The organism is Mesorhizobium sangaii, assembly GCF_014207355.1.
Taxonomy (GTDB): Bacteria; Pseudomonadota; Alphaproteobacteria; order Rhizobiales; family Rhizobiaceae; genus Mesorhizobium; species Mesorhizobium sangaii.
In genome coordinates this window covers 500,324-548,054 of sequence record NZ_JACHEF010000004.1, presented here as the reverse complement: position 1 = coordinate 548,054, position 47,731 = coordinate 500,324, and the positions used below count along the sequence as shown (strand labels likewise).

At 60.0% G+C, this 47,731-nt stretch carries 30 protein-coding genes and 12 pseudogenes; 21 read left to right on the top strand and 21 right to left on the bottom strand.

Going from position 1 to position 47,731, the window contains the following annotated elements; all coding sequences use genetic code 11:
* A partial coding sequence (locus HNQ71_RS22755) for a DUF5801 repeats-in-toxin domain-containing protein (RefSeq protein WP_210333994.1) occupies positions 1-1,626 on the bottom strand: 1,626 nt, incomplete at its 3' end.
* Positions 1,627-1,923: 297 nt separating this feature from the next.
* Positions 1,924-2,562: a response regulator transcription factor gene (locus tag HNQ71_RS22750; protein WP_184874840.1), complete on the bottom strand. Its 639-nt coding sequence runs from the start codon at positions 2,560-2,562 to the stop codon at positions 1,924-1,926.
* Positions 2,563-2,913: 351 nt separating this feature from the next.
* On the opposite strand from HNQ71_RS22750, the gene HNQ71_RS22745 reads away from it, so the two are divergent.
* Positions 2,914-5,079, top strand: coding sequence for an adenylate/guanylate cyclase domain-containing protein (locus HNQ71_RS22745; protein WP_184874839.1), 2,166 nt, complete (start codon positions 2,914-2,916; stop codon positions 5,077-5,079).
* Positions 5,080-5,876: 797 nt separating this feature from the next.
* Here the strand turns inward: HNQ71_RS22745 and HNQ71_RS22740 are convergent.
* On the bottom strand, positions 5,877-9,080 hold the full coding sequence (locus HNQ71_RS22740; RefSeq protein WP_184874838.1) for an efflux RND transporter permease subunit: 3,204 nt from the start codon (positions 9,078-9,080) through the stop codon (positions 5,877-5,879).
* Positions 9,077-10,183 (bottom strand): efflux RND transporter periplasmic adaptor subunit, encoded by a 1,107-nt coding sequence (locus tag HNQ71_RS22735; protein WP_184874883.1) that lies wholly within the window; start codon positions 10,181-10,183, stop codon positions 9,077-9,079. Before HNQ71_RS22735 ends, HNQ71_RS22740 begins: the two co-directional genes overlap by 4 nt.
* A gap of 435 nt (positions 10,184-10,618) precedes the next feature.
* Here HNQ71_RS22735 and HNQ71_RS22730 point away from each other — a divergent pair, with 435 nt between their 5' ends.
* Positions 10,619-11,581 carry a DMT family transporter gene (locus HNQ71_RS22730; protein ID WP_184874837.1) on the top strand — a complete coding sequence of 321 codons (963 nt, stop codon included), beginning with the start codon at positions 10,619-10,621 and terminating at the stop codon, positions 11,579-11,581.
* Between the two features lie 345 nt (positions 11,582-11,926).
* On the opposite strand, the gene HNQ71_RS22725 is transcribed toward HNQ71_RS22730, so the two are convergent.
* The 3 genes from HNQ71_RS22725 to HNQ71_RS22715 all read right to left on the bottom strand — a co-directional run bounded on the left by HNQ71_RS22725 (position 11,927) and on the right by HNQ71_RS22715 (position 18,758).
* Positions 11,927-13,762, bottom strand: a complete 1,836-nt coding sequence (locus HNQ71_RS22725) for a patatin-like phospholipase family protein (protein ID WP_184874836.1) — start codon at positions 13,760-13,762, stop codon at positions 11,927-11,929.
* 485 nt (positions 13,763-14,247) lie between these two features.
* The gene (locus HNQ71_RS22720; RefSeq protein WP_184874835.1) at positions 14,248-15,999 is read right to left on the bottom strand and encodes an adenylate/guanylate cyclase domain-containing protein; all 1,752 of its coding nucleotides are present in this window, start codon (positions 15,997-15,999) and stop codon (positions 14,248-14,250) included.
* A gap of 1,127 nt (positions 16,000-17,126) precedes the next feature.
* Positions 17,127-18,758 carry a hypothetical protein gene (locus tag HNQ71_RS22715; protein WP_184874834.1) on the bottom strand — a complete coding sequence of 544 codons (1,632 nt, stop codon included), beginning with the start codon at positions 18,756-18,758 and terminating at the stop codon, positions 17,127-17,129.
* Between the two features lie 13 nt (positions 18,759-18,771).
* On the opposite strand from HNQ71_RS22715, the gene HNQ71_RS22710 reads away from it, so the two are divergent.
* The 6 genes and pseudogenes from HNQ71_RS22710 to HNQ71_RS22690 all read left to right on the top strand — a co-directional run.
* A complete protein-coding gene (locus HNQ71_RS22710) occupies positions 18,772-19,131 on the top strand; it encodes a carbohydrate porin (protein WP_184874833.1) in 360 nt (119 codons plus the stop codon).
* Positions 19,132-19,485: 354 nt separating this feature from the next.
* A pseudogene (locus tag HNQ71_RS22705) lies at positions 19,486-21,061 on the top strand (DNA-binding protein); the annotation flags it as partial.
* A gap of 93 nt (positions 21,062-21,154) precedes the next feature.
* Positions 21,155-21,630, top strand: a pseudogene (locus tag HNQ71_RS22700) (hypothetical protein).
* A gap of 337 nt (positions 21,631-21,967) precedes the next feature.
* A complete protein-coding gene (locus HNQ71_RS34990) occupies positions 21,968-22,159 on the top strand; it encodes a hypothetical protein (RefSeq protein ID WP_246461816.1) in 192 nt (63 codons plus the stop codon).
* Positions 22,156-22,421, top strand: a pseudogene (locus HNQ71_RS22695) (DUF6117 family protein). The gene HNQ71_RS34990 and the pseudogene HNQ71_RS22695 overlap by 4 nt, the downstream one beginning before the upstream one ends.
* A 173-nt stretch (positions 22,422-22,594) precedes the next feature.
* A pseudogene (locus HNQ71_RS22690) lies at positions 22,595-23,230 on the top strand (methylase); the annotation flags it as partial.
* Between the two features lie 147 nt (positions 23,231-23,377).
* Here the strand turns inward: HNQ71_RS22690 and HNQ71_RS22685 are convergent.
* Both HNQ71_RS22685 and HNQ71_RS34985 read right to left on the bottom strand, forming a co-directional pair.
* Positions 23,378-23,917 (bottom strand): annotated as a pseudogene (locus tag HNQ71_RS22685) (DUF2062 domain-containing protein); the annotation flags it as partial.
* A 227-nt stretch (positions 23,918-24,144) separates the two neighbouring features.
* Positions 24,145-24,249: pseudogene (locus tag HNQ71_RS34985) on the bottom strand (recombinase family protein); the annotation flags it as partial.
* Between the two features lie 254 nt (positions 24,250-24,503).
* Between HNQ71_RS34985 and HNQ71_RS22680 the strand changes: the two are divergent.
* The gene (locus tag HNQ71_RS22680; RefSeq protein ID WP_184874830.1) at positions 24,504-28,157 is read left to right on the top strand and encodes a chemotaxis protein CheB; all 3,654 of its coding nucleotides are present in this window, start codon (positions 24,504-24,506) and stop codon (positions 28,155-28,157) included.
* On the top strand, positions 28,141-28,482 hold the full coding sequence (locus tag HNQ71_RS22675; protein ID WP_246461814.1) for a response regulator: 342 nt from the start codon (positions 28,141-28,143) through the stop codon (positions 28,480-28,482). The genes HNQ71_RS22680 and HNQ71_RS22675 overlap by 17 nt, the downstream gene beginning before the upstream one ends.
* On the opposite strand, the gene HNQ71_RS22670 is transcribed toward HNQ71_RS22675, so the two are convergent.
* On the bottom strand, positions 28,472-29,653 hold the full coding sequence (locus tag HNQ71_RS22670) for a chemotaxis protein CheB (RefSeq protein ID WP_184874828.1): 1,182 nt from the start codon (positions 29,651-29,653) through the stop codon (positions 28,472-28,474). The genes HNQ71_RS22675 and HNQ71_RS22670 overlap by 11 nt on opposite strands.
* Before the next feature lie 193 nt (positions 29,654-29,846).
* On the opposite strand from HNQ71_RS22670, the pseudogene HNQ71_RS34980 reads away from it, so the two are divergent.
* Positions 29,847-29,987 (top strand): annotated as a pseudogene (locus tag HNQ71_RS34980) (IS5/IS1182 family transposase); the annotation flags it as partial.
* A gap of 293 nt (positions 29,988-30,280) precedes the next feature.
* On the opposite strand, the pseudogene HNQ71_RS22660 reads toward HNQ71_RS34980, so the two are convergent.
* The 3 genes and pseudogenes from HNQ71_RS22660 to HNQ71_RS22650 all read right to left on the bottom strand — a co-directional run bounded on the left by HNQ71_RS22660 (position 30,281) and on the right by HNQ71_RS22650 (position 32,634).
* Positions 30,281-31,386 (bottom strand): annotated as a pseudogene (locus HNQ71_RS22660) (AI-2E family transporter).
* Positions 31,387-31,795: 409 nt separating this feature from the next.
* Positions 31,796-32,221 (bottom strand): annotated as a pseudogene (locus HNQ71_RS22655) (transposase family protein); the annotation flags it as partial.
* 197 nt (positions 32,222-32,418) lie between these two features.
* On the bottom strand, positions 32,419-32,634 hold the full coding sequence (locus HNQ71_RS22650) for a hypothetical protein (protein WP_184874887.1): 216 nt from the start codon (positions 32,632-32,634) through the stop codon (positions 32,419-32,421).
* A gap of 179 nt (positions 32,635-32,813) precedes the next feature.
* Here HNQ71_RS22650 and HNQ71_RS22645 point away from each other — a divergent pair, with 179 nt between their 5' ends.
* Positions 32,814-33,116: a hypothetical protein gene (locus HNQ71_RS22645; RefSeq protein WP_184874826.1), complete on the top strand. Its 303-nt coding sequence runs from the start codon at positions 32,814-32,816 to the stop codon at positions 33,114-33,116.
* Between the two features lie 69 nt (positions 33,117-33,185).
* Here HNQ71_RS22645 and HNQ71_RS22640 read toward each other — a convergent pair whose 3' ends face one another.
* Positions 33,186-33,689, bottom strand: a complete 504-nt coding sequence (locus tag HNQ71_RS22640; RefSeq protein WP_184874825.1) for a hypothetical protein — start codon at positions 33,687-33,689, stop codon at positions 33,186-33,188.
* 77 nt (positions 33,690-33,766) lie between these two features.
* Positions 33,767-34,171 (bottom strand): host attachment family protein, encoded by a 405-nt coding sequence (locus HNQ71_RS22635; RefSeq protein ID WP_184874824.1) that lies wholly within the window; start codon positions 34,169-34,171, stop codon positions 33,767-33,769.
* A 176-nt stretch (positions 34,172-34,347) separates the two neighbouring features.
* Between HNQ71_RS22635 and HNQ71_RS35865 the strand changes: the two genes are divergently transcribed.
* A complete protein-coding gene (locus HNQ71_RS35865) occupies positions 34,348-34,578 on the top strand; it encodes a DUF982 domain-containing protein (RefSeq protein WP_184874823.1) in 231 nt (76 codons plus the stop codon).
* 325 nt (positions 34,579-34,903) lie between these two features.
* Here HNQ71_RS35865 and HNQ71_RS22625 read toward each other — a convergent pair.
* From HNQ71_RS22625 to HNQ71_RS22615, 3 genes and pseudogenes are all read right to left on the bottom strand, one after another.
* Positions 34,904-34,999: pseudogene (locus HNQ71_RS22625) on the bottom strand (IS481 family transposase); the annotation flags it as partial.
* A 12-nt stretch (positions 35,000-35,011) separates the two neighbouring features.
* Positions 35,012-35,981: pseudogene (locus tag HNQ71_RS22620) on the bottom strand (YihY/virulence factor BrkB family protein).
* Between the two features lie 97 nt (positions 35,982-36,078).
* Complete coding sequence (locus tag HNQ71_RS22615; protein WP_425492257.1) at positions 36,079-36,330, bottom strand: CsbD family protein; 252 nt, start codon at positions 36,328-36,330, stop codon at positions 36,079-36,081.
* A gap of 528 nt (positions 36,331-36,858) precedes the next feature.
* On the opposite strand from HNQ71_RS22615, the gene HNQ71_RS22610 reads away from it, so the two are divergent.
* The gene (locus HNQ71_RS22610) at positions 36,859-37,128 is read left to right on the top strand and encodes a DUF768 domain-containing protein (RefSeq protein ID WP_425492254.1); all 270 of its coding nucleotides are present in this window, start codon (positions 36,859-36,861) and stop codon (positions 37,126-37,128) included.
* A 986-nt stretch (positions 37,129-38,114) separates the two neighbouring features.
* Here the strand turns inward: HNQ71_RS22610 and HNQ71_RS22605 are convergent.
* Positions 38,115-39,923, bottom strand: a complete 1,809-nt coding sequence (locus HNQ71_RS22605) for a PAS domain S-box protein (protein ID WP_184874822.1) — start codon at positions 39,921-39,923, stop codon at positions 38,115-38,117.
* 1,571 nt (positions 39,924-41,494) lie between these two features.
* Here HNQ71_RS22605 and HNQ71_RS36070 point away from each other — a divergent pair.
* From HNQ71_RS36070 to HNQ71_RS22580, 6 genes and pseudogenes are all read left to right on the top strand, one after another.
* Positions 41,495-41,881: an ATP-dependent DNA ligase gene (locus HNQ71_RS36070; RefSeq protein ID WP_484502681.1), complete on the top strand. Its 387-nt coding sequence runs from the start codon at positions 41,495-41,497 to the stop codon at positions 41,879-41,881.
* Positions 41,882-42,379: 498 nt separating this feature from the next.
* Positions 42,380-42,460: pseudogene (locus HNQ71_RS35860) on the top strand (DUF982 domain-containing protein); the annotation flags it as partial.
* Between the two features lie 33 nt (positions 42,461-42,493).
* Entirely contained in the window at positions 42,494-42,772 is a 279-nt protein-coding gene (locus HNQ71_RS22595; protein ID WP_246461812.1) for a hypothetical protein, read from the top strand.
* On the top strand, positions 42,769-42,915 hold the full coding sequence (locus HNQ71_RS22590; protein ID WP_184874820.1) for a DUF768 domain-containing protein: 147 nt from the start codon (positions 42,769-42,771) through the stop codon (positions 42,913-42,915). Before HNQ71_RS22595 ends, HNQ71_RS22590 begins: the two co-directional genes overlap by 4 nt.
* A 1,476-nt stretch (positions 42,916-44,391) precedes the next feature.
* Positions 44,392-44,799 (top strand): SMP-30/gluconolactonase/LRE family protein, encoded by a 408-nt coding sequence (locus HNQ71_RS22585; protein ID WP_184874819.1) that lies wholly within the window; start codon positions 44,392-44,394, stop codon positions 44,797-44,799.
* A gap of 155 nt (positions 44,800-44,954) precedes the next feature.
* On the top strand, positions 44,955-45,203 hold the full coding sequence (locus HNQ71_RS22580; protein WP_184874818.1) for a hypothetical protein: 249 nt from the start codon (positions 44,955-44,957) through the stop codon (positions 45,201-45,203).
* Positions 45,204-45,655: 452 nt separating this feature from the next.
* Here the strand turns inward: HNQ71_RS22580 and HNQ71_RS22575 are convergent, their stop codons facing one another.
* Positions 45,656-45,988, bottom strand: coding sequence for a GYD domain-containing protein (locus HNQ71_RS22575; RefSeq protein WP_184874817.1), 333 nt, complete (start codon positions 45,986-45,988; stop codon positions 45,656-45,658).
* A gap of 1,002 nt (positions 45,989-46,990) precedes the next feature.
* Here HNQ71_RS22575 and HNQ71_RS22570 point away from each other — a divergent pair.
* The gene (locus HNQ71_RS22570) at positions 46,991-47,431 is read left to right on the top strand and encodes a nuclear transport factor 2 family protein (RefSeq protein WP_184874816.1); all 441 of its coding nucleotides are present in this window, start codon (positions 46,991-46,993) and stop codon (positions 47,429-47,431) included.
* Positions 47,432-47,511: 80 nt separating this feature from the next.
* On the opposite strand, the gene HNQ71_RS22565 is transcribed toward HNQ71_RS22570, so the two are convergent.
* The gene (locus tag HNQ71_RS22565) at positions 47,512-47,715 is read right to left on the bottom strand and encodes a hypothetical protein (protein ID WP_184874815.1); all 204 of its coding nucleotides are present in this window, start codon (positions 47,713-47,715) and stop codon (positions 47,512-47,514) included.
* Positions 47,716-47,731: the final 16 nt, after the last annotated feature.

Genomic DNA, 47,731 nt, shown 5'->3' with positions numbered 1-47,731 from the left:
GCCTTCCTTGAACAGGAAGATGCTGGTGCCGGCGGTCGTGTCGAGGCCGGAATCCACGCCGGCGGCGGACACCGCCAGCGAGAATGCCGTCGTGCCCCCCGCCTGATCGGTGCCGAACGAGCTTCCGGTGGAACTCACCACCGCGCCTGGGTCCTGTGCGTAGCCGGTCGGGCTCAGATCGGAGCTGACATTGCTGACGCCCGCGAACAGGGCGACAACCGCCGGTGCCGTGGTGTCGTCGGCATCTGCCTGGATGCCGGCGGTCTCGTCATGCGCCACCGTGGGAGCGCCCTGGACGATGCCCGCCGTCGGGCCGTCATCTTCGATCACGATCTGCTGGCCGACGAACTCCGAGGCGGAATTGGATGTCACGATGCCGAAGCCGCCGATGTCGAAAGTGTTGTTGTCGTTGCTGGGATCGCTATCCGCGTTGCTGATGTTTTCGATCAGCACCCGATTATGGGTTCCGCTTGTCGTCCACTGCACCGTGTCGCCGCTGCTTAGGCCGGTGATGATCAAGTCGCCGTTGGCGTCGATCGAAGCGGCCGGAGTATATTGCGTATTGCCTGTCTTGACGACGACGTTGGTCAACGAGAACGACGTGATGGCGACGTGCGTGTCGTTGGTGAGCCCGTCGACGAAATTCGCTCCCGACTCCGCGGCTGTGGTGAAGGCAGAGATCTTGACGGTCACGGGTCCGACGCCCGGATTGGTCTGGTTGACGGTGAAGGACGCCCCCGTCGCACTCACGACGTTCTGGAAGGCGATGTTGGCTTCGACGTCGGCCTCGTTCTGGTCCAGATTTGGCACGAGGAAGTTCGTGTTCGTGCCCGAGACGTAGGTGATGTACGCCCCCTCGGTGGGGTTGATCGCGTTGCCGTTGACGCCGAACGAGGTGGTGCTGCCGGCTTGGCTGATATTGAGTACATCTTTGGTCGAGATGTTTCCGCCCTGGGACTGATTCAACGGATCTTTCCCTATCACCACGATCTGCGTGGAGTTTGGATCGCCGAAGGTCATGAACAGGTTGCTGCCGGAGGGCGCTCCGGCAAAGCCGAAGTTGAGCGTCTCGCTCGCCGCGAGCTTGAGGGTGTTGCCGAGATCGACCGCGTCATCCGGGTTGGGGTTGCTGCCATGGAAGATCGGAACGTAGGTGACGATGTTGAAGGTCACCTGGTCGCTGGTCGCGCCGGCGTTGATCACGTCCTGCTTGAAGACGACGAAGGCGACCGCGTCTGCACTGCCGTTGCCATCGCTGTCATATTTTCCGATCACGGTGTCGTTTGCTCCGGCGAAGAGCAGGATATCCTTGCCGCCGAGGGTGTTGAGCCCGCTATCGTCGCCGTTGAGGGTGCCGCCGTTGCCGTCGGTGAACGTAGTGCCGACGAGCTGGGAGCCGGCGGTTGCGTTGACGGTGACCGAGTTCGTCTTGGTCGCGACGCCGATGCTGGTTGGGAATGCGGAATTCAGCCCAAGAGTCGATTCGAGATAGGTCCGGAACGAGGCCGGCAAAGCGGAGTACGCAACATCGGTATCCGTGAAGGCGTCGTCGACGTTGTCGCCGGTTTGCAGTCCGGTGGTCTGGTCGTTAACGGCCTCGTCGTTGAGAATGAAGGTGATGGTCATTGCTGTGCTCCCCTGTCGCATGATGGGGGCCCAGCCCCCAGATGCCGGATGCCGCCACCCAGTGCATCCGCTGGCCCACTGAATTTGCGGCCTTCAATCCTTCAATGTGCCGCCGACGCAGAGGACGCGTCCATTCGCGGTTCGATAGTATTGGGGTGAATGCCCATACCTGATCGAACGATATATATCGTTCGATAGATCAGGCCGGCGCAGGCGCCGCCGGCAATGGCGACGGCATCGAGGCCGATGCCGTCAGGCGGCTTGCCGCACCCTGTCGATGCCAGTGGAAAGAGATGATCAGAGCAGGCCGGTTCCCGGACGCTCGGCGCCTTTGCCATGCGCTACCCAGGCCAGTTCAGCTCGGCTGTCGAGATGCAGTTTCTCGTAGACATGATGCAGGTGCATCTTCACCGTGCCTTCGGAAACATGCAGCCGTTGCGCGATGGTCTTGTTGCGCAATCCGCGCGAGACGAGATCGGCGATTTCGGTTTCCCGTCCGGTGAGCCTGGACGTCGGCTGATGCTGCGGTTCTGGCATCAGCAATTGCTGGACGATCTTGTTGTCGATCCATTTCTTGCCTGCCGCCACCGCATTCACGCATTCGAGAAGATAGCGGTGGCTGATGCCGTCCAAAAGCAGGCCGTCGCCGTCGAGTGACTGTATTTCCTTGAGGTCGAGCCGGCCGTTTGCCTGCAGGATGAAGATGATGCCGAGAGCGCTGTCGCAGGACCTCAGCCGGGAGGAAAGACCGGCCATTTGCGGGTCCGCGATATCCAGGCCGACGATGACAATATCAGGCCGATGGTGCTCCACATTGGGGACAATGTCGGCAGGGCGGCGGCACTGGGCGACGACATCGTGTCCAGCCTTCCGCAGAACCCATTCCAGACCGGCGAGATACACCCCCCGCGGGTCCGCGACAACCAAGGTCGACATGCGAACACCGTCCGGAAACGCAACAAACTTGTTTCAATACCCGGCAAATCAGGAAACCAGAGGTCAGGCATTTTGTCAAGCAATCACTAATATAGTTTATGCTATAATACCAATCCGAGGCTGTCGGGCCGACCGGCGCGGACACGGCCGCCGGGGCTATGGACCAGGCTGACGCCGCAGGATGGTGCGGCAGTGCATTCCGACGACGATGGGGGGTTGAGGTCGTGGCGCTATGCTCGCAACCGCTGCCACAACTCCCCATGAGTTCGCAGCGCAGTTCCTGTCTGGAGAGGTCGGTCGTTTCAATTCGGTATCACCAGGTCTATACTCCACGGGGGACAGGCCAGATCGATGGACCGTAAGCTTTCCGCCATCCTTGCTGCCGATGTTGTGGGCTATTCCGCCCAGATGGAACGCGACGAGGCCGGCACGTTCGAGCGCCTTCGTGCTCGGCGCAAGGAACTGTTCGAGCCTGAGATTGCCCGCCACCACGGCCACATCTTCAAGCTGATGGGCGATGGACTGCTGGCCGAATTCGGCAGCGTCGTGGACGCGGTCGAATGTGCCGTGTCGTTGCAGCAAGCTCTGGCGGAACGCAACGCGTCCGTTTCCGAGGATCATCGGATTCGCGTCAGGATCGGGATCAATCTCGGCGAGGTAATTGTCGAGGGCGAGGACCGATATGGCGAGGGCGTCAACGTCGCTGCCAGGCTCCAACAACTAGCGGAACCTGGCGGCATCTGTGTCTCGGCAAAGGTCGCAAAAGAGGTTGAGAAGAAGTTGGCTTTCGGCTTTGAGCCGATGGGCCAACAGAAGCTGAAGAACATCGCCGAACCGGTGGAGGCGTTCCGGGTGCTGCTCGATCCCGCGGTGGCGGGAAAGCCCATGGCCGTCAATCGACACCCACGCTTCAGGCGCAATCTGGCCGTTGCTATCGGGGTGCTTGTCGTCGCGGTCTGCCTTGCAGCAGCGTGGTGGCGACCGTGGGAGCCACCGCTTCGGCCCACCGCTCTGACGGCCAATGCGAAAGCCGACACCCGGCCATCCCTCGTCGTGCTTCCATTTGACAATCTCAGCGACGACAAGGCGCAGGGGTATCTGGTTGACGGTTTCACCGAGGACCTGACCACAGAGCTTGCACGCGTGCCCGGCCTGTTCGTCGTATCGCGGAACGCGGCTTCCACCTACAAGGACAAGGAGACTAAGGCCGCTGACGTCGCCGCAGCACTTGGTGTCCGGTACATACTGGAGGGCTCGATACGTCGGGTCGGCGACGACATGCGTATCAACGCGCAATTGATCGACGGCTCGACCACCGGTCATCTCTGGGCAGAACGTTTCGACGGCCAGTGGACGGATGTGTTTGCGCTGCAGGACAAAGTCGTCGTCAGCATCGCAGGCGCGCTCAAGCTCCGTCTTGTCAGCGCCCAAGGCAAGGCAGATGTCGCGGGCGGCACGCGCAATCCTGCAGCTTACGAAGCTTACCTCCAGGGCATGGAAATCTACAATCGTCGCAACACTCCAGATGAGTTTGCGCAGGCGGTGAGGTTTTTCCAGCAGGCGCTGGAACTCGATCCGAATTTCGGCGCGGCGGCAGCCTCGCTCGCATGGGCCTTTTGGGACATGGACGGGCCGCGGGGCCAAGCTTTAACCGTGTCTGACATCGGTGCGTTGTACAACGTCTACAAGTACCTGGGGGAGGCGGCCAAGCATCCCTCGCCGTCCTACTATCAGCTCGTCGCCAGTTTGCTGGTTCGCGAGCACCGATCCGACGAGGCAGTCGCGGTTATGTTCAAGGCAGTGGCGCTCGACCCGAGCGATCCCCTGAACTATGTCGGGCTGGCAGAAGCCCTGAATTTCAATGGCAGGCCGGACGAGGCGCGCGACTATCTCGTCGCCGCCAACCGTGTCGATCCAGGCAGCAATGACCATCGGCACTACCAGGCTGGGCTGGCTGAATTCGGCCAGGGTCGTTTCGAGGAAGCTGTCGACTACCTTGAAAGGATCGATCTCCAATCGCCCGATCCATGGCCGAAATTCTACGGCCTGCAGGTGTTGGTTTCGGCCTACGCACATCTCGGGCGCAGCGACCAGGTTGCGGCCTATCGTGACAGGCTAAGAAACGTCATGCTGGAACGAAAGGATGGAGGGGCAAATCAGCTGGTCACGCAGAGGTATTTTGTGTTCAAGAACCCGGCTGACATCGGGCGTCTGCTGGACGGCCTGGACAAGGCCGGTTTGCCGGAGTTGCCGGAAGCGGTCGATCTGGATGCGAAGGACCGGCTTACCGGTTCGGAGATCAGGTCGCTCATCCTCGGTCGTGACCTGCGCGGGGGAGGCGCATGGATAGACAAATCAACCAGCTGGGTGCAGCAGAACTTCCTATGCGACGCCATTCCGAAAGTTCAGACAACCTGCGGCGCGATCTTCCGCAATCCTGCCGGGACGCCGGAGCGACGCAACGAGTATACGGCAGTCTTCCGTTTCGATCGTTTTGAGTTTTCGCCCGTCAAATAGGCGGTCGGCAAAGAACGCGCGCTGGTGAGGCTCGGGGTCAGTGCCGACGAGAAGGGGGCTGCCTCCGAAAGCTGAACAAGGCACGCATGAAGCCAACCACTTTATTCACCCATGGCGGGTAGTCGGGCGGTGGCGGCGTCGATCGACAACGCTAGACGCCACCGAAAGGCTACGGTACAGGCCCGATGAACTAGCCCCTACGGCTGGGTTGGACTTCAGTCTTAGTCCCGCCAATAGGCTTAATTGCGAAGTTGCTAATATGCCCATAGGTTTGGCAGCGCGGGGAACGCAACCCCTTCCCGCAGTGACCGGTGCGGCTTTCGCATCCCCAAGATAGCCCCAAGGCCGCACCGGCCATCCAGCGTATCAAGTCGGTTCGCAAGGACGATCGGACTTGTTTGCCGCATCGGAAAGGCAGTCCTAAGTGCTCTCAACTGTTTTACGGGAAAAGCTGGTTTGCGAATGCGGTCGCACCGGGTATTTGAAACTACGAGAAGACGATCAGCCCCTCAGCGGCACTTGGGAATCCTACAGCTTGGAGGGTTTCAATGGCGGTAGCCTGACGATCACCAGTTGCGGAAATATTCCGGGCGACAAGTTGGCCTATCTCCGTCCTTTGTGTCCTCAATGCAGCCAGTGGGGCAAGGTGAAGTATGCCTGCCGGACCTGAGTCCGAGGCGCTACACTAGCCTCGCCGACAAGAGATCGCTAACTTATGCGAAATGCGCGGGAACAAATTTCGAATCCCTCGTTGAAATCCCGGCCGGAGCCGTGCCCGACGCGGCGAATTCGTAACCCTACTCGGCGGCCGTCTCCGATGGCGCCTCTGCCGGCCCCGAAGGCTCGGCCTCGGCACGGGGCTTGCGCCGTGAAAACAGCGACCTGAGGGTGACGTAGAAAACCGGCGTCAGGAACAGGCCGACGAAGGTGACGCCGAGCATGCCGGAGAACACCGCTGTGCCGAGCGACTGGCGCATTTCCGCGCCCGGGCCCGTTGCGATCATCAGCGGCACGACGCCGAGGATGAACGAGAAGGCGGTCATCAGGATCGGCCGCAGCCTGAGCCGGCAGGCTTCGACGGCAGCCTCGGCGGCCGACAGGCCGCGTTCCTGCGCCTGCCGCGCGAATTCGACGATCAGGATCGCGTTCTTGGCGGCAAGACCTATCAGCACGATGAGGCCGATCTGCACGAGGATGTTGTTGTCCAGCCCTCGGAAAGACACACCGAGCAACGCCGCGAGCACGCCGAGCGGCACCACCAGCACAATGGCGAACGGCAGCACCCAGCTTTCATATTGCGCCGCCAGTGCCAGGAACACGAACAGAACCGACAGTCCGAAGATATAGACAGCCGCATTGCCGGTGTTGCGCTGCTGATAGGCGAGCTCGGTCCATTCATACGAGGTCCCGGCCGGCAGCGTCTTTGCCGTGATCCCTTCCATCAATGCCAGCGCGTCGCCCGTGGAAACGCCGGGCGCCGCGTTGCCCTGCAGCGGCACCGAGACGTACATGTTGTAGCGCTGGACCAGCGCCGGGCCGGTGACGTCGCGGATCTCGATCAACGTACCGAGAGGAACCAGCGCGCCGGTCGCCGAGCGCACCTTCAGTTTCAAGATGTCGGCGCGATCGAGGCGGAACGCCTGGTCGGCCTGTGCCCGCACCTGGTAGACGCGCCCGAAAGCATTGAAGTCGTTGACGTAGGCGGTGCCCAGATTGATCGACAGCGTCTCGAAGATGTTGGGGATCGGCACGTTCAGGATGCGCGCCTTGTCGCGATCGATCGCCAGGAAGAATTGCGGGCTCGACGCGGAGAACGTGGTGAACACGCCCGTCAGCCCCGGCGTCTTGTTGGCCTTGCCGGCGATTTCGTAGGCAAGCGCCAGGATCTGCCGCATGTCGGCGCTGTTGCGCTCCTGGATCTGCAGCTTGAAGCCGCCGGCATTACCGATGCCGCGGATCGGCGGCGGCGGCAGTGCGATGATGAAGGCTTCCTTGATGCTTTGCAGGCTGCCGAACAGATTGCCGATGACCTGGGTCGCCGACTGGCCGGCTTTCAGTCGCTCGTCAAACGGCTTGAACCTGGCGAAGATCACGCCTGCGTTGCTGGCGTTGGTGAAGGTCGCGCCGGAGAAGCCGGCGAAGGCGACCGCGTAGTCGACGCCTGGCGTTTTCTGGATGATCTGCGACGCCTGCTGTATGACCGCATCGGTCCTCGACAGAGAGGCGCCATCCGGCAACTGGACGACGACGATCGCATAGCCCTGGTCGAGCGACGGAATGAAACCGCGCGGCACCGCCTGCACCATGTAGACCGTGGCGCAGATGAGGGCCGCGAAAACGCCCAGCATGGCGGCGATCGTTATCCACGAGCCGACCAGCACGCGGATGATGCTCGAATACCAATGGGCGAGCCTGTCGAAGCCGCGATTGAAGCCGTCGGCGAGTGCCCGTCCGAATCGCGCCAGGAAAAAGCGCGACGGCGCCGCCGCGGCGTGGTGCGGCTTGAACAGCAGTGCAGCCAGCGCCGGCGAAAGCGTCAGCGAATTGAATGCCGAGATCGCGGTCGACACCGCGATGGTGATCGCAAACTGCAGGTAGAACTGCCCAGAAATGCCGGGGATGAAGGCTGTCGGCACGAACACGGCTATCAGCACCAGCGAGATCGCGATGACCGCCGTTCCGACTTCGTCCATGGTCAGGTGCGCCGCCGGATTGGGCGCCAGCCCTCTGGCGATATTGCGCTCGACGTTCTCGACCACGACGATCGCATCGTCGACGACGATGCCGATCGCCAGAACGAGGCCGAACAGCGTCAGCATGTTGAGCGAGAAGCCGGCGGCGTAAAGCACCGCCAGCGTGCCGATCAGCGACACGGGGATCGCCACGATCGGCACGATCGCCATGCGCCACGATTGCAGGAAGACGATGATGACGATGATGACCAGCACCATTGCCTCGAGGATCGTCTTGTAGACCTCCTGGATCGACTCGGCGACGAACTCGGTCGGATTGTAGACGATGTCGTAGGTCAACCCCTTCGGGAAGTCGCGGGAAAGCTCCTTCATCTTGTCCTGGATCTCCGCGGCTGCGGCGAGCGCATTGGTGCCCGGCCGCTGGAAGATGGCGAGCGCCACCGCCGGTTTGCCGTTGAGATAGGAGTTGGTGACGTAATCCTTGGCGCCGAGCTCGATGCGCGCCACGTCCTGCAGCGAGATAAGGCGGCCGTCGTCGGCCGATTTGACGATCACGTATCGGAAGTCGCGTGCGTCGTTGAAGCGGCCTTGCGTGGTGACCGTGTACTGGAACGCCGTGCCGGTGTTGGTCGGCGGCGCGCCGATCGAACCGCCCGACACCTGGACGTTCTGGTCGCGCAGCGCCTGCACCACATCGCCCGAGGTCATCCCCAGGGCGGACAGTTTCTCCGGATCGAGCCAGATGCGCAGCGAATATTCGCGTTCGCCGAAGATGGTAAGGTCGCCGACGCCGTCGAGCCTGAGCAGTATGTCGCGCACCTGCGAGCGGGCGTAGTTCGAGACGTAGAGCTGGTCGTAGGTATTGTCGGGCGACAGCATGTGCACGACCATCATCAGGTCGGGCGAGCTCTTGGTGGTGGTGATGCCGAGGCGGCGGACTTCTTCGGGCAGGCGCGGCTCGGCGATCGACACGCGGTTCTGCACCAGCACCTGCGCCTGGTCGAGATCGGTGCCCAGCTTGAAGGTGATGGTCAGCGCCATCGCCCCGTCGCCCGACGAATAGGACGACATGTAGAGCATGCCCTCGACGCCGTTGATCTCCTGCTCGATCGGCGTTGCCACCGTCGCTGCGACCGTCTCCGCGTCGGCGCCCGGATACTGCGCGCGAACGACGATGGTCGGCGGCGCGATCTCGGGATATTGCGCGACCGGCAGCTGGGTATAAGCGATCCCGCCGAGGATCAGCAGGACGATCGAAACAACCGATGCGAAGATCGGACGATCGACGAAGAAATGTGCGAACCTCATTGCTGCAACCCGGCGGTCTCGACTTTGGGCGGCAACGTCACCATCTCGACCTTCACCTTGGTGCCGGGCCTGGCGTGCATCAGCCCGTTGACGATGATCGTCTCGTTGCCGGTCAGGCCCTGGCGGATCACCCGGTAGCCGTCGAGAAGCGGGCCGGTGCGCACGGGCTTCGCCGACACCATCCCGGCCTCGTCCACCAGGAACACGATGCGGCGATCCTGATCGGCGCCGATCGCCTCGTCGGGCACCAGCACGCCGCTATGCGGCAGCGACCCCGGCACGTTGATGCGCCCGAACATGCCTGGCTGGAGAATGCCGTCGGCGTTGGGAAACCTTGCGCGCACCCGCATGGTGCCGGTCGCGTTGTCGATCCGGTTCTCGGCAAAATCGAGCTTGCCCTTGAATACCGCCTCCGCGCGGTCGGCGACGCGAACCACCACGTCGAGCCCGCCGGCGCCTTCCTGCATGCTGCCGCCGCGCTGCTTCGCGTCGCGGGCGTAGCTGAAATACAGGCGCTCATCGACGTCGAAATAGAAGTCGATCGGATCGCGCGTAACGATGGTCGTCAGCAAGGTGGAATCCGGCTGCACGAGGTTGCCGACCGACACCAGCCGGCGGTCGATGCGGCCGGACAAGGGCGCCTTGATCTCGGTGAATTCCATGTTCAGGCTGGCCGTCGTCAGCGCAGCCGTCGCGCCCTGCATCTGCGCCTGCGCCGAAAGGTATTCCCGCCGGCGGTCGTCGACCGTCGCGGTTGAGATATTGCCGGTCTTGGCGAGTTCGTCGGCGCGATCCAGCTGCATCTTGGAGAATTCGAGCAGACTCTTGGCGACGTCCACTTGCGATTTGGCGGCATCATAAGCCGCCTGGTACGGACGCTGGTCGATGGTGAAGAGCAGGTCGCCCTTGTTGACCAGTGCGCCGTCCTGGAAGCTGACCTTGTCCAGATAGCCGCTGACCCGCGAACGGATGGCGACCTCGTCGACGGCTTCGAAACGCCCGACGAACTCGTCGTCTTCGACGATTTCACGGACCACCGGCTTGGCCGCCGTTACCACGGGTAGCTGCTGGTCCTGCGCAAACGCGGTGCTGCTGAAAACCATGCCGAGCAGGAATGCCGCCGACACGGCGGCGCCGGCAAGCCAGCCGGCCGATCGACGGGGTCGCCCGCCCGCGTCGCGATGCAATTGCCCATTCTCTGGGGTGTCCATTTGCGTCCTTGCTCGCTGGACCCGGAGGTCGGTTGATCCGCTTCTACGCTCAGGCTTCTCGTCGAGATAACCACTGCAGGGTTGTGCATGGCAACATGATCATTTTCCATGTGAGCTGAAATGTCCACCCTGTGGCTGACGCCTCCGGGCTAAGGCAGCCGAGGCCAGGCTGGCCGCGCGCCCTACAGCCTCTTCGCTCCGTCGAAAGACATATGGCGGCCGAGCTCAGATTCCTTTTCGACCCCAACATTTCAAAACGAATGCACGACCCAACGACGCAGGTTATATTGCCCCTCGGGCCGACGTCATCGAAGGGGAGGGCATGACATGCAGGCAATGCCGATAGCGCATGAAGCCGCGCAACCCGTGGCCGGGCCCGTATCCTCCTTGACCGGCTATCCGGCCGCCGTCCTGTGCTGGTTGCTTTCGGCTGGGGTCTATATCGCGGCCAAATGGGTGGCGCCTGAAATGCCGCCCTGGGGCCTCTGCTTCTGGCGGCTGACGCTCGCTTGCGCAATCCTGCTGCCGATTGTGCACCATCATCACGACGCGATGATCGGCCTTTTGCGAACTCGCGCCGTGGAGGTCGTCGCCGTGGGGGCGATCGGCCTCACGCTGTGCCAGGGTATGATCTACCATGGCCTCAACGACACCGACGCCACCACGGCCGGCATCATCATGGCGCTGTCGCCTGTCATGACGATGGTGCTCGCCCGTTTCGTGCTTGGCGAGCCGCTCGGCCTGTGGAAGTCGCTTGGCGCGCTGGTTGCGCTCGCCGGGATGATTTTCATCGTTGCCCACGGGAACCTGGCGGCGCTGCTGCAACTCAAGTTCAACGCCGGCGAACTGTGGATCGTCGGCAGCGCGTTCTGCTGGGGCCTGTACACCGTGCTTTTGCGCCGTGCCAAATTCGGCATCGAACTCCTGCCGATGGTCGTACTGCTGCTCGGCGCCGGTGCGCTGGTCGCCTTGCCTTTTCATCTGTGGGAATTGTTCAACGACGAACGCTCCGCCATGGACGTCGACAGCATTCTCGCGCTCGCCTATCTGGCAGGTCCCGGCGGCGCCTTGATGTACTATCTCTACAACAAAAGCGTGGAAACGCTGGGCGCGAGCCGGGCGAGCATGTTGCTCTATCTGCAGACGGTGTTCGTCGCCATACTCGCCTATCTGCTGCTCGGCGAGGGCTTGCACGATTACGATCTGGTCGGTGCGGCCTTCATCGTCGTCGGCATCGTACTCGCCACCGTGGTCAAACCCGGGCCGCGCCAACGGCGCAATGCCAGCTAGTTGCGAAGGTCTGGTTTTGACGCAATTGCGTCTCCGCCGGTCGCCGAGCGTTACGTCGAGGAGCTGGGCATCTCCGGCGTGCCGGAGTGATCGTCGCGGTTGCAAAGATGCCCTCTCCTGCGCGTCACGTCCGGCCAGGCGACGTCCCTTGATCCCGCGTCGCTTCTGATAGTTCTCTGGCCGGCTTGTCCGAGGATTGAGAGCAGCCGTGAACAGCCGGCGAGCTCTCTGTTGGGTTCGCGTCGAACTTCCGGTTTCCACCCTGACGAACCTGCCTGCCTTGCCGTGCATTTGCTCATCGCCGCGCTTTTGATGTTCGGGCTGCCGGTATCGCGCCGTGATGCGCTAAGTATGTGCGTTACCGAGCACCGCCCGGAGCCCTGAGTCGTTCTGGCGGAGACGTTCCTCGATCCATTGCGCCGTGCGGTCGTAGGCGTCCGAAAACAACTCGGAATGCCGACTCCAATCCATGAAGCCGATCGTGCTCGAAACCTGCGGACAGACCAAGACATCCTCGTCGCCGACGGCAATGTCCTGCGGCCCGTGTGCCAGCATACTCGCGGCAATAACCTGAAGCATGCTTGGAACTTTCGGCAAGCGGGCACGGCCGAAAGGGTTCAGCAGGGCGACCGCCAGTTCCGATCTCCCGGGGATGCGGTCATAGTCGATGTGGTATTTTTGCGGTCCACTGGACCCAAAGCTCACGATGACATTGGGGCCGGTCTTGAGTTTCCTCATCTGTTCCATCGGCAAATTGTTCATGATGGCGCCGTCCACCAGCATATCGCCGTCAGCCGTAAAGAACGGCGGCAGGACACCCGGGATCGAGCCGGATGCCCGAACGGCTTGCCAGAGTTTTCCACGACGGTGGACATGGGGCTGACGGCTGCTCAGATTGGTCGAAAGCGCAAAGAACGGAAGCCAAAGATCTTCGATCAGAACGTCGCCGTATTCCTCCCGAAGGGCTCGATCGAAGGTTTTGTGATCTAGAAGCGCGAAACGCGGCAAGGTGGGGCGCCGAAACGCCCGACTCTTGACAAATATGTTGTGCGTGCCGCGGTCGATCTGCTCCGCGTCCAACCCTCTTGCGAAGCCGGCCATCATCGCCGCTCCGGAACTCGTCCCGCCGAGATAGTCGAAGCGCCCGCCCGCCTCGACGAAGGCCTTGTAGACGCCCAGATGGGCGCTGCCCAGGGACCCACCCCCCGCCGCCACGAAGCCACGTGCCTTGCAGGAAATAAATCGAACCAGGCGCTGGATATCAGCCCCGTCCTCCAGCGCAACATGATGATGCTGGCCGACATAGGGACGCTCATCGAGCCACGCAGAGGTGCCGGAGACCGCAGCCGAGCGATTGTCGTGAATTAGGACAAGCCGACCGGTCGATGGTGGATGGACCGATAGCGCCAATTTCTCGGACGCGTTCAAGCGAGGCGAGGAGGACGCGTTCGCCAGCAACAGGACGGTATCGGCCTGGCGAATGCAGACTCGTGTCCATTCATTAGGTTCTTCATCGGCGACGTAGACAACGAATTCAGCTTGCGCCTCCAGTTCGTTCAACCAGTTAAGGACCGGCTGGCCGTCGATCGGACGACCTGCGAACTTCGCGTGGACGTCAAGCCGGGAAACGAACTGAGCGCGCGTGACCGCGCCGAACTCTTGCTGTAGGTGCCCGATGAAAACCGGTGAGATGCGACTTCCGCCGGCTGCAATAACGGCAAGCGTTCGGATCTTGGCAGGTTTCTGGAGACGTGACAAAATCGGAGATTGCGTGGCAAACCGGCGCGCCAGAGATATTGTGACCGCCTCTCTCAGGTTCGGCAAAGCCTCGGCCGCCTTCTCGAAATGATTACGACTGATTTCAAGGACGATCGAATCGCGCGCTGCAAGGACAGTGGCCGTACGGGGCAGCCCTGCAAAAAAACCAATTTCGCCGACTAGTTCGCCCTGTGCGATCTCGGCGACCGTGCCAATCGGGTCTCCTTTGTGTACCGTAAAGCGACCGGACAGCACGACGAAGAACCTGTCCGATGGATCGCCTTCGCGAACCAGGACCTCACCGCGCCTCAGGACCCGACGGTCGGATTCGGCAGCCAAAGCCTCGAGCGCCAGCAACGACGCCCGATCGAACATCAATGTCGCCGACAATAATCTCGCGGCGAGAGAATCGACAGAGGACATTTGAGCCATCCCAGGGACGCATTCGCTCCGGCAATTGTATCCCGTACCGCTCGTGTTTGCAGCGTCGCAAGGTGTGATCCGAGCCGAACCGCAACGTTGAGGCAATCCTCGACGGGCGCCAGCCTCCGACGATGAAATTGCAGCCGCTGGTGCGCGGGTTTCCCGTTGAGTGGCTGCTGATTTAGACCAACCGCGACCTTCATTGTCCGCGTTGCGAATAGCAGCAATGCGCCTCATCTCAGTCATTAAAGCTAGCTGTGCCACTGCCTAAAAGCGGACGTTAGTGACGACCTCACTGGAGGTCGCGGGTGCGCCAAAAACGGACTATCAGCCATTCTCCAGCCGAAGCAGCTATCGCCTATGCCAAGGGATCGCCGACTTGGATTGAGATCGAGTAGGTGCTTTGCCGCAGGCATCCCCCACGGTGCGGTCCGTTGAGATCTCGGTGCGTTGCAACTCGCGATCGATACGCCAGCCTGGCAGAGCTATTCCGGCAGCCCAGCCTTTCGTAGACCTTCTGAAAACAGAGCCATATCGGCCGCACGCCTGATTGAAACGACGTCGGCGAGATTGGAAATTCGTTCGCCAGGATCGAGGGCGAGAATTCGGCTCACCACCTTTTGCGCATCCTCGGTCCGGCCAGCGAGAGCATAGCTTGCAGCGGCGAAGCGCAACGACGCCAAAAAATCCGGCTTTTCCCGTAGCGACCTTTCCGCCCAAGATGATGCCTCCTCAAATCGACCAGCCAAGAGATGAGCCATTGCAACCGCATTCAGCATATCGAACATGAACGGGTCGACTGGACTCATGCGTATCGCGGTAGCCAAGCGCTGGAGGGCGGCTTCCGTATCACCGAGGTCCGCTCTGACCCAGCCGCTGAATAGCCACGCGGTAGCCAGGTTCGGATTGAGCGCAAGCGCGCGATCAATAAACGCTGCCCCGCTATTGTAGTCGCCAACGACAAACGCGAGCGCTTCCCCGCCGAGTGAGAGCGCAACCGCGTCATCCCTGCCCAAATCCACTGCCTTCAGAGCCAGGCGTTCTGTTTCGACGGTTTCCTGCTCACGATCGGCCATCCAGCCGTTCGCCTTGCGTATGACGGCACAGAACGCGGCCATGCCGTATGCCGAGGCGAATTCAGGGTCGAGTTCGATGGCTTCGTAAAACAACTGAAGGGCGTTTGCGGTGGATTCCCTGGTCAACTGGTGGAGGCTTGCTATCCCGCGCAGATAGTAGTCGTAGGCGTCAAGGTGCTCGGTCGGCTTGCGCTTGGCTCGCTCGATCTCTGCCTGTTCCAGCTTCGGAGCGATCGCTCCGACGACGCTCCTGGCCACTTCCTCCTGCAGGTCAAAAACGTCCTCCAGCCCGCCGTCGAAACGGTCGGCCCATAGATGTGCTCCCGTTGTCGCGTCGATAAGCTGCCCGGTGATGCGAACCCTGCTCGCCGCTTTGCGCACGCTCCCTTCAAGTACATAGCGCACACCAAGCTCGCGTCCGACCTGCTTAATGTCCACTGCCCGGCCCTTGTAGGTAAAGCTCGAGTTGCGCGCGATGACGAACAGCCAGCGCGTCCGGGACAGCGCGGTGATGATCTCCTCGACCATGCCGTCAGCGAAGTAGCCCTGCTCGGGGTCGCCACTCATGTTGTCGAATGGCAAGACCGCGATGGACGGTTTTTCGGGAAGCCTCAGCGCAACCCTTGTGGAGGATGCCGCAGCGGGTTTCGCTCGACTGACCCGATAGGCGCGCACCGCCTCCACGATGTTGTGGACCTGATGGCTACCGAGGTCGGCGTAGGCATAGTCCAGTTTGGCTTTGACCTGCTCGTAGACGTTGCTCGCGACGCAGACGCCGCCAGGTTCTGCAAGCTTCTCGAGCCGCGCGGCGATGTTCACGCCATCACCGTAGATCGTATCGTCCTGTGCAATAACGTCGCCCAAATTCACGCCCATGCGGAAAGTCATGCGCTTGTCCTCGGGCAAACTTGCATTGTGAGCGGCTAATTGCTCCTGGGCTTCAACCGCACACCGCACCGCATGGACTGCGCTGGCGAATTCGACAAGAAGGCTGTCGCCAGCGGAACCGACGATGCGTCCGTGCGACTCTGTGATCTTGGGCTCGATCACTTCGGCGCGAAGCCTCTTCAGCTGTGCAAGCGTGCCAACCTCGTCGGCTCCCATGAGGCGGCTGTAGCCGACGACGTCGGCAGCAAGGATTGCGGTGAGGCGTCGCTCCATGCTTGTGTCCTGCCTGTTCCGTAGGTCGAAGCTCCGGGCGGTGAGCGTATTCCAGTCCTACCTCCAATGCGAGCGTGCAGTGCCGGCGCCGACAGCGATCAACTCATCACGTCCCTTGGACCATTCCTCACACGGCGTCGTTTATGGCCCGAGGCGGGCTGCCGAAGGGCTCCTTTGGGTCAGGTCAGGACGATGCTGGCGCTGGGCTGAACGTCCGCTATCGTTCTTCGGACGCCAGAAGCCGCCATTCCGCTGTCGGCCCAAACGCGACGTCCGAGTAGTGCCTTGGCGATGTCCGTAGCTGGCGCAAGCCGGACAGCGGGCGACGACTTAGTTGTGGTCTTTCTTGACAGGCGAGCGAACTGCAAAACTACTCGCAGCAAAGCCGGCGCTAAGGCATTGATATTGCTGGTGACAAAACCTGGGGATTTTTGGGGCTGACTCCCTAGCTTCAGAGAATGCCGGACATTCGGAGAACGATCTGGGGGAGACGGCTTGTGCCGCACTCCACAGCTTTTGGCCGCACACCTCGCAATCGCTGGGCTTCCGCGAGGCCGTGAGTGGACCGGAGAATTGTTTGGACTTTGAAGATGGTAGCGGGAGACCGCTACATCGTGCGACCCACTATTGAGGAAGCGCACTTTTATTATCGCCGACGTTCAGCATGGGGGCAAAAACCTTTCTCGCGGTGACTAGCCCGGCCACTTGAAACTGGAGCGTTTGTCGGGTGCGCTTAGTCGGGTTGCCAATGAAATGTCCGCTCTTGAAGATACGCAGCCCGATGCTGCTGGCCCGCTCTCGGTTCAAAACGGTTGTCAGCCAGCAATTCCAAACCTTGCAAACGCAGACCAGACGCCACTGGGTGGCCACTGCACCTTCAAGAGTTTCGCGAAGCTCGTCATTTCTGACGAAACGCCGAGTGGAACGAGACAACCAGCGGACTCAAAATGTAGTCGAGTGCGGTGCGTTCCTCGCAGGGGAACAGGGGCCTCATCTCGGCGATCGCCTCTTTCGACAGAGTCCCCGGGGAGAACGCCCTTGTGGCGAGCACGACCGCGCGTTTATGTCAGCAGCGGCCGCGACTGCCGAATGGGCTAGGTCGTGCGCGCACGCATCATGGATGCTGATTACAATGGGTAGAGTAGCGCGCGTGCCGCGACCAGATCCTGCGTTTGAAAGCCTTCGGTGAATTGCTCATAAATGCCATAGAGGAGCGATTGTGCCTCGGCTGTCCTGCCTGTTGCGCGCCACAAATGAGCAAGCGGGATAGCTGCCTTCAGAGCCCAAGCGAGTGCGCCCTGGGACCCGGCGCGCTCCACGGACTGCACTAGGAAGCGCTCTGCCTCTGTCTTGTTGGGCTCTGGCGCGAGCAATGCGACCTCCCCTTGGGTCCGAAGCAATTCGGGCCTCCAACATTGCTCGTCAACCTGTTCCGCACGTGCGAGCGCGGCCTCCATGACAGACATTGCCTCTCCGCTTCGGCCCGCCTGCGCTAACGCCTTGGCAAGCACGCAAGACGTTGATGAGGCTATGATGCTGTAAGTTTGGTTCGCGAGCATCGCCGCGTGGGCATCACTTAGCATTTCCAGCGCATATCGGTCGTTGCGCTTGGTCAGCACCAACTCGGCTTTCTGTGCCTTGGCGATGGCATGAAAACCAGCGAGAGAATACTTGGCCGAGTGCGCCAGCGCGGTCTCGATCGGTTCGACCGCCGACTCGATTTCCCCGCACCAAATAAGAACCGGAATTGTCCACACGAGAGCGAAGCAATACGATGCATGATGGCTGAATTTTGCCATCTGGCTAATCGTGAGATGGGCGCTTTCGAGAGCCTGATCCGGGAATCCCTGCAGCCACAAGCTCCGCGTTAAGCCAAACCGCGCGCGGGCTTCGCAAGCAAGATCCAGTTGCATGGGGCCGCTCGTGGCGTGCAAGCGAAAGCCGCTCCGGCAGTGCTTCAAGGCAGATGTCTGATCGCCTGCTGCGTGATATGAGGCCCCCAACAGCCATTCAGAAAGGATCCGTTGCGCGGCATCACCCGTGCTGCTCGCGACGGCGGCACTCTCTTTGGCGGTTGCCATAGCGCCTTTGAAGTCGCCATGGCGAACCAGATAGACGTTGAAATCGGCCAGCAGGTCGAAATGACGACGTTGGTCGTGGAGGTCTTTAGATAGTTGAAGCCCCCTGTCAAAAGTCGCTTTGACCTCGTTGAAGTCGGTCGTCGCATAGATAGCGGACCGCGAGAGGGCATGTAGTAGCTGTAGCTCACGTAGTGTTCCGATCTCGCTATCCGTCAATCCGGCAAGAGCCTGTCGGCACCAACGCTGACATTCATGGAACTGCGACAATCCGAGCAGGAGAGGCGCTGCATGAGCGGCGAGCTCGTGCGCAATCAACGGCTTGCCGTTGTCCGAAAAGCTCCAGCTAAGCGCCTTGCGGATGTTGCCGAGATGAGGGGCATACTGCGCCGCTTCACGGCCGTCGAACCCCTGCCGATCAGCTACGAACGATTTGAGGAAGGCGCAAAAGTAGGAGGCGTGGCGTGAGGCAATCGCGGCAACCTCGTCGCTCTCCTCCAGAATGCCGGAGGCATACGCCCTGGTCGTATCCAGTAGCCGGTAATAGACAGGACCGCTTGTCGATGAGATTGCAACCAGAGACTTATCGACCAAGCTCGAGATCGTAGCAGCAAACCCCTGCCGTTCATGCGGAGCGATCCCGGCAACCGAATAGGCGGCATCGAGTGGAAACTGGCCCACGAATATTGACAGCGTGAAAAGCGTTTTTCGCTCGTTCGACGACAGCAGGTTCGACGCAGGGCTGGCCTTCACCGGGCTATTGCCAGCCCGCAAAGACGATACGCTGACCGTTGGCGTCAGTCACTCAGGAATCAGCCATGCGGCATCGGGACTTGATAGAGACACCGCATCCGAAACAGGCACGGTGTACCCAATACGTCGCGGCGAGACCATCTTTGAGGTCGACTACAACTTCGTCGCAGCACAACGGTGGAACATCCAGCCGGATGTCCAGTACATCGTCCATCCTGGCGGAGGAGCTGCGGACGACGCGACCGGTCAGGCCATCTCCAACGCCTTTGTTGTTGGAGTCAGGAGCACCATCGACTTTTAAACTGCTCTCGCCGGAGTGTTTCCGCACAGGCCACAAAACCTAACTCCAAAAGCCGATCCCGTCACAGGCTAACTGCAAACACTAGGATGTAGACTCATTATCGCGTAGCCAGATGCGATTGCGACGAGTTTGAGGGCTACCGCCCGTAATCGGGGCGGGCGCCTGGATGTGTGCGGCATTGACGAAGAGCGCGTGGCTAATAGGAGCCAGTGTACCCAGGTTCAACGAACGACACCGCCGATCGGCGAGTTCTAGGTCTGCCTGCTCCATGAGGCGGCAAATATATTGGAATATCCTGTGGTCTTTTAACGGGCTCGGCCACCTTTCGGGGCGATCTCTCTCGCATGAGTTGACGAGATGATCCCGTGTTTCACCACTGACGATCACGCCCGTCAGGAGCAGGTCTGGGAGGCGCTCGAAAACTCTTGGTCGAAGGAGCCCCAGCAGATCCGGCGCCTGCTGACGGAGACCACGGTGCGCGCGAGCGATCGCCGAGCGCTGTTCGTCGGGGTCGAGGCCTACGTCGCCGCCGGCGGCGTGGTACTGCGCGACCTGTTCGAGTCCGACAATGGCGGCTGGCTGCAGGACCCGGCGCTGCTCGACCGCCTGGTCGGCCACAAGCTCAAGTCCGCAGCCGACCAGATCACGGAAGAGGGCTGGAAATGGATCGTCGTCGATGTCGATCTGCCTTATGGCCATAATCACGGTCTGCGGTCACTGGCCGGCACCCCCGTCGATCTGACCGACGCGGAGCGGGCGGAACGCGAAGCCCTGCGCGCGGAGTACGAACGGCTGGAAGCCGAGTATGGCGAATCCGACGAACTTCCCGACGAGCTCGATCAGCGCCTCCAGATCGAGACCGCGCTCGGGGCCTTCGAGAGCCGGCCGATGAACTACGATCGGGCCGAGATCGCCCGCGCCGGTGTGTTCATCAGCATCGATCGTGATGGCGATCTCGTCGTCGATCGGGGCCATGTGCGCCCCGAGGACGAAGCGATGCAGGCGGTTGAAGGCGACTACGCCGAGCCCGGCGGTGTAACCGGGAGCGAGGATGGCAGCGACGATCCTTCGGTTCGCCGCGCCACCATCACCATCGGTGCGCAGGCGTCCGAGCCCGAGGAGGATGATGGTGACGCCATCAAGCCGCTGCCCGAGCGCCTGGTGATCGAACTCACCGCGCATCGCACGTTGGCGCTGCGCAATGCCGTGGCCGAGAACCAGCATGTGGCCATCACGGCGCTATTGCATAGGCTCGTCCTCGACACCTTCGGTCATCGCTCCGCGACCGGCTGCGTCGAGGCCTTCGTCCGGCATGTCCACCTGCCGTCGCAGGACGTCGGTCTCAAGGACAGCCCCGCGGCCAAGGCCGTCGATGAGCGCCATGGAAGAGCGTCATTCCACTGGGTGACGACGAGACCCTATGGACTTGGCTCGACGTGCTCGATGAAGCCAGCCGGCAGGCGCTGCTGGCGCATTGCGTCAGCTATGGGATCAACGCCCTGTTCGAACGACCCAATCCCTACGGCAGCGGCGTTTCCCAGCATGGGCTCGATCAGCGCCTGCGTGAAGCCGATCGGTTGTCCCGTGCCACCGGGCTTGACATGGTGGATGCGGGCTGGCGCCCGGCGGTCGAAAATTATCTCGGCCGGGTCACCAAGTCCCGCATCCTCGAAGCCGTGCGCGAAGGTGCCGGCGAGCAGGCGGCCCAGCTCATCGACCATCTCAAGAAGGGCGATATGGCCAAGGAGGCCGAACGCCCCTTGCCGATAGTGGCTGGCTGCCTGAACCGCTGCGCCTCATCGGCGATGACGCGCAGGCAGCGCAGCCGGATGAGGGCGAGGAAGCAGACCTTCCCGAATTTCTCGCCGGTGACGACGAGGACAGTTCGGCCGCCGATGAGACTACCGCACACGCGGTCGCCGCCGAATAGCATCGTTGCGGAGCGGCCCGGGTCGCTCTGCCCTTTCTTCTTCACCTCACGGCCCGGCGCCCCGCCGGGCCATTTTCGTTTCAGGAGACATCCATGTCCGCCCACATCGTCTATGACAACGCCCCGCTCGGCTCGCTGATCCGGTACTCGGACGGCACCCCCAAACCGCCCGCGCGCTTTACCCGCAAGCTCGCCGACTGGGGCCGTCGCAACGGTCTCGGCCGCCTGGTCCGCAAGGCACCGCCGCGCGACCGTCCGACCACAGCGCACCGGCCTCGATCACGCTCAACGAAGGGAACTTCTCCTCCGGCGGCGTCATCCTCGTGACTGTCATGCGGACCTACTCGGTCGACAGCGACCTCAGCTTCAAGATCGTCGAGCGGCCCGGTATCGGCATGGTCCGGGTCCTTCAGCAGATCGGCGACGACGACGAGTTGCTACACCTGGTCGAGAGTCTGGAGGCGGCCGCACTCTGGTTGGCCAAGACCGGATATTGCAACGCGCGTCTTGAAGACGTCACCGCCGACGAGGTCGGCGCGGATGTCGTCGAGGGTAGGGCGGCAGCTTGAGCCTCATAGCGTCACACCCGCGCGCATAGAACAAACCCTCAAAACACCAAGGCCCGGGCTCGGAGACGAGCGCCGGGCCATTGTTTTTCAGGAGCGGCACGATGCCCGAATTCACCATCGAGACCACCTACCATCTGCCGGTCTCTTCCGGCAATCAACCTGTTCGGCCGACGCGCCTGAGGCCGCCTGCCGGCTCGCCATCGAGGACAATGGCTGGTCCGGTCGGAGGGAGGACTATGAGTCCTCCGGCGAATCCCATGTCATCGGCATCTAGGAAGGAGCCGAGGCCGCCTATCTCGGCCCAGCCATTCCGGTCCCGCCGCATTTCGACTAGACGGTGCAGCGCCAGGCCGCGCACGTCGAACTGTTGCTGGGCTTGCTCAAGATCATCGTCGGCGACGCTCAGGCCCGCCGGCCAATGGCGCCGGAATGGCTCGGCAAGGCCGAATCGGCGATCGGGCGCGGCGGAGCGATCCTCGAGGACGCGGGCGGTCCCGATGACCCATCTGGTGGGAGGTGCTCACGATGAGCATCCCCGACTACCCCGCAGCAATTTCCAGACGCTGCTTCGTGCCGCCGGCGACGGCAACCTCGCGCTGATGGAATACGCCGACGCGGCGACCGGCGAGCGGCGTTATGTGATCTGCGCGGTCGGACGGGACGGCACAGACTATGTGTTCACGCCGTTCGGTCATCTTGCCGATGGCAATCCCTACGACGCCTACCTGCCGCCCGATCCCGACGACGCCAATGGTTTCCTACAGAAATCGGAGCCTGACGGCGGAATATGATCGAGATCGGTTGATACCGGCAAGCGCTCCACCTCATGGCGGGGCGCTTGTTTCATTTTAGCTTCGTCGGGGCCCTGAGAGGGAGAGGCGGGCCGGGAAGGGTTTGAATCCGTGCGGTCCAGAGAGAGCGCTGCGCGGCTCGATCCTGTCCCCGCTCTCCCGAGGTTGACACCATGTACATGATCTCGCCCGCTGCGGCGGTTCCCGCTGCCGCGCCGCTCCCGCTCGCCCAAACCGGTGCAGCCGGCGCTATCTTCGCCGCCGCCGGCCTGCTGCTTCTCCGTCTCGAACGCGGCGAGTGCATCGACGCGCCAAAGCTGCGCTCGGCGATGGAAGCCGCATTCGGCGCCTCCGACGCCGCCGGCGCCTGGGACTGGAAGCAGGCCTACGATGCCTGCGAGGCCGCGACGGTCCTTTTCCTGCGCAAGTACGGAAAGGCGTTGTTCCACAAAGCCGCGTCGCCGGCTCTCCGGCTTTCCGCATTGTCGAAGATCGCCGGGCTCATGCCGACGCATACCCGCCGATCCGAAGAGGCGCAGACCTTCCAGCAGTTCTCAACGCCGATTCGGCTCGGCCTGGTCGCGGCAACGGCCGCCGCCATCACGCCCGCCGACCGTGTGCTGGAGCCTTCCGCCGGCACCGGGCTGCTCGCTATCCTGGCCGAGATAGCCGGCGCCTCGCTCGTCCTCAACGAGCTTGCCGAGACGCGCGCGGCACTTCTCTCCTGCCTCTTTCCGGCCGTCTCCGCCAGCGGCAACTGGCACCTGCGCTCGCCCCTGCTGCAAAGCCGACGCCTGCTCCCGCCGCCCCGGCCAACTGGATGATACGGTCCGTGGCTGAGCTGTCGACGAGGCTATCGTCCCGCGCGACGGCCGCGGCCCTGTGGAATGCAGGCCGCGCCGCCCACCCAACCCGGCAAGAGGGCCCAAAGGATAGCTACAGCAGAACTGGCTCGACTTACTGGCCAGTCGTTTGCGTCTGCTTTCGCGGAAGGCAGTCATCGCCCAGCGCGTGACGCCGTAGAATAAGAGGCCAAACACCAGCCCAAGCGCTACCGCACCTATTAGCAATGGCTTCAACACCGGCTCCCACAATTGGGAAAAGGAAAGATGATTCATCATCTCGCTTAAATGCGAACGCGGCCCCGAACTTGGCATTCGGCCGTGCAAAATGAATTTGCCGGTCGCCCAAGATGCCCCCCACAACAAGGGTAAGGTTAGCGGATTTCCGAGTACAACTGTGCCCAGTGCAGCGGCCACCAGGTTTCCTGCGATCACCCAGCAAAGGACGGCGGCAATGACGGTATGAAAGCCAAGTGGAAAGAACGAGGCAAAGACGCCCGACGCAACCCCAGCCGCCACCGCATGCGGAGTGGCGTTCAGTCGCAAGATTCGCTTTGAGAAGTACTGGAACGAGCGCCAGAAAGAGTTTCGGGGCCACAGATAGGTGCGTAAGCGCTCAAATAGCCCATTAGGATGCCTTCGGCGAAAAAGCATTCTCGTGCCCCGCAGACCGGATGCGAAACGTGTTGACCGACAGATCGGCTCTAGACACAACTGTGGACTGCGCGCCTTTGTTCCTAAGTGTCAGCTTTCAGACGTTTCTTGCGCGCCAGGCGCATCGATGGTTACCGACATCGATTACGCCATGCTGGTCAAGATGTACGGCGAGCCGGAAGGCACGGCAGTGAGGAACGCCGCTACAGCCCCGCCGAGTGCCCTGTCCTGTTGCATCCAGCATCGCTTATAGCATCGCGTTGCAAATCGAGGTTCTGATCGTTGGTCGAGACCCGTGCGTATCCTTCAGCATAGCGATGTCGCCTATTGATCAGATTGCGAGGGCCCGTCTTTAGAGGGCGGCGCTTCACCGCCGCCTGAAGGCGGAAATGCGCTGGAACCCTCTCTCGCGAGAAGAGTTACGTCGACGGTCCCCCTCGGATCACGGGCAACATCCACCTTCGGCTTGGATCCTTGTAGGCATGTGGAGCACATGCGATGCTCCGGAACATTTCGCAAACCGACGCTCGTTAATTTATGGGGCATTCGGCCCGGTTCGATGGCGATTTGCGTGCGTGAGGCTTGCGTGACAGAAGATTCCAACCAAGACATCGACCGGAAGCGATCACGGGCCAGGGCCACGTCTGACAAGAATCGTGGCCAGACGCAGCGTAAGCAACCGGCCACGGAAGGTGCCTCCGTCCGCACCTCGGCCATCCCGGTCATTGGCATCGGCGCGTCAGCCGGTGGTATCGAAGCGCTAGGCCAATTCTTCGACGCCATGTCGGCGGACAGTGATTGCGCCTTCGTGGTCGTTTTGCATCTCGACCCCAAGCGCGAAAGCGAAATGGCGAACGTTCTCAGCGCCCGTACGGCGATGCCGGTTGTTCAGGTCGTGGACGGGATGCGGCTTGAAGCCAACCACGTCTACGTGATTGCACCCAATTCCGACCTGCGGATCGGCGACGGCGCCTTGCACATGTCAAAACCGGTAGCGCCGCGCGGGCAAGGGCATCCTGTCGACGTGCTCTTTAGTTCACTCGCTGCGGACCAGCACCAAAGAGCCGTCGCCATCGTACTCTCCGGGACGGGAAGCAATGGCACCGAGGGTCTGAAAGAAATCAGGGCCGAGGGCGGCATGAGCTTGGTGCAGGCGCCCGAGACGGCCAAGTTCGACGGCATGCCCCGGAGCGCCATAGCAGCCGGCATGGCCGATCATGTTCTTCCTCCGGAAAAGATGCCGGAGGCCCTGCTTGCGTACATCCGCCACGGCTACGTCGCCCTGGAGGCAGAGATCGAGGCTACTTCGCCAGGCGGGCGCGTGACGCTAGAGCAGGTTCTGGACCTAGTGCGGGCTCATGGCAGCCCCGATTTCCGCAGCTACAAACGCAACACGCTCAAGCGTCGCGTTCACCGCCGTCTGGGCCTCCGGAACATCGAAACGCTGGACGAATATATTGACGAACTGCGCACCAACCCGGAGGAAGTCCGCATGCTAGCGGGGGACCTGATGATCAGCGTCACCGCATTTTTCCGCGACGCCGAAGCGTGGAAGGCTCTCGCCGAACAGGCGATCGCGCCGATGGTCGCGGAGCGCACGACCGGCGCTTCGGTCCGGATCTGGGTACCAGCCTGCTCCACTGGCGAAGAAGCCTATTCCATTGCAATGCTGGTGACCGAACTCGCTGAGGCAGCGGGAAAACACTTCGAAGTGAAAGTCTTCGCGACCGATGCCCAAGAAGATAATCTGCGCAAGGCGCGGGATGGCATCTACCCAGCTGCCGCCATGGCGGGTTTCTCCGTCGCACGCCTGCAGCGCTTCTTCGAAAAACTCGACGGAACCTGGCAAGTCAGCAAAGCGCTTCGCGACATGGTTGTGTTCGCCCCTCAGAATCTGCTCCGCGACCCGCCGTTCTCGCGCCTCGACCTAGTGTCATGCCGCAACGTCCTGATCTACCTGGAGCCAGAGGCGCAGCAGAGGATTATCGCCCTTTGCCATTTTGCCTTGCGCCCGGGCGGCCATCTCTTTCTTGGCAACGCGGAAACTATCGGCCGGCACGAAGACCTGTTCGAGACAGTATCGAAGAAATGGCGTATTTTCCGCCGCTTGGGGCCGACCCGGCACGACCTCATCGACTATCCACGGTCGGATGGACCCATGGAGCGCCAAGCGATAGACAAGACAATATTGCCAGATGCTGAGCAAAACGTTCCGGCGGCCGAAATGGCTCGTCGCGCGCTCCTCGAACGCTACGCGCCGGCGTCAGTGCTAATCGACCAGAAAGGCCGTGTCCTCTATTTCCATGGAACGACCCGAGACTATTTGGAGCAACCCCCTGGCGAGCCCACGCGTGATTTGCTGACGATGGCCCGTGATGGCCTAGGCTCGAAACTTCGCGTGGCAATCCGCGATGCGGCCAATGAAGACAAAAGCGTGACCGTCAGCGCTCGCATGCGGGAGACTAAGCCGGGTCGATCTGTTTCGATGACCGTCGTGCCGGTGCCCTCCCGCGCTGGTGGCTTTTTCCTCGTAAGTTTTGCGCCTGTCGCGCAGCGACAAGAGACCACCGAGACCGCTACGCGCGAGAATGCGGGGGATGTATCTTCGGGCGAACAGGCCCTCCAAGAGGAGTTGAAGGCGGCCCGCGCCGAATTGCGGACCACCATTGAACACATGGAAACGACCAATGAGGAGCTGAAAGCTTCGAACGAAGAAGCTACCTCGGTGAACGAGGAGCTTCAGTCTACCAACGAGGAACTGGAGACTTCGAAAGAGGAGCTGCAGTCGTTCAATGAAGAACTGAACACCGTCAACGCCCAGCTTCAGCACAAGGTCGCCGAACTTGAGCGCGCCACCAACGATTTGAACAATTTGCTGGCCGGGTCCGATACTGCAACGCTGTTTCTCGATACCAATTTCCGGATCAAATGGTTTTCTCCCGCTACCAAAGGGCAGTTTGACCTGGTGTCATCAGATATTGGCCGTCCGATCGGACATTTCGCCCGGAAGTTTTCCGACGAAAATCTCTTGTCGGATGCCGAGACGGTGCTCAAAAAGCTCACCCCGATCGAGGTCGAAGTACGAGGCGATTCGGGCCGCTGGTATCTGAGGCGTATGCTGCCCTATCGCACACTGGACAATCACATAGCCGGCGTCGTGGTTACGTTCAACGACATCACCGATCGAAAACGTGACGCCGAAATGATCGACGCCGCCCGCATCTATTCCGAAACGATAGTGCGGACGGTTCAGCATCCCTTGCTGGTTCTGGATGGCAGTTTGCGCGTGCAAAGCGCCAACACGGCTTTCCGCGAACTGTTCGCTGTTTTCGAGGAAGAACCTAAAGGCCGTCTTATATTTGAACTGGGAACCGGCGAGTGGAATGATCCGCCACTGCGGGCGCTTCTGAATGAAGTGCTATCGAAGGACGAGGAAGTCCACAATTTTGAAATCGAGCAGGATTTCCGCCAAGCCGGACGACGATCCATGCTGCTCACCGCGACCAGGTTGCCGCAAGAAGGAGGCCGCGATGAATTGATCCTGATAGCGATCGAAGACGTCACAGAACGCCGACGTGCCGATGAGCATCGCAAAATCCTCATGGGCGAACTCAATCATCGTGTAAAGAACACGCTGGCGGTGGTCCAATCCATAGCGAGCCAAACCCTTGGTCATGCTTCAACCATAGAAGAGGCGCGGCAGGCCTTTGGCGCTCGTCTAATCAACTTGGCGCAGGCGCATGACGTGCTGACCCGGGAAAGCTGGACGGGGGCCGATCTGACCGAAATCATCCGTGATACAGTCAAACCACATGCAGGCCGGACAAACCGTTTCCAAATCGATGGTCCGCCCATCCAACTCGCGCCGGGCGCATCGCTCGCACTCTCGATGGCACTGCATGAGCTGTCCACCAATGCGGCGAAATATGGCGCGCTCTCGCGCGATGAAGGTCACGTCTCCATCGTATGGCGGCTCCAAAGCCATGGTGAGGATCGCCGCCTCTTTCTCAGCTGGACCGAAGCCGGTGGCCCGCCCGTTATCGCGCCGACGCGGAAGGGCTTTGGGTCGCGATTGATCGAACGTGCACTCGCGTCGGAACTAGGGGGCAAGGTGCGCGTTTCCTACGAATCGTCCGGTGTGGTGTGCACGATAGATGCGCCGATGCCGGAGCGAGCTGAACAGGCAGGGACATTGGGTGCGGAGCCACAAAGCCAGACGGATCTTGATCGTCGAGGATGAGTCCCTGGTCGCCATGGACCTTGAGTACCTGTTGACGGAAATGGGGCACATCGTTGTGGAGGTCGCCACTCGCGTGCGAGAGGCCATGGAGTTTGCCCGGGATAGCGAGATCGATTTCGCAATACTCGACATCAACGTGTCGGGAACGCAATCTTTTCCTGTCGCGGAAATCCTGAGACAGCGAGGGATTCCATTCGTGTTCGCCACAGGCTACGGTTCGGCCGGGTTGGTGGATGGATACCGCGATGAACCAACGCTTCAGAAACCCTATCAGCCTCGCGAACTTGAACATTTGATCGCAGCGACGCCGCCGATCATTCCCTAACCGCCGCCAGATCAAGGCCAATATGGGCCGAGGTAATCCGGCCAGCTTCCGGTGTGATCCAATCCTGCTCGACCAGATCGCGGAGTTTGTAAGCTCGATCCAACGCCTGCTTGCTGGCTGCATGCCAATCTGAAGCGATGTTCGCTTCACCCGACTGGCTATGCTCGGCCATCTGGAGGCAGAACTCCGCACGCTCGTTGAGGAACCTGACCGCGGCGCGCATCACCTTTTCCAGTTCCTCGAACTGAGCCGAGGCCATCACCTCAGCTGTGTAGGTATGCCCGACATGGCAATCGAATTTTACGATCGACCCGACCTCACGTCTTTTCAGGGCACCGCCGCAATCCGGACAAGTGACCGTCAAAGGCCGTTCAAAAGTTCTGCCGCCGGAAATTGCGAGCTTTTCCGCCGCGCGCGGTTGCGAAGGGGTGATTGGCATGACCACTGCCTTTCCATCTGTTCCATTGACCAGCTTAATCAGTAGATTCGGGATGTCCGCGAGCGGTAGGCAATAGTCCAGACTGACATGCCCGGCGGCGCTCTTGGGCATATCAGGGTGGGCCGCGTCCTCTGGATCCTGGACCACAGTGAGTCCGCCGTGCTGCTTTATCTCCTCAAGGCCGAGCGTCCCGTCATTCAGATTGCCCGTCAGGATCACCCCTATGACATTGGAACCGTAATTTTCGGCGGCGCTTCGGAACAATGGATCGATGGCCGGCCGGGCGCAATTTTCCTTGGGCCCACGCGATAGGTGAACCCTGCCCTCGACGACGGTTAGATGACGATCCGGGGGGGCCACATAGATACGTCCAGGCCCGATCGTTTCGCCGTCTTCTGCGTACGTTGCAGGAATCGGACCAGCTGCTGTCAGAAGGGCTGGGAGCGAGCTTTTGTGGGCGCCAATGTGCAACACGATGACAACTGGAGCTGAAAAGGCCGCCGGCAGACCGCCAACCAGACCCTGCAGAGCACTAACACCCCCTGCCGAGGCGCCGATCACTACGATTGCGGAGCGTGCCATGCGAGCCTCGCTGGATTGCAGTTCAACAGGAACGCGCGAGACCGCCAAAAAGTTCGCAATAGCCAAACTATCCACGCGGCACGAGCGAATCGCTTGGGCGTTCGCCTCTCGTACCCGGACAGTTGCAACGGCATTAATTTTGCCGATCAAGCAATCTCCGCTTTCGGTAAAAAGCGTCGGCACCAGGTAAGTTGGGATTACATAGGGCTTGGATCAGCCATCCAGTGCAAGATGCCCGAAATTCAAGAACCGCGTCCTTGCTAGTGAGCCCCGCAATGCACCGAGCCATTTGCGGTTTAGGCGGACAACGCCCGTCTGTTCGCAGAGTAAAATCGCCAATTTCAAAAATAGGATCGAGAACATGTTCGCACGCCCCAAAGACTGGCGCCGCATCCACACGAAGTACGACCGATGTGCTCGCACTTTCCTGTCGGCGATCGCTTTCGCTGCTGCAGGCTTCATCTTCTGGATCGATGAGCCCTGACCCCTCGCTGACGTAAGGATCGTTTCGACTAACGCGAGGCTTTCCTGGAGCGGCTGAGCACTGCACGACTGTTTAATGGACGCCGATCAGGAGTGGCAGGCGATGGGAGACGCCTAGCAGGGGCTCGGCAAGGCAGTCGGCAACGATCGGTTTCGCGCCGAGGGCGCTGCACAGGAAGCGAAGGGCAAGGTCGAGAAGGCGGTTGGCGACGCCAAATCTACAGTAAAGGATGCGGCCAGTAAAGCAGCGGCGGCAATCAACAACAGCTCTGATTTGATGAGACGGATCGACCTTCAAAGGCCTACCCCGTCTTTTGTTTGTTCGTCGCTCTCGTTATCTGGCACCACGTCATCCTGAGCAGCCAGAAAATTTGCTACGTGGTGCAGAGACCTCGAAGTGATCGCAGAAGACCTTGATTACGACGAGCAAGGGCACTGCCATGATCGCACCAACAAACCCCCACAGCCACGACCAGAACGCGATGGCGAAATTGGCCTTCCAGCACGTCGCAAAGAAGTACGAAGGCCGGGGCTAACAGCGCGTAGGATAGAGTGTCAAAGCTGATCAGCCCTATGACTGCAACCAGAACGATGGTGACCAAGGCACCAATGTACGGCAGGAAATTCAGAAGGGCTGCGGCTGCGCCCCAGAGCAAGGGACTGGGCATGCCAAGCGCCCAGAGGCCGAGAGCGATAACGGACCCCAATCCGATGTTGATGACCGCAACCGTGAAAAGGTAGCGCGAGATCTCGCGCTCCACATCATAGGCGACCTGAAGCGCTCGTTTCTTATCGCTGAGCTTTGGAAATGACTGGATGATCTTTTCGTAGAACATGGTTCCGGAGGCGAGAATGAACAGCGATAGCACGAAGATGATCGTGATCCTGGTGCCCGCCGATAGAAGGCTACCCGCAGCCTGCGAGACAAGGCCAGACGGAGCGACCGCAACTTTCTGGACGTCCGGTCCCCGCGTTGCATCGGTCGCGCTCTCAACCTGATGCGAAATCTCGAGGAACCGTTCAAAGGGATGTTTCAGGCCGGAAAGCCGTTCGCTGAGCTTTTGGCCAATCGAAGGCGCATTGCTGATCAACTGGACGATCGGGTCGCTAAGGAGATAGCCCGCGCTGGCAACAGCGCCGAGTAACAATAGAACCAGTATCGTCGCCGACACAGCTTCCTGCACGCCATGCTTTTTCAGGAAGCGGACGACTGGCCTCAACGTGAGCGCAAGCAGGAACGCCAGGATAACCGGCACGAAGAAGTCCTGCGCAAAAAACAGGGCGTAGACCACCATGAAAAGGAATATTCCTATTACCAGAGACCGGATCAAACGCGTATCGGCACGCAAATTTGCGGTGGCTGAATCTTCTGCGGCCGTCCCCGCGGATTCGATTTTCATAGGGATCCTCCGACGCGCTTGAACGGTCGCCATCCTACTCGCTTTGCTGCGGCACGTAAGCAGACCGCAGGGAGTTCGCGTGCATCGAGGACGTCGGCGCCGGATCTGGCGAGATCGAACATTTGATTTCGAGTAGCGGCCACACCAAGGGACCACCAGCTCAAGGAGGGAAACAACATTCGCCCCGGCTCGCCGCAGGGCGGCAAGGCCGATGTCTGGCTGGTGCTATCAGAGGGCGTCGTCCAGGTGCCGGTGGTGCGCGGTGAAAATATCGACCGTACCCTGCCGCATCAACGTCGTCCACTCGCTAAGAAGCTGGGCCACTGGAGAGGCGATGCGACGGTGTTGTCGCTGCCCGCCGCTTCCTCAGCCCGGCGGTGCTGGTGCAGTCGGCGGGTGGCGGGTCGATCCGCACCTCGGCGACGTCGATGTGGAAATAGCCGATCGGATAGCTCTTGAACTTCTTCCTTACGGGCTTGTCACCCTCGACATCCGGCAGCCGGCCGATGCCGTAGCGCTGCAGGCAGATGCAATGAAGATCGGGTCAAATGCGGGATCGTAGGCTGCAGCGCGTCGAGACAGTCGTCCAGTGGCAGCAGCGTGTAGCGACGGAAGGCGACGATGATCGCCTCTTCCTCGACGGAGCGCACCGTCAAGCGCGGCTCCTCGGGCCAGTCGGCATATCGGCGACCGAAGTCCGCGTCTTCCACTTCGCGACTATCTTCTTGTTGATCCCGTAGCGTTTGGCCGGCGTCCTCAAGCTCTCTTGACTATGTTGTATCGCTCGACGGATCGCCTCTGTCGTCGTGGCGCTCCCATGAAGGACTTGGCCCATAGCGCATCCTTTGATTCGAACAACAAGGATGCCCCATCAAAGCCTGGGATCAACATCTACGGCATACTAGCCCCAGGGCAAAAAGCGCTTCTGCCCAGAGAATGGGTCAACCACAGCTAAAGGGCCCCGTGAGGATGTGCAGGCAGACAAGCGGCACGCGCGAGTCCGAAAATAACGATCCAACGCTTTCTAAAGGGCTACTTCTTTACGATGTTGCCGTGGTCCAGGTCGAAGGCCTGCGTGCCTCCGGCTTGCTTTTTAAAATCATCCTGAAGTTCACCCCATTCCCCGAGGTACGCCCCACACTGGCTGCAATGAATGGCCGTGTGTTCTTCCGCGTTGTCCGGGATGTGCATCAGTATCCTCCCGCAGGCTTTGCAATCCAGTTTATGGTCAAGCCTTTTGGTGTCCATCGATGCTGGAACCTCCCCCTTAGTCAGTGGTATTTATCAGCCTGCTTGCACACCGTCCAGTTTTCAGAGACACCGGCACTCCCGCGGGCACCAACGTTGACTCCGGTTATGCCAAAAGCGTATGTCACGGTTCGTGCCTCACGTCCAAGGCGCGGCGTTTGACCTATAAAGGTATAAAAATGGACGAAAAATATGCCAATGCGCGAGAGCACTTCTTCGCTGCAATTCGCACGCTAGCGGCCTCTTCCGACAGCATCCAAACGCGCTTGATCGACGCCAATGTCAACATTTTGCACGTCACTATCGATGAATTCGATGGTGACCGGGAACTCAAGTTCAAGTTTGCCAAAATACTGGATCTTTTGGCGGTCGATCAGGACGATATGGAGGCCGTGGCAGTCGAGACAGCCGCGCACATGACTGATTTTGAAGCCATCAAACTCGCGGATCTCATTTGCGATTTTTATTACGAGCTCACGTAAGTCGGCGCTGTGGGCAGACAGGGTCAGTCCGTCTTCCCACAGCGTGGCGCCGGATCTTGGCCAAACACGTTAGGAGCGGCTGAGATCAATCCGGCTGATCACAATGTTCTTGCCGGTCGCAGGGTCCTTGTCGATCGTCGTCAGACGCATGCCATTGTCTCCAACCTTTTCCAGTCTCAGCTGGGCCGCCCGGTCACCATTGACTTCTTTTGCCCAGTGAATCCCAAGGACCAGGGCGTTGCCTGAGCGATTGCCGCTGAGGCCGGCGGGGCCAGTGCTCGATCCAGTGTATTTGCCCGTGTATGTTGTGCCATTGGTCTTGACGTCGGCGCCGATCGCTCGCGAGAAGACCACGTAACCTGTACATTTGCCATCCAGTGACAACGAGCTCTCAGTAGCGTCAGACGCAAATTTGCAATTGATTTTGATGGGCTTGGCATCAGCGTCGACTTTAACCGTGCCCTTGCCAACCCAGCTTCCGGCGAATGATTTCAGAAAGGCGCCGTCAGCGGCGTGCGCGGGCCCTGCGATGCAAAGCATTGCCGCGGCCAGTAGCCCAAGGGTTTTTGTCATGATTAAATCCTTCAGTGAGGCGCCAGCGCAAGCTGGCGCAACAGGTTGCAGATATGGGTACACAGAAGTCCGCCCGTCTAGGCGGCGCCAACTGCCTTCTCTATCTCCTGGGCCGAATGGCCCGTGAGATCCTTGGCGATTTCGCCAACAAGCACGGCCGTTAGTTTCTGATGATAATGCTTACGCAGCTCCCCAAGGGTTCGAGGAGCGGCGATGATGATCAGATTTTCGATTTGTCCGCCGAGAACCTGGCGGTTGAGCAGGTCGGCAGTTCCGGTTGCGAAACTGTCTTCCTCGATTTGACTGTTGTCTGGATTGGCGGAGCTGCTCTGATGACGGGCGCCAGACCCCCTATTGTCGTTGGTAACGTCATCGCCCGCGGAAGCCGTGAGTGGTGGATTTGCTTCGTCTCCTGTGTTGCGAAACAAGTTGAGCCTCTCACCGTCAGCAACTGCAACGGTAGCGCCTTTAGGAATATCCATTTGCGAGTCTCCGAAATTGCGCCAATCGTCGGCCACCTAATTCGATAGATAGCGTGCTGACGTGAGCCTCAACGTCTCAAGTAGCCATTGGATGCCTCGGGTCGGAGCTTTTCACTGTCGCTGGAACGAATGTCGTCGCACGCCGTTCGCTGAAGTTGTGCGGCTGAGGTGACGCGATGCACGATGCTTTTTTCAGGGTTCCGATGACAGTTGAGTTGCCAAATGGCGATGCTCGTACGCTGTCTAGTGCAGCCGAGGCTGCCATCTTCATGATGGAGACGTGGCCTGAAGAGCACGGGGAAAGATTCCGAGACGCGCTCCAGGCCTGCACTGGCTCACTGTCTACCGCCGACGACGTTGAAAATGCACGACGCGCATTTTGGCAGCTGCGAAGGAGGCTGGCCTGAACGGGCAGGCGTCACGATGGAGACGCTCCATCGCTCCGTTCGGTAGAGCAGCCCAAGTCGTCCTACATCGCCGATGAGAAAAGGCGGGATCGTGGACAGGGAAGAGCAAGAAGATGAGTTGATTGCTTCTGGCGTTAACAAAGAAGTCGCTGCCGACGGTGTTGTACCTGCTATCCTATCAACATGCCCAGCAAAGTGCTGGCCGCAAAAGCCGCAGGCGAACCGGTACCGAGACTCCGCTTCCATAACGTCACGATTCAAATGTATCAAGTACGTGAGCAGCTAACCTCGTCCTGCAATCGGCTAAGTGACGCCGAGGCTTGGCGTAGTAGGCGACCGCCGCCTTGGGGAAGGCGATGGCGCTCTCCTGTTTCTCGTCAGGCAGGATCTGCGAGAAGGCGATGCGGGAAGCGTCGTCGATGCGGATCGGTCCTCACTCAGCGACCGTGCCAAGCGTATCGGCAACCACCGCCCCTCTCTGGCCCATCGGCAATGGCGGCCCGATGGTTGAATCGCGTGATGTCTGATGTTCCATTTCAGCGTTGATCGCGGCGCCGACAATGAGAATGACGACCGAAATCCAGGTCCACATCATTAAGCCGACGACTGCACCTAACGATCCGTAGGTCACATTGTAATTGGCGAAATGCAGCCCGGCTTGGGCCGAACCGGTAAATGAGCGATATTCCGGTGATTACGGCTAACATGAGGATCGGCCACCGCCCTAAAACGAAGAGCATTTCTGTCCATTTGTCGAGATACAAGTACGACAAGACGGCGGGAACCACACCGACGGCCAGGAGCAAAACGATGCCGATCATCAAAGCACCAATGGTGAACCCGACCGACATGATATTCAGTCTGAGAAAGCCGCGTTTTTCAGTCTCCGCGTAGGCGATGTTCATGGCGTCGAAAAGCGCTTTGATACCGCTGTTGGCGCTCCACAATGCAATAGACAGGCCGACGAAAAATCCTACGCCAAGGGCGCTGGTGTTCTGTTGTGCCAGCGCTTGCAGTTGCTCACGAATGAGATCGAGGCCGGTCGAAGGAAGCAAGCCGGCGAGATAGGAAACGTGATCGGCTACGGTTACTGGATCGGCTACAAACCCGTATAAAGACATGAAGGCCGCTAAAGCTGGAAACAGAGCAAGCAGCAGGTAGAAAGTGGCACCAGCGGCCACGAGCAGCACGCGATCCTTGTTGAATTCCTCCCACACGCGCCAAGCGATATCCTTCCACCCTAGAGCAGAAATCTGAGATGGCCATTCGGCCTCCCTGCCTCGCTCTTGCCCGGCCTCACCTGCAGTCGTTGAGCGAGCCTTGGAGGAATTTGCCGCGTGGCGTTCCGCCTCCCGGTCAATCAGGGATTTGCTTTCTTCGTACTTCGGTGTTTTTGCTGGCATTTCGAACAGTTCACATCGCGTCAGACGGCGAAGTTCGACATCTGGTCAACCAGAGGGGCGGGCCGGCGAAATATGGACACCGGCCCATTCCCTACAATCACAGCTTCTTGTTGATCGCTGCAACGGTTTTGTTCGTCGCATCCTTTACAGCGGCCTTAGCGTCGCCAACCGCCGTCTGGACCTTCCCCTTCGCTTCCTGAGCTGCGCCCTCGGCCCTCATCCTATCGTTGCCGACGGCCTTACCAACGCCCTGCTTCACATTTCCGGCTGCCTGATTAGCGAGGCCAGCTGCTTTATCGCTCGTGCTACCCATGGTGATGCGTGCTCCTTGTGGATTGAACAACACCATCAAACGCTGCCGCCAACGACGAAGTTCCACAGCCCCCATGCCGCGAGTGATTCGGCGGGAGCCAAAACCGTACGGCTGCAGCAGCCCAATGCCCCGTCTCAATGCTGCCCCTTCATAATCCTCGCTTCTGGTAGGAGAGATCGTTGAGAAATTCTCCGATATGCAGGACGATCTCGCGAGGGAACGCAAGGCAACGATGCGCTCCCTTGCGGTCTCCAGGCGCAGTCTCACTGGCTCGGGAAATCGAATGTCCCTAATGGTTTTCTCCGTTCCGACAGATCGATTACATCGACTTGTTGTAGTGGCCTCCCGAAGCGACTCCGAAGGCGCTGACTGCCTTGGCCGCGACGATGTCCCTGCGGCCGTTACAAGCAAATCCATGCGGCGGCCAAAGGCGTGGCCGTTGAGGTGCAAGAGGTCGAAGGCAACGAAATACAAGGGTCCAGCCGCAGCCAAGAAGCCGGCAAGGGAGAATCATCGAAATCTTCTGATCGGAAACCTAAGCCACAGATCGGAGCTTAAGCCTCAATGAGCACACGCGGAGCCAACTTCCTCGATCAATGGATCGCGAACGACGTTTTGGAGACGACGAAGGCTGATGTCATTTCGATCGACGAGTTGACCAACCAGCCTTTGATCGACGCCAGCGTGACCGGGATCAAACGAATCGAGATCGATGAGGAAGTCGACAGCCTCTACCGGACGATACTTGATTGCGCACCACGAGCCCGGCGGTCCGGAATGACTTGGCCAGTCGTTAAAATGGTATGGAACCGTGGGACAAAAGACGCGTTATGAGCCCGAGCGGTCGCTTCGTGTAGCCGCTCAGAGTGAGGACAAAGGCCCGTCGCCAGCGCTCCTAATGGCGGCGGGCTTTCTATTCACACCCGCGCGCTGTGACGCGTCGGAAGCGATTGCCACGAGCTTCCTCGATGAAAACCGCTCTCAAGCATGGCAGCATCCTTGCGGACGCCACGGATTGTGTTTGCGCAGGCCGATACCAAAAGTGCTGGACAGCAGCCTCTGCGTCGTGCGCCTAAATCGCCGCCGCTTTTGGCTGTCCTTTGGTGGCGGCGACTTAACCACATTCAGATCTAACCCTAGCCTGCGCAACCAACTCTTTGACCCTTTGCTGGTTGACCCAGCACACTTCCTAGCCTTGCCCGCTGCCGAGAGGTGGCGGGCTTTTTTGTTGGAACGTTTTGCGCCGGTGTAGGTTAGTTCATGTGCTCGGTCGTCCCCTCAATCGAGCGCACAAACAAAGGCCCGTCACGGCGTCCTCCGTGGCGGGCTTTTTGTCAACGGAACTTCGTGCCCCTTTGGGAGGTTTAAACAGCGGCGGCCGGCTCTTCAGCGGGCGGTCGCTGACCAAAGACCGAAATCTTGGTCGGCCCGTGCTTCCCCCGAGGTGGCGCGGGCCATCGCTTTCGGACCCTCACCGCGCAAGTTCCGCGTAATGGCTTCTATCAGGCAAATTGCAAGCGCGCCGCCGTGCGGCTGACTCAGTCGCAAGTCGTCGACCCAAAGGCTTCGCCGTCGACCAGCACGCGAGCAGGCGCCACCGGAAAAGCGCTGCGCAGTGACGTAGGCCTTGTGGCGATCAAGCGCCTGGCGGCTTCTCGCCGGGGCGACCTTGAATTGACGCCGGCGACGCACGAATGAGAGACGCGCGCCTCGAACGGGTTGTCCCTATCGAGCCTATACCTTCATCGAAACAGACGCCTTGTCAACGTTAATGAGGTCTCCAATCCTGACTGTCATCTTCTGACCGTCGTCTACCCGCGTCACAAGCCCATTCTGTGCGGCCCGCGCTTTTCTACGCTTCCATTGGCAACGGAGGCTTCCACGGCAGCCAGCGGCGCTTCCAGGCTCCAGGTAACCCCATGCGCGCCGTATTCGAGATTTCCATGCCCACCAACCGCCGTGGGCGCAACCCGCTTCAGCACCACGGTTCCAAACCCGCCATGTCCGATAGTCTGAATTTGCGGACCATCTGTTTCGGCCCAGGTGAGGTGAAACAGCCTTAAAGCACCGGAACCAGTGATGTTCCATGTAACCGAGATCCCGCCGTCATCGCCTGACAGCACGCCGTACTTGGCCGAGTTGGTCGCGAGTTCGTGGAAGGCTATCCCTAGATACTGCACTGCATTGGGGCTGAGGACAACGGATGGGCCGGATAAGGCGATGATCTCCCCCCGTGGGAAAGGCGAGGCCTGGGCTACTAGGACCTCATTGATGGTGGCTCCCTTCCAGTCGGCCGAGACAAGCAAGTCGTGGGATCGCGACAGAGCCATAATGCGTTCGCGCACCTGGCGTTCAAACTGGTCAGGCGTCTCAGACCGTTTGTTGGTCTCGCGTATCATCGACAGGATGACAGAATACTGGTTCTTGACGCGATGGTTGACCTCGCGCATCAGCATCTGGATGCGGTGCTGGTTCTCCTTCGCCGAAGTGATGTCGCGAGCAATCTTTGATGCGCCGATGATCTGCCCCGTTGCGTTGCGCACGGGCGATATAGTCAGCGAGACCGGAACGCGACTGCCATCCTTGCGCTGACGGATCGTTTCAAGCGTTTCGACCCGCTCGCCACGGCGAATGCGTTCGAGAATGCGGGGTTCCTCGTCCTGGTGATCATCCGGGATCAGCATGGTCACCGACTTGCCAATCGCTTCCTCGGCGGTGTAGCCGAACAGCCTTTCGGCGGCGTGGTTCCAGCTTTTGATGATGGTGTTCAGATCCTTGCTGACAATTGCGTCGAACGAGGATTCCACAATTGCTGATAGATGCTGCCTTGCCTCTTCGGCTCGCTGGCGGTCCGTCAGGTCTAGCAGCATATTCACGGCACCAACCAGATTGCCGTGCTCATCCCGCAGCGGTGTGGGGTGGGGCAGGAATGGAAAAAAGGATCCGTCGGGACGGCGCCCTATGGCTTCCTGGTTGCGAACTGGCCGGTTTTCCTTGAGTGCGATTCCCATCGGGCATTCGTCAAGCGGCAACGCCTTGCCGTCGGCCGTGAACAGCTTGAACGTCGCGTACCATTTATCCTTCCCGATCTCAGGCTCCCTACCTGCAAGCTCGGCGGCTGCGCGGTTATAGTAGGTGATCGTCCCGTGCTGATCGGTCGTATAAATGGCGATCGGAAGGCTATCGACAATCTGATGATACGTGCTGCCCTGCTGCCTCAACTCCGTGCGTGTCCGCTCAAGGTCGGTAACGTCGACCGTAAAGCATCTGGTATTGGTAAGCTTGCCGTCCTGGAAATGGCCGCTCGACGTAATTTCGACATGCTTGATCGAGCCGTTATAGGCTCTCAATCGGGCCGGATATCGCGTGATCTTCTCACCACGGGTTAGCCGTACCAGAATGTCGTCGATCACGTCTCGGTCGGGATAGAATTCGGCAATGTGGCGGCCGACATAGTTTTCCGCACTATACCCGAGCAGGTCCAGTTCAGCCTTGTTTGCGTGCAGAATGACACCATCCGCGCTTACCAGATGCAGCGCGACGTCGCCATTCTCGAAAAAATCCTGATAATCGAATTCCGAACTATCCTCACCGAACAGTTCCGAGCTCTTGAAGGTTACTTCACTCATCCGAGTCCCCGATCGCGGCTTAACCGACCCAAACGTGGTTCATTGCAATTTCGTTCCCAACAGCCGCGCGCTCCTCGGCCGCCCCGCATCGGCTGCAGCTAGGCGGGGCCATTTGCACGGCGGCCGCATCGTCCGCCCGCGTTACAGTTCGGAACCATTTAGCTAAGGCTGATTGAGTCGCGGATTTGCGAGTCAGTTGATGCGTAGCAGCACGATAGACAGAACCACCACGGCAGATGCAAACCCGGTAATGAGAGCGTCGAGCTGCCAAGTTTCGGAGTAATGGAAAGCTGGCCCGGTCGCGGCCGGACGACTACTGACGCCAGGCATAGCGCAAAAGCCAAGGGCGCCAGGCTGCGTGTGCAACTACGTTGGCGACTTTACTCTCTCCCATTGGCGCGGAATAACGCGTTTGCAACGCAAGCGTTCCGTCGGGTGGTGCAGCCCCCGGTTAACCCCAACAAACTCCAGATCTTGCCGGCCGCCACAGGCGGGCCTTTTTTCCAGGTGATTGGAACATTGTCGCCCCGAAGACGTTCGCTGGAGCACTGTCCCCCAGTGATTCGCCAAGCTGGCCCGCTACCGAAAGGTGGCGGGCTTTTTGTTTCACGGAACCGCGCCTGTCATCGGGAGTTTCCTGTCGATGAAGACCTATCGCCCCATGTACGCCGTGTACAGTCCGTCCGCCAGCGTTGGGCCTCCCAGTCCTGGCCGTCATTCTCGCGGAAGATGGAACAGTGACGGCGCGGCCTTTCGATACTACGGAGCAGGCAGCCGCGTTCAATAAGCAGGTGGCTGAAGTGGAGATAGAGGCAGAGCATGGCGCTAAGATCGAGCGCTGACAGGGCCGTTCGCCTTCCACGCTGGACTGACAGCCGAACTGCTAATGTCAGGAGCCATCAGCCTTGGGCCTAGCGGCTTGTGCCCCGGCTCTTCGTGCCACATGACTTGCCGCAAATCGCGCATGTCAACCTTTTGACCGCAACTCGGGCAGTTGTAGAAATGGTCTCGCTCGTCCGTGATCGGTTGGCCGTGCCGCTTGCCGATGATTGGAGGGCCAAGGTCTGATGGTTTTGTCATCGAAACCTCTCTGAGGTTCTAAAGGCTGAAACTGTATTCAAATATGTGACCGCGCTTTTCGTCAGTTACCCTGGATCCATAAAGGTTCGTTGACGCGCAACGTGACGTCTCGCTCGGTGGCTTCCCGAGCTGCCCTCAACGGTGTCGTCGCATTGACGATGTGGGTCGCTGTGACGGTGTCCGCGTGCATTTCCTCAACATGATATGTCGGCACTATTGCGCGCTCCTAAATTCCAGGCTTGGCAGGGGTCTCCCTGCTTCGTCGTCATGCGCAACGTGCAGCAGATGCCTTTGTTGCAGCAATGCCAAGATTTCCAATTCCGGAACCATTTTAGCTCAATCTTATTTCGCTTGGTGTGAGTTCAGTGCATGCGTTTGAAGTTCCTCGATCCCCTGTTGCCGACATTGGTGGAGCAGCCTCCCCGAAGGCGACGAGTGGACTCACGAGGTGAAGTTCGACGGCTACAGGTCGCATTATCATCGACCATGATGTGCGCATCTTCACCCGCAACGGCCATAACTGGACGTCGAAATATCGCAGCCTGGTCGGCGCGGCGAAAAGGCTCGGGGTGGAAAACGCTATCATGGATGGCGAAATCGTGGTCCTCAATGAGGCGGGTCTGTCCGACTTCGCCGCTTTGCGCAAAGCCATCACGCGGCGCGAGCAAGACCTCTATTTCGTCGCTTTCGACCTCCTGCACCTGAACGGCCACGATCTGCGTGACATGGACCTGGAGGACAGGCGGGAGATTCTGGAAGGCATCATTGAGCCCGACAGCCCGATCCAGTTCAGCCAAGCGTTGCCGGGCGATGCCAAAGCGATTTTTGAGCTGATCGACAAGGCGGGCATCGAGGGCGTGGTTTCAAAGCGGGCGTGACAGCAAATACCGCAGCGGCCGCTCGACCAGCTGGCTGAAGATCAAGAGCTACACCGTTCAGGAATATGAAATTCTCGGCGTAGAGCGTGAGGTGGGCAAGCCGGCCTTTGCCCTGATGGCAGATCGAGCAACGGGCAAATATATCGGCTCGGCCTATCAACGCGCGCGGCGCCATTCGCGACCGACTGTGGAAGCGCGTCCAGGAGCATGCCGGACCGCCGCCCAAGGGTATGAAGCGGAAGGCGACGCAATGGGTCAAGCCGGGGCTGATTGGGCGCGTGAAGCATCTGAGCGGCGAGGAAGATCTGCGGCACGCCTCGCTACAGGATTTCCGGGAAGAGGCCTAATACTCGGAACAAATGTCGCCTTCCGCCGTTCGCTCGGATGCAACGGGGTGGTTGGGATGCGCGATCCATTTTTTAGAGTTCCAATTTTCGTTGAGACGAAAACGGTTGGCGAATTTCGCACCTTGAGGAGCGTGTCCGAAGCGCCATATTCATGATGGAACGCTGGCCCGAACCGCACGGGGCAAGCTACCGAACGGCACTCCGGGCTTGCACTGGTCGCCTGACTACTGCCGAGGACGTCGAAAATGCTCGGCGGGCTTTTTTGATGGCCGCCAAGGAGGCTGGCCTGAACACGAAAGACGGTCAGATGCGGGACGACGCTCCACCGCCCCACTCGGTCGAGCAGCCCAAATCATCCTACATCGCTGACGTCAAACGACGGGATCGTGGGGATCGGGAGGAGCAAGAGGACTTTCTCGTCCGTTTCCTTGCGCGGGAAACCGGCATCTCGGAATCGCAGGCTCGTGATCTGATCAATATGATTGGCACCGACCGCGCTTCACTGTTGCGAGAGGCCAGAATTTTGAGTGAGCGGCGTCGATGAGCACACGCGGCATCAACTTCCTGCATCGGTGGATCCAGAACAATGTTCCGGAGACGGCAAAAGTGGACGTGGTTTCGATTTCCGAGCTCACCCACAAGCTGGTTTCCGATGCCAAGGCGGGATCAAGCGTGAGGAGTCGATGAAGAGGTTAGGTGGATAGCCTTTACCGCACACTGTTCGATTGGATTGTGCATTTCGAAGCTGGGTTGACCGAATAGGTCTTGCCGGGCTCTTCGGCTGCTCCGATTGCAAGGCTGCAGGCCGCGACCGCCGGCCGGTGTTTTTCACTGTGGTTCCTGATTACGAAGGAATCAATGCGAAGCGCAACCGCGATCGGAACCCGACCTTCAGGCGAAGCGATGAACCGCCAGATTGACGGAACATTAGCCATCTCTAAAAGTTTCTCGCTTCCGGCAGGCGCTGCTCACCCGCTCCCCTGCCGAAGATCGGGATACGCACGGCCAGCGCTTTCTTTGCCGAAAGCGCGGGCTACAGGGTTGGACCCTTGAAGAGGGATCGGGATCAGGCTGATAGCGCGTAGTTGGGACTTCAGTCTTAGTTGAGCCTTCGCTAATGTGCCTATAACTTAGGCAGCGCGGGGGAGACAGTCCCAGAAGCATAAGACCGAGGGAGCATGAGCACTTTAGGCTTGTGGGTCATAATCATCACGGCGATCATAGCGATCATTTACCTGTTGTCGTATGTCTCGATCACGATGATTTAGGTGACGGGCGACGACGGGCTGGCATGCCGTTAGCCTCTAGTGTTTTCGTCGCGCTTGCGGTCGGCTAACTGTTCAATGAACTGCCTAGCGTGCTCGCCCCAATCGGCATCTTTGACGTTATGTTCGCGGACAGACCGCAGGAAGGCCTCGCGTAGAGCGTCGAGGTCGAAAAGTGAAAGCCGTTGGCCGTCCTTACCCGCCATAAATGGGAATATGACAGCCGACATTGACTTTTCAAGAGCGGTCGAAAGTGGTTTAGTTAACAAGAGGTTAGTGCCGACGATATCTGAACTCGAAGACACAGGGCGATGCCGACGAGGCGCTTGGTCGGTCAGCTCCGGTACACGTACCCATTTGTCAGACGCTCTTTCAAAGGCTTTGGCCGACCATGCAGCTGCGGCTGACGACCGTGGTCCGCTGATCCAGAACCTTCGGGGACTAGTTCACAGTGTCACCGTGCACCCCAAACGGGCGCATGAGGGCTTCGAAATCGAGGTCAAGGGCAAGCTTGCCGCCCTTATTGGCGGGGCCCCATTTCCCGAAGCACGGTATTCTGAAAAGCCCAGCAGAGTGGGCGGCCGCCGTAGCGCCGCCGCTACGTACGATAGTGGGTTTGAAGTGGTAGAGGGAAGGGCACTGGGAACCAACCTTCTCCACTTCGACCGTGTGCGTATAATCCCGTCCTGCCGGCGAGACCCCGCTTTATTGGCGCTGGTAGCCCCCGGCCCCCTCCCGGCTTTGTCGGCGGCGGGAGTAGGGGTGGGCTTGTGGGGCCTCATCAAGCCGCACGTCCGGGGAACTGTCTTTCGAGTCGCCGGGTCCGGCTGACCGCCAGATCGCCAGGCTGGATTGTACCCGACAAATCTTGATAGGCTGCTGGTGTGGAGATCGCACGATGAACGAGGTTGAAAAGCTGGCGGTCGAGGTTGTCGCTACCGGCCTCGGCTGGCCAGAGGGCCCGACGGTGCTCCCTGACGGGCGCGTTGTCATCGTCGAAAGCTATCGCAGCCAGCTGACGGCCATAGATCATGACGGAACTGCTCGCCAGTTCGCTTATGTTGCGGGAGCGCCCAATGCCTGCGTTCTCGGATCGGATGGCCTGCTCATGTCTGCCAGAACGGCGGCACGACCGGACCTTGGCGGGCCGCAGAGACGTTGCCTGCGCCATTGCAAGGCTGCGGGCCGCGATCGCCGGCCGGCGTTCTTCACCTGCATTCCTGACTACGAAGGCGATCGGCAGCGGCGCAACCGCGACTGGAAGCCGACGTTCGATCGGGGGCTTAGGGACTTCAGTCTTAGTTGAGCTATTGCTAATATGCATTTAGCATTGGGCAATGCGGGGGACGATCCCAAAAGACCGACCCGCAATGGCCGGTGCGGCTCGCTTCACCCAAGCCCCTGCACCGGCCATTCCCCCACGGTAGCATCAGGCTGCCGAACTGGCGCGCGGAGGCTAAAATGGCCGGCGATAAGCGCAGGCAGGATGCTATTCACGACCACCAGGTCGAATATTTCGCCTCGGAGAACGGTTTGACTTCCGACCTGGCTTGGGAGTTGATCCTAAAACACGGTAACAGCCGCAAGGCTGTGATTAAAGCTGCGCAGGGTTTGAAACGTGATGTCGGCAACACGCAGCCGACCAGCCCCTACTTCCCGGTAGAGCCCGCGCCCGGTGACCACCTACATCGTCAGCCGAAAAGGCGCTAGCGCTGCTCTGCCGCAGCCTTGGCGGGCTGCAAGAGGGCTCCGAGTATGAGTTATCCACAGGTAGTCCACAACCGTAGTCGACGGGCAATCGCTTAACGACAAGCGCGCCTTCCCGATCTAATATTAGGGTAGGCTTAATTGCCCTCCATAACACTCAGCCCGTTACCCCTCTTTTGAGGACAGGCAGCGGGCTTTTTTCATTTCCGGCCGGATGGGAAACTTATGCCGAGGTTGCGCGGTGGCATGCGGCCACAAGGACGCGCGAGGCGCTTCGGCGCTGTCCTACAGCGCCCAGCCAAAACGCGCGCTGGTGAGGCTGCTAGGGCCAGAAGTGCCGGGGCCTGACCAGCGGAGCTGGGTCGGTTCCGCTGGCTGGTGAATATAGCCGGAACGACCGGTTCTGGCAGCGGATCGAACTTCCGCTGCCAGAGATGTTTCAACCAGTGGTCTGCTTATTTTGCCGGGGATTTGTAGGAAGAAGCGATTTTGGCCGCCTTCTCTTGGGCCGCCTTGAATTCCGCGCCTGTGTATGCTCGCACGGTTTTGACATTCGATACCGCTCCCGATGCGCCGACGACGAGAAGTGCGGGGATCATGTTAGCACCGTCGTCGAATTCCGTAATTGCCATCCAGTCAGTTTCGCCCGTCGTGACGTAGAAAGAATGCAGTTTCCCGCCTGCAGCTTCAAAGATGGCACGGGCTGCCTTTTCTCGGTCCGATGGATTGTCAATCATTCCCCTCGCTGCCGTGGCTGAATAGGAGCCTGTGACTATGAACGTTGGCATATGACTATCCTCCCTCGATCTTCGGGCAGATCGGACGATCTGCCGAATATTCAATAGCACATCCAGCCTTCTCGGGCGAAATCCGGCTGCGCTGCAGAGGCCGTTCGCCAACGTGTTCCTCCGGAAAGACACAGTGTCGCGCAGCCGCGGGTGGCCATTCCCCTACGGCTGGGTAGTGCCATCGAGCAGCGCTGCTAGCGCTCAGAGCAGTAAGTGAATTGCCAGAAGCTCAATGATCAGAAAAACGGCGCATACCGCGCCCCCAATGGCATAACCTCGCCAATACTGGCGGACATCCTCATCGGTTTGGAATGCATCTACCCAGAGCGCTTCAGGGGCGACGCCAAGGGATATGGGGACCGGCATCGTGGCTGGTTCGGTTGTAGCAGGTGCTAAAGCAGATCGATCTGACATGCAGGCGACCCTCTCGACCGCGAAAAGGTCAGCATATTAGCGCTAGCTAACTAATGGAGAAAGCCTAAAAGTTGCCGGCCTTGTCAGGCGTTTCCTGCCGCTGGCCGCCGCGATCGACGGCCGGTGTTCTTCACCGTCGTTCCAGACTACGAGGGCATCCAGGCGAAGAGCAACCGCGACTTGGAAGCCGACGTTCGATCCACTGGAACCTTTCGTCGGCGAGCAACTTTCTGTGCATGTCCCAGACGGTTGAACCACCAATCTTACCAGAGGATAGCCCAGATAGGGAGGTCAACTGCGAGGTCGCCTTGGAAGCCGCCTTCGCAGCCTTGGTGGCCGCCTCAGAAGCGCAGGGGTGGACCCCCAGTGAAACGGCCAAAACTCTGCTGAAAATCGTTACGGAACATGCCCAACAGATTGAGGCTATCGTTGCTGCCAGTTCTGATGTGTAGCCGAACCGCTGGGGCGGCGGCCCTTCGTGGCCATCTCTTACGGATGGGTTAGTTTGTCGTCTGTGTCGGGATGCGTCGGTTCCGTTCGTCCTATGCTGCAAAAGAGGAATTTCTCCTCAGCGAAAGGATGACTGCCATGCCCAACGAAACGATGACACCGCTCGGTCCAGCGGCGCAGGCAAATCTGGCGACCTGGCTCGCCATGATCGCAAGCGGTGACTTTGGTGACCTGGACTCGATCATTGCCGCCGAGGCGGTCTACCATTCGCCCGTCGAATGGCACCCCTATCCGGGCCATGATTTGGTGTGCCTTTTGGTCCGAACGGCGGCAGGGATTTTCGAGGACTTCAGATATAAGCGCCAGATGGTGGGTGGTAGCAGCGCCATGCTCGAATTCTCCTCGCATGTCGGCGATATCCAAATGAAGGGCGTTCACCTCATCCGTTTCAACAGCAACGGCGAGATCCTGGATATCGACCTGATCGCGCGGCCGGCCAAGGGCGTAATGGCCCTAGGCAACGGGGTAGGAGACAAGGTCGGACCGCAGATCAAGGCAGCACTGGCCGCCGCAAGCTAACCGCGCAGTCTGGCCAGGCGATCGAACTTGCTGAAGCCGAGACCCGATGGCGCTTCGGCCGCTCCTCTCGTAGCCGGAACTTACTCCGCCGCCCCATTTTCGGTGAACGGTGACGCGCTCGGTATGCATTGCATCGACCAGCCCGTGGGCGCCGGCTGCTTCTGATATTCGGTGATGGCGGCGATGCACTGTTCGCGCTTATCGAATGTGCTAGGCAACGCGACCATCCCACCCTGCGGACCAGCGATTACCAGATACCAGATCAACGCTGCAGTCGAAGCCATGGGAAATTCCTTCTTC

Coding starts and splice junctions, on each gene's coding strand:
- HNQ71_RS22750 (WP_184874840.1), bottom strand. CDS start 2,562: ATGTCGACCTTGGTTGTCGCGGACCCGCGGGGGGTGTATCTCGCCGGT.
- HNQ71_RS22745 (WP_184874839.1), top strand. CDS start 2,914: ATGGACCGTAAGCTTTCCGCCATCCTTGCTGCCGATGTTGTGGGCTAT.
- HNQ71_RS22740 (WP_184874838.1), bottom strand. CDS start 9,080: ATGAGGTTCGCACATTTCTTCGTCGATCGTCCGATCTTCGCATCGGTT.
- HNQ71_RS22735 (WP_184874883.1), bottom strand. CDS start 10,183: ATGGTTTTCAGCAGCACCGCGTTTGCGCAGGACCAGCAGCTACCCGTG.
- HNQ71_RS22730 (WP_184874837.1), top strand. CDS start 10,619: ATGCAGGCAATGCCGATAGCGCATGAAGCCGCGCAACCCGTGGCCGGG.
- HNQ71_RS22725 (WP_184874836.1), bottom strand. CDS start 13,762: ATGTCCTCTGTCGATTCTCTCGCCGCGAGATTATTGTCGGCGACATTG.
- HNQ71_RS22720 (WP_184874835.1), bottom strand. CDS start 15,999: ATGGAGCGACGCCTCACCGCAATCCTTGCTGCCGACGTCGTCGGCTAC.
- HNQ71_RS22650 (WP_184874887.1), bottom strand. CDS start 32,634: ATGGACACCAAAAGGCTTGACCATAAACTGGATTGCAAAGCCTGCGGG.
- HNQ71_RS22645 (WP_184874826.1), top strand. CDS start 32,814: ATGGACGAAAAATATGCCAATGCGCGAGAGCACTTCTTCGCTGCAATT.
- HNQ71_RS22640 (WP_184874825.1), bottom strand. CDS start 33,689: ATGACAAAAACCCTTGGGCTACTGGCCGCGGCAATGCTTTGCATCGCA.
- HNQ71_RS22635 (WP_184874824.1), bottom strand. CDS start 34,171: ATGGATATTCCTAAAGGCGCTACCGTTGCAGTTGCTGACGGTGAGAGG.
- HNQ71_RS35865 (WP_184874823.1), top strand. CDS start 34,348: ATGCACGATGCTTTTTTCAGGGTTCCGATGACAGTTGAGTTGCCAAAT.
- HNQ71_RS22615 (WP_425492257.1), bottom strand. CDS start 36,330: ATGGTGTTGTTCAATCCACAAGGAGCACGCATCACCATGGGTAGCACG.
- HNQ71_RS22610 (WP_425492254.1), top strand. CDS start 36,859: ATGAGCACACGCGGAGCCAACTTCCTCGATCAATGGATCGCGAACGAC.
- HNQ71_RS22605 (WP_184874822.1), bottom strand. CDS start 39,923: ATGAGTGAAGTAACCTTCAAGAGCTCGGAACTGTTCGGTGAGGATAGT.
- HNQ71_RS22595 (WP_246461812.1), top strand. CDS start 42,494: ATGGCCGCCAAGGAGGCTGGCCTGAACACGAAAGACGGTCAGATGCGG.
- HNQ71_RS22590 (WP_184874820.1), top strand. CDS start 42,769: ATGAGCACACGCGGCATCAACTTCCTGCATCGGTGGATCCAGAACAAT.
- HNQ71_RS22585 (WP_184874819.1), top strand. CDS start 44,392: ATGAACGAGGTTGAAAAGCTGGCGGTCGAGGTTGTCGCTACCGGCCTC.
- HNQ71_RS22580 (WP_184874818.1), top strand. CDS start 44,955: ATGGCCGGCGATAAGCGCAGGCAGGATGCTATTCACGACCACCAGGTC.
- HNQ71_RS22575 (WP_184874817.1), bottom strand. CDS start 45,988: ATGCCAACGTTCATAGTCACAGGCTCCTATTCAGCCACGGCAGCGAGG.
- HNQ71_RS22570 (WP_184874816.1), top strand. CDS start 46,991: ATGCCCAACGAAACGATGACACCGCTCGGTCCAGCGGCGCAGGCAAAT.
- HNQ71_RS22565 (WP_184874815.1), bottom strand. CDS start 47,715: ATGGCTTCGACTGCAGCGTTGATCTGGTATCTGGTAATCGCTGGTCCG.